This is a genomic window from Klebsiella sp. HMSC16A12 (assembly GCF_001808265.1).
Taxonomy (GTDB): domain Bacteria; phylum Pseudomonadota; class Gammaproteobacteria; order Enterobacterales; family Enterobacteriaceae; genus Klebsiella; species Klebsiella pneumoniae.
The window spans coordinates 55,478-111,175 of the sequence record NZ_KV792651.1 but is presented as its reverse complement, the minus strand read 5'-3'; the positions used below and the strand labels follow the sequence as shown (position 1 = coordinate 111,175).

Genomic DNA, 55,698 nt, shown 5'->3' with positions numbered 1-55,698 from the left:
ACGCTTTTTGCCGCCGACCCAGGAGACGCCCTCGGCTCCCGTTGATTTGCTCAGTTGCTGATCGGCCTTCACCGCGTCGCTCGTCCCACTCAGGGCGTTCTGATACTCCTCCCCAACGGCGGCCTGCACCCACGGCCCGGACAGGGTGTGATCCGCCAGCTTCTTCGACATGGCCTGACAGTTCAACTGCGCCTTATCAAAGTAAGCGTTGGCCTGAAGCGTGCCGTTGGTTAACAGCTCGTACAGGCCGGGATTGGCGCGCTGGATAACCATCGCGGGCAGGCTGGCGACCGCGCCGGTCGCACTGCTGATCACGTCCCCCATCATGTCTTTAAAGCCGCTGGTCAGGCCGTTGAGCTGATTTTTTACCGTGGTTTTGACGTCAAAATTTCCACACATCAGGTCGGCATTCCAGCCAACGCCCATGCCAATTTTATTCAGCCGGTTGCCGCTGGGCGGGTTGGACACCACCGTCCCGCCGCCGATGGCGTAATAGAGATCGTCGTTAATACCGCCCTGCACCTGACGACTGGTGTCATTGCCTGAGCTGTTCATGGAAAACGCCGGTAAATCCACCGCGCTGGCTGAAGCGCTGCACAGCACCAGGCTGGCGAGAAACATGCGTTGAAACATCGTCATTCTGAACATGGTCACTCCCTGAGGTTAATAGCCACCAATATCGGTGCTGAAAAGAAACGTCTGGCCGCGCTTTTTGCAGCAGGCAAAGGGCTGCCACAGCGCCCAGGCATAGTTGCCGTCTTCGGCATAGGAAAAGGCGCGATCGGGAAACACGGCGCAGGACATGTACACCTTCGGAGCGAGGCGCTGCCATTTATGGTTGCGGGTGCCGGTGTTTTCCGTCACCGGATCGGGCGGCCAGTAGCCAGCGGAAGCGTTGGCCTTCAGCGTCTGATAAACGTGGATCTGTCCGGGGCGGGTAATGATGTCTGCCGCACGTTGGGCCGTCACGGCAGCGGCCTTATAGTCATCCGTCTGTGTGACAAAGCCGGAACGGGGATAGACGTTACCCCACATGTTCCCGGCGGTGGTTGCACCGATTTCCCGCCGCCCCGGGGTGAGCGCCTCCGGGTAGAAGCTTTCCGGCAAACCGGTGCGCCACATCAGCGCATCCAGATTGCTCAGGAAATATGGTACCCAAGCGGTGGCGGCTCCCTTGCAGGAATAGCTGGAGGTCTGCTGGCCGATAAGGCTGGCGGCAGGATGGCCGATCGCGTCCACGCTGCGGTAGCGCACATTGTCTTTACGCTGGCCGCGCTTTTGCTGATTCTCACCGCCACCGTCAGCCAGCCCACCTAATGCGCTGCGGCTCAGCATCGCGACCTCACGCCACGGGTTATCGCCCGGCTGGCGATAGGCCGACACCACCACCTGCGGGATAAAGTGACGTACTTTTACCGACGTCTTGACGCTGCAACCAAACGGGGTACACAGCAGCCAGTAGCAAACGCCCACCACCCGATAGTCAATGCAGTCCGGGCACGCGGCGCTGGCGACGAGCTGGGGCGTGGTTAGCGAGGCGGATGCTGGTATGGTGCTTCCGGCCATCAGCAGCGCGGCCAGTGGATAAGCAAACCGGCGCTTCATGGCCTGCTCCCTGCGCGCAACTGTGCCGCACGCTGAATATCCGTGGTGCCGTACACCACATCGCGATCGTCAAACACCACGGCGGGCACCTTGCGAATGTCCAGTTGCCAGGCCTTCAGTACGCCCTGCCAGGCATCGACGATCCGCGCCTGCTGACGTGCCCAGTTCGGCGACTGAGGTAACGCCTTTGCCTGCCGCTCCGCTTTGTCGGGCTCAAGCGCCAGATTGCCGAAAATCTGCTGCTGTACCGTATCCGGCGCATCCAGCCAGACCACCGTGACCTGCGGGTCGTTATCTAGCGGAGAGTGATGGCGGTCGGTGTACAAAACCACGTCGGCACAGGCCTGCCCGGCCAGCACCAGCGATGCCATGATGAGGGGTAGTCGTTGCATAACGCACTCCTGTGTGGGGAAAGCGACAGGGTGCGTTGGGGTGGGATAAAAGGCAGTAAAGAACTGTTAATTGGGTTTTGAAGATTTAATTAATCAAGTAAGAGCCGAGGAAAACGGCAGAATTTCAATAACAGTACTCCATTTAAAGTGTAATGATAATTTCGCCTTCCTATATCAAGGATCCAAAGCATTACTCAGCAAGATAGCGCTTCAGGCCATGTCATCAAAACAGATATATCGTTTTGATCTATTTTACTTTAACCATAACAACATTAAATTAGAGGGAATAATATTATGATTACTTTTAGGTGAGATTGGATGTGAGCTGGGTGGTCGTATATCAACGACCGAATCGCAAATCGAACGCAAGGAAGGAAACCATCGATGTATTTGGCACAACTGAGAATTTCGAATTTCAGGAAATTGGAGAAAGCCGAACTTAACTTTCAACCTGGACTGAATGTTCTGGTCGGTCCTAACAACGTTGGCAAGACCGCTGTAATTGATGCATTGCGTGCACTTCTTGCAGGGCATGATGAGCCGTATCCTCGCCTCGACAACGAGGACATACACCGACCTAAAGGAGGTGTTCCCAAAGGCGATATTGAATTCCAATACGTCTTTCGCGATTTAGATCCAGACAATGAAGCAGACTTTCTGGCCGCGTTAAAACCTGACGCAGTTGGAAAACTTGAAGCTCACATCACAATTCGTTACTCAGAAGCCGATAAAACTGGAAGGCTACGAGCTAAGCGCTGGTGCGGCGACCACGAAGAAATAGGGTTAACCACAGACATGATGGAAAACCTTCGAGGTGTCTACCTCCCCCCGATGCGGGATGCCTCCCAAGGTCTCCGCCCAAGTCGCACAAGCCAACTATCTCGACTATTTCAGCTTCTGGCCGACGATGCTGGACGGGATGGTATCAACGATGCACTGAAGAAACTTGACGACGAATTGAAGAAGCACAAACCTATCATTAACACTTATACCGCAATCCAGAACCGACACGGGACTATGCTTGGCCCCCAACTTGCTCAAGCCTTGGATCTCGGCTTAAGTGGCAGTGACTTTCAACGGCTAGCAGCTCGTCTGTCATTAATAGTGGATGCTTTTGAGATTGAGCAAAACGGACTCGGTTTCAACAACTTGATCTTTATGGCAGTAGTACTCAGCGAGCTCGCTAAGAACCCGGAGGCGAGCTATCGCAGCCTGATAGTCGAAGAACCAGAGGCGCATCTGCATCCACAGCTTCAGGCTGTACTATTAGATTATTTAGGAACGATTAAAGCTGTCGAAGGAGAAAAACCCGTCCAATTATTTGTCACCAGCCATTCACCTAATTTTGCCAGTATTGCCGATCTCGACAGCATCGCCTGCTTGGTTGATACGGGGACGTCTGTGAAAACATTCTTTCCACGCACAATTTCCTTTGACAAAGGAAAGCGGGAAAAACTGGAACGTTACCTCGATGTGACCCGAGCCGAACTGTTCTTTGCTCGCAGAGCAATCTTCGTCGAGGGCGCAGCTGAGTTAATGCTGGTCAGCGTACTGGCAGAAAAATGTGGATATAGATTACGTGAACATGGCGTTAGTCTGATCAGTGTCGAAGGATTGAATTTTGATTCCTTTTTACCACTTTTCGGCGAAAACGCGCTAAATATCCCAGTAGCAATTATCACTGATGCAGACCCTGTCGATGAGAGCGATGGTGTCGAAGAACCACAGGCGGCCTATCCAGCGCTCGGTGATGTAGTGAAAGTCTCAGACAATACCGCCAAAATGAAGAAAAGCGAGGATGCCTTTGTCAAAGTCTTTCATGGGGTTAAAACTCTCGAATACGATCTAGCCCTGCATGCAGACAATCGTGCAGCAATGTTAATTGCGCTAAAGGAATTACATCCGAAAATAGGTCAAAACGTCTCGGAAGCAGTAAATGCCGCAGAAGGCGATACAGCCAAGGCTCGAGCCCTTTTCAGCGGAATGTTTGAGCGTTCACAAAACAACGTGCAAAAAGGACGCTTTGGTCAAACACTCGCGCAAGTGATTTCCAGCGGTGTTGCTTGTAGCGTACCTGACTACATCAAAAATGCCATAGCCCATGCCTGCCAAATCAAGGAGATAGAGCTATGACCCAACCATCCGACGAACAATTACAAATTATCAACGCGCCACTTTCGCCATTATCCGTGATTGCATGTGCTGGCAGCGGTAAAACATTCACAGCGGTACGTCGACTGGCACATATGCGCCAACAGTTAGGTGAGCATCGTGGTCGCATTGCTCTACTGTCGTTTTCTAACGTTGCTGTAGATACCTTTCGACAAGAATACAAAAAATTAGTCCAAAACGCGCCCTCAAATGCCGCCCATAATCGAGTTGAAATTGATACAATTGACTCCTTCATTACTGGTAACGTACTGCGTCCCCATGCATATCGAACAATGGGTGCTCAGCAGACTGCATTCCTTGTAATGGGTGGCGAAGCGTTCTTGAATGGTTTCAAATTCCAGACGAATACATACCCACGCGAAATAACAAAAATGCAGGTAGGTATAGACAGAAATGGCATCTATTTCTTCTATTCCGAACACGAAAAAACACAAAAATTGGATACAGCACAAGCGACACGCCTTGTACATCGTCTTGGACAGATCGGAGCTTACACGCATAACCTCGGGCGTTACTGGTGCTATCGTACTTTGGTAGAACAACCAATTATTCTAAGCGCCTTAGTTCGTCGATATCCACATATCTTGATTGATGAGGCGCAGGACATAGGTACAGTCCATCAGGCCATCATTGAGTTACTAATTCGGGCAGGCTGCCAGATCTCATTAATCGGAGACCCAAATCAGGGCATCTACGAGTTCGCGGGCGCTAATGGAGTATTTCTGACTCAATACGGTCAGTGGAAGGGGGTCAGCAGTCTTCAACTCACCAAAAACTTTCGTTCTGTTCCACCGATTCTCGATTTGGCTAATAGTCTTTCCAATCGAGGAGACACTGCTGATAGAAGTACACCCGATACAATACATGGAGCCTTCTTTATTCCGTACCGCAATGCGGAGCGAGAAAGCCTGATTACTGCATTCCAGACTGCGGTATTAGCTGCTGATCTTAAACTCAAACGTTCAGCGGTACTCTGCCGTGCCCGTAGTATGGCTGACACACTCGCTGGCAATGAAGGAGCACCAGGCCAGGGTACAGTTAAAAATCTTGCACAGGCCGCAATATTACGCGATCAAAATCAAGACTACCTTACCGCATTCAAACTAGTGGCCGCCAGTATTGTTGGTCTGCTTGCCAACCCACCACAAGGGCTTGTCTCAAGGATCACTCAACCAGCTCGTTATCCTGATGACCGTGCGCTACGACGACTCATATGGGCATTTACTCGTAACCCATCCTCTGGGCTTCCTGCGGCAACGTTAGCTGGGGATACACAGTGGCATCCACTATTACTGGAAAGGACTAAGGTTCTACTGGCACGTATCGCACAGGACCATGGATTGGTAAGTGCCGACAACTTGGGCAACAAACTTGCTAAAAGGGGTTGTCTAATATACCGCTAATCACTACAGCTGATCTTGCGATGAAAGACGAATCACCCCGTATTCGCATAGATACAGTCCACCAAGCGAAGGGGGAAAGCCTTGATGCAGTCTTGTATTTGACGAATCGGGAACATGTCGGCGCACTATTGGCTGGAGTCGATACCGAAGTTGGACGTATTGGTTATGTAGCTGTAACCCGAGCTCGTAATCTTCTGTGGCTTGGCGTGCCCGCCAATGCATTGAAAGAATTGCGTCCTGCTTTGATTGCTCGAGGTTTTCAGGAAATCGATAGGCTGTCGGTACCAGTACAAAGCAGTTAAGCATTAGCTCTGTAGTCAGAGTAGAGATTAAGCGAAGTGATAGCACTTAAACAGACATGGCTTTAACAAAAATTTGCTTGGTGTACACAATGTTAGTTCTCCGGAGGCACAATGGTCAAAGAAATAGAACAAAATACGCCTGAAGAAAAATGCGAGTTATGTGGTAAATATGCAGTTCTGAAAAATAGCCATCTAATGCCAAAAAGCTTATATAAGGTAATTACTCGTACATTTCATCCTTATGATTCAGCCCCCATATGGGCCAGTAAAAGTCAAAAATCGTCTTACTATTCAAATTCTCAAATTACAAAAAAGCTGCTGTGTGGTGTTTGCGAGGACCGTTTTAATAAATACGGTGAAAAATATGTAGTAGAAAAATGCATGAAGAATCCTCAAACATTCGAATTAAAAAGGGTACTGGATAGCTCCACACCAAGCATTCATGTAAATGGGTTCTCTTATTTCAACCCCAAAGACATATTAAAATTTAACTCCGAAAAATTCATGTATTTTGCTGCCAGTATTGCCTGGAGGGTAACCGCTACAAATTGGGGCAACGATGACATCGCCAATCTAAATAACGCTCTCCCAAAAGAGTTCAAGGAATCCTTGCAGAATTATCTTCTTAAAAATGTAGAATTCCCCTCAAATATCTATATTACGGTATGCGTAGATAACGATGTAGAACCGGTGCCAATAATGTCTCTGCCTTCAGGTGATATTGAAAAGAATATGTGTATGTCATTCTTCATCCCAGGAATTAAATTCAATATATTTTTCGGAGCAGAAGCCGATCAAGAGCTCTCATCCAGCCTAAATAAATTGGGGATTAATTTAATCTATATGTATCGTTCATTCCGTAGATCCAATGAATATCAACAGATGAAGAACCTTCTGGGTTCTGAACTATCACCGAAGGGAAAACTGGCAAAACAACCAAATAGGTCATAAGTGTATTCAACAATGCCATTAATTTACGTTAAACTTGCTCTTTTCGCCCTTTATCATTAGGGCTGGTAAAAACTTACCAGTGCAAAGCTTATAACCTTTTTAAAGATTAAAAATGGAGATGAAAGCTATGTCTAATAAAATAGATTCACACAGAAAACATCCTGATGTCACTTTGGAACAACATGTAAAAAACAAACGAATACAGCTTGGGAGTGAGATTTCAGGAAAATATAAAATATATCTCGACCTTCGATTCTGGATTTTTTCAGAGATGTTGAACTTGGTATAAATCATGATGAAAATTTCATACAACTTCTTAATCAGATTAAAAGTCTAGTTGATAACGGTACGGCTATTTGCCCTATATCCGAGACTGTTTTTATTGAGCTTATGAAACAGAGTGATGAAAAAACAAGACTTGCTACTGCAAAGTTAATTGATCGCCTAAGTTTTGGTATCACACTCATTGTGAGTCCCGAAAGGATAATGCAAGAATTAGCTAATGCTTTTTATTCAATGGCAGGCGTTAAAAATCTTATATCAATAGATAACTTGGTATGGACAAAGCTTAGCCATGTATTTGGTGAAACACATCCATATCAAACCGCCTTTGAACCGGCTGAGCAATTGGCTATTCAAAAATCTTTTTTCGATTATATGTGGGATATTACACTCACTAAAATAATGGGTTATTTAAATTTCGAGAGTTGGGAGCAATTCAACGGGCAGGCACTGGCAGACCAACTTAATTCAGGTAATAAAGAACATGCAGATGAAATCCGAAGCTACCAACAGGCATATCGTGTTGAGTTTGAAGGTGGATTAAGCCTGTTTAATGAACAATTGCTACAATTATTTAAAGAGGTTAGTAATGCAGGATATGATCTATTTAACGCTAATAAAGAAAAGCTATCTGACCAACAACGATTTAAAGAATTTTCAAAGCTAATACGAACATTGCATATAAAAGCTTGCTGTTATTCAGCAGTAAGGTGGGACCAAAAACGCCAACTTACAGGTAATGATCTTCTGGATTTCCATCATGCTGAAGCAGCGCTAGGATATTGCAATTTATTTTTGACTGAAAAACCGTTAAAAACTTTAGTTAGTCAGAATCATTTAGGGTTAATGGATGATTTTCCATGTACTGTTGAATCATCGGCCATTGGAGGGCTCAAGGTTCTAACCTCCATAAAAGACTAAAAAAAGCGACTGTCGTTAAGATCTCTTATTAAGCGCCAAAGTCACTCCGAGCATGGCGCTAAAATACCTCTAGCTGATGTTATAAAGCGTGCTGGTACCCCATTAAATCCACCATTACACGGGCTACAGCTGCTCTTTCCAAGATTCAATACATAAAAATAAGCTGTAGAAAACGGAAGATGTTACTGAAAAGCTTTGCTAGTTTTGTCATACGGAATTTGAAATTTTGTCCATAAAGCTAGCTCACCACTCATATAACTTCTTGTAAAATAAATCAAACCGGCGTAGTGTTGTACATGAAAATTTACACTAGTGGGTAATATGCCCATATCAAATAAGCGTGATATCACAAGTAAAACACTGCAAAATTGAAGGTACGTACTATGGAAAAAATAGAATTAGATTTCAGTGCCATCACCCTAGATAACGCGACTCTCAAGGCTGAGGGATATAAATTTTATGAAGGCTTGCTGGCACAGATGAGACAATTCAAAGAAAGTCCAGTAAAAGTCATTCAGACAGACATAGTGCACAATGAAGCTATAAAACACATTGGGCAAGAAATATCAAAAACACGTACATCAATTGAGCAAGCACTAAGATCAGCAGATAAGCAATTAAAAATAAAAGCCGCTGACATTAATAGTGCAAGGGGACTATTGTCTGTAGAAGGCAGTGAAGAAGAGATCGCAGATTCACGACTAAATAAATATTATGATTTCATTGGAGCTGAAAAAATAGACTCCGATAAATATGCCGACTTATCTGCTCTAATGAGAATGTATTTTTCTACTGAGGCACCATTTGAAACAGGAAGAGATAAGAAAAATGAATTTCCAGACGCTATTGCCTTACTATCTATTGAAGGATGGGCAGAAGAAAATAATGTAAATGTTATCGCTGTTAGCCTAGATAAAGGCTGGAGAGATTTCGCTGAAAATTCAACAAAAATCACATTAGTCTCAACATTAGCAGAGGCATTAGAAAAATTCCAACCACACACTAAAGTGGCAGAAATTATTGCTCATATCAGAGAAGATTCTTTACTTGATAGTGAAAATCATATACTACAAGAAATTGAACAAGCAATTACCGATAGTCTTGACGACTGCGACATATGGATTGACGCCGACTCACATATGTATTTTGAATGGGAAGATGTTTCTGCAACATATATTTCACACGAGTTGGACACAGACAATAACGGACTAGTTAAAATACGAGTAGTAAGAATCGATGACGGGGTAATAGTCTTAAAGGTCGGTGCTATTGTCGAAGTGGAAGTTGAAGCCAGCTTCGATTTCTCAATGACAGACCCAATAGATAAAGATTATGTTAATATGGGCGGAAATGTTTGCACGACAACTGAGACATATCATACAGATATACTATTAACTCTTGCCGGTAATTTCTCCCAAGACTTCGATGATATAGAAATTGCTGAAATTGAAGTACTTGAAAATATCAGCAGTGCAAATTTTGGTGAGATTGAACCTGATTGGCGGAGCGACTACGAAGATTAAAATCTATAACAGAGTATTTTCACAGAACTCTGACATTGGTCAACGATTAAAAGTACGGCTAGACATAAAAATTTCTAGCCGACTATAAGGAACAGGGAAAATATTCTGCGATCGATGACGGTCAGCAAGGGCTTTTCACTAAAGGAAGCTCGCGAAAAGAAAAGGGAGTAGCTCATACTTAAATTGCAAATTTGAACTATTACGAATGTAATTAAATTTTGCATATGATTGCCATCAAGTCACGACCAAACACCTGCATTATCCAGCTTGCACTCTACAACTTTTCATCACACCGAAGCACGGCTCTTTTTGGTAATTCATCCAAAAATTTAGGTAACGTTTTATTAAATCCAGTTTTTTCAAAACCAAAAAGAGAAAAATAATAAATTGCTCTCAGTAGAGTCTCAGCGCAAAAACTGATAATGCAAAAATCAAACCTTTCATCAACAGATGATCCATGAACGATTTTTGAACGAGCATCATAAAGCTGTTTAGCTTTATTTCTAATCTCATCATCAAGACCAACATGGGTAATATTCAAATAAGTTACTCTTCTTTTAAATGTTTCCGTAGTATCATCATCATGAAAATTAACTAATGCCTCCATCGAACTTACTAGTTTTTGTACTTGCTGATAGAAGCTAGACTCAGTAACGGCGTCCCCATACCATAATAGAGAACGTTCCAGACGCTCTACAACTCGCTGACTGGAGAAATTTGGAAGTAAAAGTAACTCCACTATCTTAAATGCTATGTCAATAAGGCTTGAGTCAACATTTCTGCTTTGGTGAAAAACGAGCCAAAACTCCTTGGAGTCAAATTGAAAAAATGGAAAATTATAATTCATTGTATTGCTTATATTATTTTCATCTTTTCCATGTCGATAAAAATCAAATGGATGGGTAATTCTATCTTTAGACGTGAGTAGAGGAATTGCCCTAGGTGATAAACGCGTAGCTAAGAGTTTTAAGATATTATAAGTAGCGTCCCTTGCTTTTTCGGCTTGTTGTAAAGCTAACTGCTTGCTACATCGTGTTTTCACATGGACTTCAAGATAATAATTGTAGTCAAATGTTCTGGTATCTTTATATAAAGCCAATTCTTCTTCAGCCAAGTCCATTGTATCTACAGGCAACAAGAGAATACTATCGCTCAGTTTTAGCTCACCGTTTAAATTAAACATAGTCACTGGGAATTGATATACTGAAGATGAAAATTCCTTTTTGAAAATCCGAATCCTATCAGTAGCTATTTTTTTTAGAACATCAAACTCGATATTGCAATGCTCTCCATTTTTCACAACGCAATCAATAAAACTATCCAGTTCAACATTGACGTATTCATAGACTATAGCTTCTATTACAGGATGCAACTCATAAGGCAAACAGTTCAGATTACTGCTTCTGCGAATAAGTATTGCCAATTCTCTCATGATACTCAACGAACAAGATGTATGATGCAACTGATAAATACAAGGTTCTTGCCTTTTATATTTTCCAGACATTTCCTCCTGCATGTTATGTGGTGCATTAATAGTTATCGCTATTAGGTTGTCCTTTTCCATCTCCTGGAAATAAGCTTTATGATCGTCTACCCATAGCTTGTATGCTCGAGCCAGCTCCATAAACAGTTTTACAAACTGTTTTTCCCCATCCAGTGATAGTTGCATTGATTCGTTCCCTCGCTCGCTCGACCATAAGAACAACTATTTCATAATCCAACTAGAATAGAAAACTGTAATTTATGTTAACCCTTCCCCCTACAATCGTTCCCTGAACAGCTCACAGAACTGATGCAAGGCGGTATGAGTTCGCCCAACCGACCCCCAGGTACCCTGCATTCCCTACATCCAGTGCACGCTTTCTCAGCCTCATCCCCCTAACGAACTATCCCCCGCAATTCGTCCAACTGCCGGGCAACCCGCTTCGCGGCCCCCAACTCGCTGATGCTGTATTCATTCATCAACGCCCTGCGCTGCGCCTTCTCCTCTTTCTCCGTCATCCCCAGCGCCAAGTACAGGCTGGGCGGCACGGCGCGAAACAACGCCTCAATCCGGCTGGCGAGCACCACGCCCTCGGTATAGCAGTGCTTCGCTTTGTTGGCCGACAGCAGCATAGCCTTCGGCTCCTCCGTCAGCTTTTTAAAGCGCGCTATCTGCTCCACCTCTTCCGGCGGCATCACCAGGCACAGCCACCATTCGATCATGTTGAGCATCTTTTTCGCCGCATTGGGGTAGTCATCGAGGTTCTGCGTCGCCAGCCAGAGCCATGCTCCCAGCTTTCGCCACATCTTGACCACCTTCACCACGTAGGGTGCCAGCAACGGGTTAGTGGTGATCATATGGGCCTCATCGGTGGCGAACACGATTTCCCGGTCGTCGAACTGATCGCGTTCCGCCAGATTATTGATGGTATTTACCAGCGATATATAGGCCACCGCCAGCGGCGCTTCGTAGCCTTCACGCGCCAGCGTGCCGAGGTCAATCAGCGTCACGTCCGCTTCCGGCCAGTTCTCGCCCGGGCGATTAAACAGCTCGCCCAGAAAGCCCTGCATAAACACGCCGAGCGACTCCCCCATATTCTGGGCGCGTACCTGACGTTCAGCAGGGCGGGCAGGGTCGCGGGCAAACTGATAAAACGCCGCCTGAAGGTCGCCGGTGATCATCTGCCTGCCTTCGTCCCAGGCCTGTTGCGCCGCCACCAGAATGGCCTCGCGCATCATGCCGCGATCGGCGCGTTCCAGCCTAGCCTCTTCCTTCTCCTCCCCGCCGGTGATCATCAGGCGGGCGGCGATCTCCAGCTCCCCCAGAATATCGCGCTCTTCGTCACCGTCCTCTTCACCGTCAACGTCGTCAATATCAATGCCGTCGCTAAGCTCGCTTTCGCTGACGGCGGCCACCGGCTGCTCAATCAGCTTATGTGCATCGGCAAACGGGGCCAGAGAAATCCCGCAGCCCGGCTTGATGCTGATTTTGTTCACCGTCAGCCCCAGCTCGCCGCAGTAGTCGGCAAACAGGCCGAAGCTGTTCCCGGCTTCAGCGATAAACAACCGGGGCCGGTGGATCGCCATCAGCTGGGAAAACAGGCTGTTGAGCGTGGCCGACTTGCCGGAGCCCGTCGGCCCGAAAATCGCCATATGGGCGTTCTTGGTACGGTCATTGCTGTTCAGCGGATCGAACGTGAGCGGCGCGCCGCCGCGATTAAAGAAGGTGAATCCCGGGTTGCCGGTGCCGATATCCCGCCCGAACAGCGGCGACAGGTTCGCCAGATGCTGGACAAAGGTCAGGCGGGTATACCAATGGTGCTTATCCCGGGCCGGGTTAAAGCACATCGGCATGGCGCGCAGGTACCCATTCAGCGGCGCAACCTCGTATTCGCCCCGGGTGGGCTGTAAACCGGCGTTCAGCAATACTGCGTTCAGCTCGCGCTGGCGCGACTGGAGCTGCGGCAGATCCGGAGCCGTTAGCAAAAACGTCATGCTGCCGTGATAGAGCTTGTGCCGCTCGCCCAGAAACGACTTGGCAATGGCCGCATCTTCCCGCACCCGGGACGATTCCACGTTTTCGCCAATCGCGTTTTTTGCCAGATGGGTAAAACGCTCTTCCAGCACGTCCTGTGCCTGCACCACAATGGTCATGCACATCACGGTGCCTTCCGGCATGAGGTCCATCAGGGCATTGATGTTGTCACCCTTGCGGGTCTCCCCGGTCAGATGCCCCACCGCAGGGGGGCGACGCAGGCGATCGATAGTTACCGCCCGGTGAGGCTGTTCGTCAAACCACCAGACGCCGTTTTCCGCATCCGAGCGCGGCGGCGTAAACCATAAGGATTCGCTGAAGTCGGTCATCAGCGGCAGTGCGTTATGTGGATTGTCGTGATGGCGAGCGGTGCGGTAGAGCACCTCCTTTTCCACCCACTGCGGGTTGGGGTTAAACCAGCGCAGCAGCCAGGCGTGGATCTGTTCTCCATTCTGGCGTTCCGCCACCACGCCCGCGCCGTTCAGGGCGGAAACCAGCCGCTCGCACACCTGATCCAGCGCCGTTTCGGGTGAATACGGGTCGCGCTGGGCGGGGTCTACATAGCGATAGACCACCATGCGGGTACGCCGCTGCTGGCCGCGCCACGGCGCGCCGGTGACGGTCTTATCAATAAACAGCCCTTGCGGTACGGCGATCCCGCGCATGTGGCCTTCAATCTCCCGCAGGTAGTCCTCGGTGAAGGCGCTCCCCTGCGCCCAGGGCTTGATGTAACCGCGCAGCCTGTCCAGATAGGCGGTGACGTCTGTTTCATCCTGACAGAAGAACTGGATCACCCACGGGCAAGTATCCCGCTCGTCAAAGCTGTCCTGAATGGCGTCTTCAATGACGTCGCGGATCTCCTCCAGGCGCTCCGCCGTGCGCCCTTCCGAACCGACCGGCAGCACGTCGAACACCGCGCCCACCGACACGCCGTCATCCAGCAAAATGCTCTGGCTGGACGGCAGATATTCAACCCAGGGCAAGTAGTCAATCAATGACGGTTCACGATGGTAGCGCGCTTGCTCATCCGAGATTTTCAGCTTGCCCGATTTCCTCAACAACGGTTTAAGTACCGCCTTCTCTTCAGCCTGCGGCACAGGTGCCGCCGCCTTTTCACGCGTAAATAGGCTAAACATCACAGCGCTCCCACTCGTTCACCCGGCAGGGCATACTGCACCTGACTGTAGAAAGGAAATACCGTGCTGTAGCCCGGCACTGGCACGTTGCCCACCGTCATATGCGGGAAGACATACATCACCAGATCGGGATTGGGCAGGCGGGGAAACTGCTGCTGGATCTCGCTGTTAGCATCCCGGCTGTAGCTTTCCGCCACTGCTGGCTGCGCGTTCCGCTCGACGTCATTCAGGTCGCGGCGCAGCACGGCGCGCGCTTCTGCGGCCATCTGCGGCGAGCCGCTTTTTTGCTGCCACAGATCCAGCATGGTGGAATCCCCCGGGGGAAGTAATTGCTCTTTTGACGTACTGCATCCGGCCAGCCATAGCGCGGCCAGAAGTAAATATATTCTGGGCATCATTCACCTCGTTCCTTTAATCCAGATGCTGCTGCGGGCCGACGGCCGCATCGTATTTGACCCTGCGGCCCTGCTCTTCATAGTCAATCGGCAGTTGGCGGGTGATATGTACCGCCACGCGCAGGCCGGGTGGCACATAGATAGCGTCAAACGTCTGGCCGTAGCGCTGGCGTACCCAGTTGGTGGTTTCCTGCATCCCGCCGGACACCGCCTTACCCAGCGCATAGGTTCCGGCATCTCCCGTTAACGTCCGGGTTACGTCAGTCCCCTCCGTGGAGGAGGTCATTTCCCCTTCCGCCATTGCTTCCGCCGCTGCCGTCGCGCCGGACAGGGCAAACAGGGTCGGTAAATAGGTGGAGGCATTGGATTTACGCTCACCGGCCAGACACGGAACGCCATGCTCATCCGACAGCCAGCCGATGCTGCCGCCGCTGCGGTTTTTGTTATCGCTGCCGTCGGTCGATTTGGCCGGGCTGGGGACGGTGCGAACCGTGCCGTCGCTGAAAACGAAGGTGATGCTTTGCACATCGCCCCGCACGCAGGAAAGCGTCCAGTCACCGGTCGCCGTTCCTGAGACAATCGCCCCTTCCACGTCAGGCAACTGGATGCCGTTTGCCGTCAGGTTGTCTTTGCCGATCAGCACTTTGAACGGGTAAGGGTCGGTGACTTTACCGTCAATCGGTACTCGCCCCAGCAAGGCCGTCATGGCCTGACTGCCTACCAGCGTTGAGTTTTCCGGCAGCGTATACACCGGCGTCGCCGCCTCCTCGATGCCGCGCTCATTTTTCGCGTTACGCGCCAGTTCGGCCTTCTGGCGGGTGATCTCGTTATCCTCCAGACTGGAGAAACGGCTGGGGAACTGAAGCGCGCCGCCGGTTCCCGATGCGGAAACGTCGGCCAGCGTCATTTTGCCGTCACGGCTCATCTGCATCGCATCCTGCGGCTCAATCCAGACCATGCCCTCGCCGCTGGTCTGTACGGGCGGTTCGTCCCCGGCTCCCAGCCCAAGGCCAACGGGTAAATCGCCGTTCGCCCCGGCAGACGAACCGCCAGCGCCGCCGTTCAGCAGTCTTTCCTTCAGCTCATCGAGGGTTTTGCTCAGCTGGCGCTGCTCTTCTTTTACCCCTTCGGCCTTTTGTTCCGCCTCTTTTTGCGCCTTCGCCACCGCCGCGCTGATGCGGTTGTCGAGGCCACTTTCCCCCTGCGCCAGCCTGGCGTTCTCTTCCGCCAGCGCTTTATTGTCTCGCTCCAGTTCGGCCTGCTTATTCTGAATCGTCCGCATCCGGCCAACCAGCGTGCGCAGCGTGTCCTGAGGCGTATCCCCTTCCACGCCCAATGCCTTCAGTTCTTCCTGCGTCAGATCCGCGACCACGCTATCCCCTGTCTGCGTCGCCGCAGGCTGTGAACGAGAACCGCAGGACTTCACCCCAATGGCAATGGCGATAAACAGACAGACGGGCACCGCCACCTTTAATAGCGTGTTTGACTTCACCTGCATCATCGACCTCCCTTTTTCGTCATCACCGCACTGGGCAAGAAGGCGTTTTCAGGCCGCCCGGTGAAAACCAGATACAGCAGGGTGGTGTCCTCCGGCGTCCCCTGCGCGCCTAACCAACGGTGTTGAAACGTGGCGCTGTAAAAACGCCCCTGTAAGCGGCGAGGGTCGAGCACCACTGGCTTATCGCTCTGGTTCTTCAGCCGGACGGCGACCACGCTGTATCCGCTCGCGGCCCATGCGGCGAGTGTTTTAGTTTCGACAGGTTCCGAGGGCAGCAGAGAGGTGATGACGGCAGGCTTAAGGGAGACAGGAGAAATACCGGGCACAGCCTCCACCGTGCGCAGCGGGGCATACAGATGCTGCGCCGCGTAGCGCGTCAGCAGTACCGGTAAAGGCGCGGAGAGCTTTACTTCGCCTTGACCAGCCGCGCCGTTTTCCCTTTCACCGCTGGCGTCACGCCCTGACACCGCCCCCTTATGGCTGGCGCTCGCCGTCGCGACTTCCCCGGAGTAAACCAGCCTGACCGGCTCCAGCGCGGCTTTTCCGTCCCGGGCGCTGACGTCCAGCAGGATCAGCTCGCCGTTTTCCAGATCCTGCAACTGCAAGCGGGTCACGGGGAATGCCTCCTCCGCCTGAAGGTAGACCGCGCCGCCGCTGCTCTGGATGCGCATCTTGCCGTTCAGGGTTGCGGGGAAGCCCACCCGCACGTTCTTATCAACAAACACAATCCGCTCCTGCCCGACGTTCAGCGGGACAGGCAGCGGAATGCGTTCCCATTTCATGAGCTCCACGGCCTGAACGGCGCAGGGAGCCAGCAGCGCGAGGCTTAATAATAGTCGCTTCATCAAAATATCCCCTTCTTCTCAGGCACATCGACCGGGGCGGCTTCCAGGCGCTGCGGCATCGCAGCAAAGCAGTCCAGCGCCAGACCAAACGGGTTCAGCTCCGGGTTGACGTCCCAGCGCACCACCTTCAGCGGATAACGAACTAACGCGCGCTTGACCGGTTCGTTGTGGTAATACTCATCGGCGGTGAGATCGAGCCGGATAACCCAATGGTCGCGATCGACAATCTCCACTCGATCGCTGCGGTAACCTCGCCCGGGGATTTCATAGATACCGCGCACCCGCTCGCGCAGTTCGCCAGAGAAGTTGCGCTTGCGCGCGTCGTCCTCCAGTAACGTCTGGCATTCCGGAGTCAGGTAAGGGGAGAGAGACTTGATTCTGGCCGGATAATCCTGTTCACCATCCTTCGGCCAACTGTTCAACTGCTGAAATACGTAGAAGCCAAACGCGTATACCGTGCTGGGCGGCACTTCCCACCAGGGGCGGGTGCTGCCGCTGCGCAGGTCCGGCGGCTGATGGATGGTGAGATTGCGCGGCGCGTTCATCCAGCCCAGAGCCAGCACCAGGCACACCAGAATCAACAAAATGCAGGCTCCGCGCAGCGTCCAGATATGCGCATCGCGGGCGTTAAGGGCATTTTTGAAACGGCTCACAGGTTCACCTCCTGCGGTATCACCGCTCTGCTCCGCCGCAGCGACCAGCGGCGCGACATCAGAATAAGCCGGGGATTGCCCAGCCCCCAATGGACGAGCGCCGCTTCAAGGCGACGATAAAGGTAGTTTTCCGGCTTGCCGCGCTTGATCCGCGCCAGCACCTTGCCGCCGAAGGCAATCACCAGCAGCGGCAAAATAAGGGCAATCGTCGGGATCATGACCCAGGAAAAAAACAGGAACGGCAGGGAGATAACGATGCCTGCCAGCGTGCTGAACAATGCGGTCAAACCTAATTCGGGGGTGGTGAACCCCCGGAAAACGACCGGTTCAGCGTTGAGCCTGTCAGGCATAAACTGAATCGTCGCCATCGTGCCCCCTTATCCGGCCACGATGGTGGCGGCTTCGCTGGCAAGCCAGATCACGGCGACAATCAGTACCACGCCCACCGCCACCATGGCGCCAAACTTGCCCCAGGTGGCTTTATTGTCCCGGACTTCGGCAAACGTGGACACGCAGCTCATCGCCACCACGATAAAGGCCACGGCGGCGACCACTAACCCGCCCAGTACCAGACCGTCATTGATATAACCGGCGATCTTTCCATAGAACGAGCCGTCGGTTTTCGACTTCGGGCCTTCGACCGTTGGCAAATCGGCCAGCGCCGGGGACGATATGACTAAAACCAGTGCGGTACAGACCGCCTTCCTGGCGCGTAAAAAAAGTGCGTTCATGTTATTCCTTCTCATTAACTTGCAAATAAAAACAGGCTGACCACCAACAGGACGACGACGCGAATGACAAACGACAGGACGGTCTTTTCCGACACGTTCCCTGCTTCCCAGCCGCGATAGACGGTGACAAAAGCAAACGCGGCCCACAGAAACAGCACGGCGACCAGCGTGCCGATAAACAGCAGATTGAGGAGATTCGGGTCGGCGTTGTTGGTCGAGGCACGAAACGCCTGCTCCTGTTCGTGGGTCATTGCTCCCCCTCGAGCCGGTACTGGCCGCTGATATCCTGCGGCAGTACCGGCTGAACGCGGGAAGGCTCAAGATAGGTTGAGATGCCGCGTTTGATTTTCGCGATATCATCAGTAGCCTGCGGGTAGTCAAAATAAAAGCGGTGTGATGTGTGTTCCTGTACTGCGACAACCTTCGCCCGCTCCAGACTGGCCTGAAGCTGGTCGAGCTGTTTCATGACTAATGCCAGTTCATCCTTTTCACTGCCCTGCGCACAGGGAAGCACGGTGAATAAGGCTCCCGACAGACAAAGCGCCCGGACTTTCGTCATGCGCATATAACCTCCTTTTGTTGAATAAACGTGCGCAAAGGAGATTGGCGAAAAGCGTTACCGGAAGCTGTAAACAATCAAAACCCGGATTTCAAAAATTAATCCGTCACTGAGCGACGCCTGCGGCATCGACGGGGCTCTTTGCCGCCCCGGTCTGGCAAGCCAGTCTCCCCGCAGGCTGCGCGAAGGCGGCAGAAAGAGGCGCAGACGTGCTATTCCGCCGTCTTCGCGCAGCTTGGTTTAATCATTTACGCAAAAACAAAATTAGATGGTCGTAAAAACGTCAGGGTAATAAGATAGATAGAGCTGCTGACATTAATCAGGGATGAAAATAGTGGGGCTTAATCTTCAGGGATATCACGTTACAATCGATCACTCGCATCGCCATTGGCTCATTACAACGCCTGAAGGAAACCCAACCCGTGAACGGGTGGGAAACCTCACTATTTATTCCATGTTCAGAAGGCAAAAAGCGCCCGCCAGCCTTAACCGTGACCGTAAACAACGCAAGCTGGGCGATAATTGTCCCTTGATTTATGCTTTGAAGGGAAAAGAGGGGCTGACAACGGACTTTTCCAGCATAAAGGCATTAAGCCAGAGCTTTAACGCCATACTGGAAGCCATTGCTCAGGCAGAGCCTGATGGTTACGACCTGATCGTTTCTATGCCATCCGCCCACAACATTAGCCACATTGTAGGGAAAAGATTCTCACGCTATTTCAACGCGCCGCATTTTAAAGATCTGCTGCGGAAAATTACGGTTGAAGAGGCTTTTATTCTTCTCGATCGTGCGAATATTGATGTAACTGACGTAAAGTCGCTTCAGTACCAGCTAAGAAGACAAAAAAATGAAGTGGGTTATCAGGGCGCTTTTTCACTAAAAGGTATCCCAACGGAGCACAGGGCCGTTTTCACGCCGATAACGATCAATACCGCTTTAACGATGCATCTCAACGCACACAGAATATTAATTACGGATGATCTGCTGGCGACCGGAACAACACTGGAAACCGCAGCTAGTCTTCTGGGGACGCTCTGCCCGGGCGCATCGGTTCAGGCCGCCTGTCTGTTCAGTTCGATGGGTAGACTGACTCGCGGTACTCTCAAGAAAAGGAAGTTCAGGGGCTGATTGGTTGAATATCACGCGGCATCCGCGTATACTTTACAACAGATGTAAAGAGTGTGCTTGAGCCTCCCCGCTCTCTAAATCCCGATGAGGCCCGCGTAGGCACCCTGGCGGTGGTCAGCTCGTAAAGAGTAAGTAACCCGCCGGTTAGGCAGCGGCTAACCCCTCAACATCATATGATGTTGTTGTAACAGGTAAAGAGTACCGGCGAAGGGGAGAATATCAATTCTCCCCTTTGTTTTTTGGTTAAAACCAAAGAGGCTCAGGCCGAGCCCTGATACATGACGATTCCTGCCTCACCCAGCCGGTCTGGCGAGATTCGAGATCTATTCTTAAGATTCAACATACTGGTTTCTTCAGTATTTAAAAGCACCAGTCGATAGTTCTGTTCGATGAAAGCAATGATTTCCTCATCGGTAGCCCCCTCTTCAACAATATCAATTATCTTTTTTGCAAACGCGCGTTGCGGCATGACGTGTTCAATGCGTAATAAATGTGCATCGCCACGTTGGCGGGCTTCGTATGCTCCGATACTGCATTCTGCGGTCGGCATTTTTTTTAAATTATTGACATGGGTAAGCCCATATTTAACGCGGATACAAAGAACATCAATGATGCGTTCCACTGAATGAATAGCGCCGCCGTTATCAGGGAAGCCAGCGGCATTAGCCTTGTTTCTTGCCTCAATAAAAAGCCTCAATGCGGGCAGCAATGTCTCAGGGGTATACTTGCCAGACATAGGTTATTTCCTCTCAGTGTTCGCGCCATGTGTAGGGTGCAGGTGTCTCATTTATAAATAAGTTATACCGACGTCATTAAACTTAGCGTTAAATAATACAATCACAAATACTTCTTAAACGCCCCGGTCGTCAACGAAATCACCAACCCCAGCAGCAGCGCCGCAGGCAGCAGAAGAATATTGGGATATACCGCAAACGGCATCGACAGGTAGATAACGCAGGGTAAACAGGTCGCCGGTTTAATCCAGCGCTTGGCGTGGTGATAGATAAAGCTGCTCTCATACGCCGCGCCGTAGCGGCGCAAATCGCGCCGAACCAGGCCGTCCACGATGCCGATCGCTGCCACCATCACAAACAGCGGCACAGACAGCACCAAAATTGTGACCCGAATAAGAAAAACCAGCGTCACGTACACCGTCGCCAGCAGATACTCCCGCAGCTTCACCAGCAGCCAGGCCGCGCCGCCGTTTAGCGTCCGGGTAAAGTCGTTGCCTTGATCTGCGTGGGGGGCATTCAACCAGCCCAGAAAACCGCTGTCCACAAACAGCCACTGATACGCCAGCGTCAGCCAACACTCTACCGTCACCACCGGGTCAGACAGCAGCAGGCTGCGGGTGAATTCTTCAGAGAAATACCGGCTTTCCGTCTCCATGACCGCTTTGCTGTGCAGGGCTCCTTATTCAGGCCAGAAGAAGGCAATGCCGACATACTCAACGATCAGGCTGAAAATCAGCGACACGAGTAACATGCCAACTAGCTGCCAGGGCCAGTGCCAGAACACGTTCGATAGCAGCCCCGGCGGACGCCGGGGAACCTCCTGCTGGCGTGGGGCAGTGGTTGAAGCCCCGGGCTGCGCCATCAATGCACCTCCAGCACTTCAAGCTGGCACTGAAGCAATACCGTATGCGCGTCAACGGTGATCCAAATCCCGACGCTATTAGATGAGCACATATCCTCTTCCCGGCAGGCGTCTATTCCCGCGTCATTTAACGCTGCGATAATTTCGGCTGCTCTGGGCGTGGTGCAGACGTGGTGCATTAAAATCTGCTTTGCCGCGTCAGGTAACAGGGCCGGGTGCCCTAGCGCGGAGACCATCACGGCGCAAATCTGGTAACGTTTCATTCTTCCTCTCCTTCTGCCTCTTCAATCATGCGGTCGCCCGGCATCGCGCCGCCTGACCACCACTCATCCCCGGTGCGGTAGTTTTTCTGCATATATCCGGCGATCTGGCTGATGCTCTCCGGCATAAAGGCATCATCGCCTGCTGCTGGAAGCGGCATCCTTAATTTCCAGAGCCGCCCGCCTTCAAGCAGCGCAAACGCCTGCCCTTTTGGCAAATTAATAACGTTGGCGGGCGTTATCAGCGGCGTTCGCACGCTGCTGACCCTGTCCTGAACGTTACTGGTGAAGTCGCTGCCCTGATCGGGATTGGAAATGTCAGTCACGCCGGAAACCAGCGTTTTGGTATACACCTCCACTTCCGGCAGTTGTCGGGTCAGTAGCTCAGCGGTTTCCGTATGGCGGACCCGCAGCATAACCAGACTATTGAAGTTACCCACCACCTGCGCCGCTTTGGCGGAGTTACCGATTTTCGCCTCGATATCCGGCAGCGTTTGGGTGTAGGCCGTGATCTGGATCCCCGCGCCGCCCCCTTTATTAATCAGAGGAATGAACTCGTCCCCCATTAATTCACTGAATTCGTCACAGTGGAGGCTGATCGGTGTGTTGCCGCCGCTCTGCTGCGGCAGGCCGTCATTAATGCCGAACTTATAGATATAGCCCGCCACCGACACCAAATCAGCAAACATGCTGTTACCTACCGCCGCAGCCACTTCAGGATCGGAGAGCGCATCCAGGCCGACGTACACCACGCCCTTTTTGCGGATAACCTGCTGCCAGTCAAAGATCGGGCGTGGGTCGTTCAGGTCACTGTAGTTCGGAGAGATGAGCTGCGCCGTCTTCCCGGAGGTCAGCTTTTCCAGCAGCGGCAGCAGCGAAGCCACAATTTTGTCGTAGTACTTCTGGTCATAGCGCACCGAGGAACGCAGCCCGTCCAGAACCGGGTCATACACCCGCTTTCCGGCGTCGCTACCCAGCACATGTTCAATCGCCACCACACGCAGGGAGCGCCCTTCCATATGACGGGGAACATCACGCTCCGTCAGCGTCGCCGTCAGGTTTTCTATCGTCAACCACAGGTCGGGATGGTGCTGGCTCAGCCAGCTTTCGCAATAGTGTTCAAACAGATCGCCGGGGTTGTTAACGTAGCGCTGGATCAGCGCGAAGTCCGGACGTTGTCCCAGCGCGACCAGCGCCCGTGCGATGATATTGACAAAGCGCCAGGCAAATTCTTTAAACGCGGCGGAGTTCCCCGCATCGCTGAGCTGCCCGGCGACCCGACTCGCTACTTCCGAAACTCTGCCGAACCTTCCCACAGCATTGTAGCGCGCAGAGATATCCGGCCAGCCCAGATGAAAGACGTGAAACTCATCGCCGCGCCCGGCGCGCTGGCACTCCGCGTACATCCTTTTCAGCAGGTCGGCATCCCCTTTGGGGTCGAACACAATCACCACGTCTCCCCGGCGAATATCCTGAGTAATCAGTAACTCAGCCAGGCGCGTCTTCCCTACCCGGGTGGTGCCCAACACCAGTAAATGCCCGACCCGCTCGCGCAGGTCCATCAGCACATTGGTTTCATCCAGCTCAATGCCGTGCAGCGCCGGTAAACCGCCCACAGGCGGCAGAGGCCTTACCGGATTAAACGCGCTCTCGCTTGCCAGTAACCGGCACAGGGTCGGAAAACGATATTCCTGACGTTGTTCAACCCGCCGCGCCGCCTGATAAACCCAGGAAGGGTTTACGTATCTGGCGACCTCCGGGCGTAACGTATCCAGCAGGCGCTGCGTGTGCCGCTGCTCCCATAAAAAGCCTTTTCCCAGGAACAGCTTCATCTGGCTCACTGGCACCTGACGGCTGGTCATCACGTAGCGGGGTAAGCGCCGGATATTACGGCGATAGCGAAGTACCCGCAGCCCTTCGCGGGTGCGCTTAATCGCGAATATCCCCAGCGCTCCGGCCATCACGTAGCTAACGCTGGGCGCTAAAGCAATCGCCCACGGCGCGGTAACGCAAACATAGCTGGCGCAGGCGGATACCACGGCGGTATTCAGTTCAACCGCCGGTCGCAGCAGGGCTTCAATCACATAGCGATCGCTCACCTGGTTGCCTCCCGGATTGGAAGGCGTGTCATTAGCTTCATTGTTCAATTCCCTTTTCGCTGATGAATACCGGGTAGTGTTGCAACCCCAGCCGCTTCGCCAGATCGCTGCCGGATACCGGCAGCAGCTCGATATCACCGGCCAGCGTTTGCAGCTCGCCAAACGCCGCTTCGTCCTCGATATTGACCACTAGCCCAACGGCCCGCAGCTGCCGCAGCGATTCCTTTCGTTCATCCAGCCAACGGCGGGACAGCGGATCGTTACCCAACAAAAATATCGGCTGCATCCCTGGTAAACCGAGGCGGCGGGCCTCTACGCTGCCGGGCGTTAATTCAGGCGTGGATATTGGCAATACCGATGCCAGTGACGCGGGTGCAGCGGGCAATACAGCCGCCTCCGGCGGGTTTGGTGATTCAAATTCATTGGGCTGATTATTAATGCCGTCAAAATAAGGTGCGGCAGGTTCCCCGCCCAAATCGGCAATAACGTTCAGCCCGGCGTGCGCATTGCCAAACAGGCAACAGAGTCCCAAAAGGTAAATGCTCTTCATGGTGTTTTTCTCTTCGGCTCTACCCAGCTCACCGCCGTGGGCTTTACCGGGTTCAGAGTATTCAGATGGCGTTGAACAACCGCTTTATAGACGCGGGCCGGCTTGCCGCCCGCAGGATGATGGTAACAACCGGCGGCCTGCATCCAGCTTCCCGGTTGGGCGTCGTAGCATTCGCGTAGGATCCGCGCCGCGACGCGCAGATTGGTGTAGGGGTCAAAGGCGTGCCAATACGATGAAAACCGGCTGCCGTTCCAGCCCAGATTAACCTGAGCGACACCCACATCGATTCGCTTCAGGGGATAGCGCCGGATAAACCCCAGCAACGCCTGATAGGCCTCATCACGGCTGGCATAACGATACCCGATTCCGGCAACGTTGATGGTCCACGGCCACGGACGAACGCCATGGGCCAGCTTTTTGGCCGATTCGGTCAGCGCCAGCGAGTACAGCGCTTCGGCAGGTACGTTTTCCTGTTCCGCAATCTGACGGTAGCCGGATGGAATCGACTGTGCGCAGGCCAACGGGGGAAACAATAGCAGGAACATCAGAACGCGACGGGCAACCATCCGTTTTCCCCCTGTTCCAGCACCACGGGCATTTGGCCTTTGCCTAACTTCAGCCAGCGACCAGCGTCATGGTTGAGCGTAATCGCCCGCGTTTTTACGCGTTCAGCGGGAATATGCCGCCTGCTCGCCCACTCACGTACCTTCGCGTCCTGGCCTTCGCTACCGACCAGATAAATATCAAACGGCTTCTGGCTGGCGAGCAGCTTCGTCAGCGTTTTATCACAGGGCGGGCAGTCCGCTTTGCCAAACAGCGCCAGACGGCCATGACTCCGGGGCTGAGCTGGCGCGCTGCCCATACCTGCGCCAATCGGCAGAATATGGGGGTAAAGCCGTTTCCACGCCGCGTCGACCTCCCGCTGAAACGCCAGCTCGGCCTCCACGCGCTTAAAGTCCTGCTGGACGGACAGTTCGGCAAAGCGGCGGCGCTCTTCCGCCGTTCTGGCTTCAATGCCCAGCGCCGTAATCGGGTCCAGATCGGGAGAGAATACGCCGCGCCGTCCATTCATTAACGCCTGATAGCGTTGCCACTCCTCGTCGGTCAGTCCCCATGTCTGAGCGCTTTTACGGGTGTTCGCCTGCTCAAGCTTTCCGGCCACAGTATCTACCGACTGGCTATGCGCCCAGGCTTGAGCGTCGGTTTCCGCTGCGCTGGCAGGGAGAGAAGAGGCGATTAACAGCAGAGGGAAAAAGTATCGTTTCACGATCGCTCCTTAATGAACGCTGAGCGTCAGCGTGCGCCCCGCCGTGCGAAAGGTGGCCTGACGGGAGTCGATGGTCAGCAACATCCAGCCGCTAAACGACTCGCCGGGGGTTAGTAAGCGAACCTGTTCCAGACTGCTGGCCTGTCGGGGAGTAACGGAAACAAAGCGCGCCCCGCCTCGATACTCAACGCCATTCAAAACAAACGGTGCGGATGCGGATGAAATCACTTTGGCAGCCGTCTTCTTAACCGGCTTTTTCAGGGGATTTGCTACCGCTGACGATGATGATGGAGCAAGCGCACTCTTACGCCCGGCGAGAAGATCGGCCATCTGTTGCTTCAGTTCCAGCCACTGGCCGGACAGCGCCCCGTCGCGCTGCTCCAGCACCTCAACGCGCTGCGTTACCGACGTCATTTGCTGCTGTAATTGGGCGTGCTGCTGGTTCACTTCCTGCCGATTTTCCGCGAGCGCTTGCGTTAACTGTTCCTGAGTCACCGCGCTAACCAACGGCTTCGGCGGTTCTGTCTGCTGTTGACGCGTTTCTACCCCAGCAATGCGTTGTTCAAACTGGGCCTGTTGCTGCGCTAACGTCTGCCACTGCTGCTCCAACGCAGCGGAGGACTGCATCAGGCGCAGCTGCTGCGTCCACAAAAAGGCAGACGACGCACCGAGTACGATCACCATCGCCAGACATCCCGCTTTGCGCAGAGGAAACGGCTTACCCGCCCTTTTGGGTTCTTTTTCTTCCATTATGATGCGTTCCCTTTCAACGTTGGTTTGGTGAGGAAACGAGAGGGCGATGTTTCAGCCTTTGGCAGCTGGTACCCGTCCCTCAGGCTATGGCAGACAATACGCTGTACGTCGTCAGCTTCCAGTTGCCAGGCGCTACCCGCCATGACCTGTAGCGCCGTGTTCAGCCGCATAGGGCCGAGCTGGTAATGCACCGCCGGGAGAGACTGGTTATACAGAACGGCATTGGATGAAGTGACGGCGCAGAGGCTGTAACCCGACTGTTTTAAGGCGTAGCGCATGGCATCAGCTACGGTCGGCGTCAGCGATGCGGGAATGCGGATATCAATGATTTGTTCCAGCGGCGCGCGCTGGGCGGCGCTGGGATCGGTACTAACCAGCAGGTAGCGATCGTAGCGCACCACCTGCGGCGCGTTTTCGCGCTGGTAAACATCATCAGCCGCAGACTGAACGTTGCTGTTTAGCGTACTGGAAAGGGATAACGCTGGTTGTTGTAACTTTTGCTTTGGCGCGCAGCCGCCAATCACAATAACCCCTATCACGCAGAGCAAATACCGGTGATATTTCATAAAAGATCCTCTTATCGACGCGGAAAAACGCTAATGTGCGAATCTTTCTTTACATGTTCAATTAACAACTGTTTTCCCGTGCTGAAAAAAAGAAGCGCCGAAAAGGCGCTTAAAGGAGGGGTATTAAAACTGGTTATCACCAAACTGTTTCGGGGAAGGAACGTCCGGTGCAGAGGGCACGCTCGGTTCCGGTTTTTCTTCTTTATAAACCATCTCAGACCCAATCTTGATCCAGTTAACCTTAATTAACCGGGCTTTAAGACTGGGGCGAACTTCACCGGCGTGTTCACCTTTTGTCAGCGTGAAAACATCGGCAGAAAGATTGCTGAGCCGAAAGCCAAGCAACACCTTCTTTTCCTCTGCAATAGCCTTCTGGCAGCGCAGAATGAGTTCAGAGGACTCCTTGCCGACGACCATAATATCAAAACGGGTGTAGCCCGGATTATCCGTTGCGCCAGTTAACGCATTAATTGAGCAGCACAGCATACTGCCGTTGCGGGTTTGAACTTCTCTGACGTTGTTCAAATAACCCAGACCCGTTACGTGCAGATTGAAGTAATTAGTTTCATTAGACATCGTGTTTCTCCTTGAATAAAAGCGGGACAGAGGGAGAAACAGCCCGAAAAGGGAAGCTATTTCCCTCATGGGTGAATGGGTGTGAATACATACCTTATCGCCGAAGCGACGCCTGTTTAAAAAGGTTAAACAGGCCTGGGTTTGACCGCTATACCTTAAATAATTCGAGTTGCAGGAAGGCAGCAAGGGAGGGGATCCCCAGGAGCTTACTCCAGTAAGTGACTGGGGTGAGCGAGCGCAGCCAACGCACCTGAAACTTGAAGTATGACAGGTATTTAGCGCCGCCTTGCAGGTCACGGCAACATCGGGTGTTGTCAGAGACAACGGATAGGCACGCTTATTTTTTCAGCAAGAGGGAAAGGAATTGAAGGGGAAAATGTTTTACCGTCAAAAAAATTAAACGGGTACAGAGGACTCTGTACCCGCCATGATCTGCACTAAGGACCAAGGGTTTTAATATTCACTCCGGGGCGAGTAGAAGAACCCGGCGCAGTTTTCACGGAGGTTTTGCGCCTTGAAGGCTATACCTGCAACAGTACATACGCCTTCGACTATAACCGTAGAGACGGAGTGCTACACAGTACCCTTAGAAAATAACAAACACTGCGGGAGGACGCCAGAGGAAACTATATTTCAACGGCATGACATTTTTACCCGCAGCGCGTCCAGAATTGTGCGTTTTTTGAGCTTTATGCGGGCCGCATAAAGGTTGTTTTTTAACCATGCCTTTTCCCCTTTTTACCGCCGATCGCAACAGTTAAAGCGGGTGAATTCAGGGCCGGAGAAAAGCCCGATCGAGCCTGACCGCTGACAATGGATGCCGACACTTCGCCTAACGCAGCAATGGCTTGCTGCGCCGTATCGTTATTCGCCAGTACGTCGGCGCGCGTGACGGCGACGGAGCGATAGCGCTGAGCCGCCCCGTAAATTCGCCTGATCGCATAACCGGCGCTGGAGAGATATTGTTGCTTAGTCTGGGTGCTGATGAGCCCAAAAAAATGCGCCTGAAACACCCGCAGGGCCAGCTGATCGAATCCAACCAGCAAATAGACGCAGCGATAGCCAATCGGCGTGTGGCTGTGTACTGCCACGTTGAGCGGCGTTTCCGCGATACAGTCCGTTAGCTTGACGGAGCCGGGCATGTCAGCAAAAAGCGCATCGACTTCATCCAGCAATGTCTGCATTTGCTGATGCGATGCGCTGATCAGCTTCTCCAGATGCAGCATCGTCGCATCCGCCCAAGGGTTATCCGTCAGGGAGTCCTGATTGATTCGGCCAGCAAGCTGGAAGAAGCGCGGCATCCCCATGATGGCCGACTTGCCCTCTGAAGAGCGACGGCCTTGCCATAGGGAGATAGCGTAGCGGGTATGAAGTTCTATACGCAGTTCGGAGCGCAGCGCGCCCGGCGTGGGGTGTTGAGGCTTTGAGTTTTCCGACATCGTGATAACCCATTGGTTGGTTTAGGGTGTCAGGATGGTCAATGATGGGTCGTTACGTGAACAATGAGAAAGTCTCATTTGATCAAAAAAGATTGAATGTATTGGCTCAGATCTGAGCTGCCACTTTTGTGTCCCAGAGACTAAAAAACGCCTTTGTGCTTGTGGCATGAGCGCATCTTCAGGTGAGGACGTTCCACTATTGAGCCTTCAGTAATCGCCTGTTCCTCCACATTTATTTGTAAATATGCTTGTGACATCATTGCTGACTTTCACTAAAAGTGCTAGTTTCAACATATGATGAAAACATCATTTCTAGTGAAAAAAACCATTAGATCAGCTTGATCTTAGAAATCAGCAATGTACTGATTTCATCAATATTGATGGTTTCAACGAATGCTGAAATTCGAGGTTACAATGAAACTAGCTGAAGACCCCAGCTATCCCCTTATCTTGAGATTACAGTCACTGCTGGAACAAATCCCAATTATTGAAAAGGTAAAAATAATAGGAGATGGTCCCAGCATGGATGAGGGTGTTGACTACCTTATCCAGGTCCGGATAGATAAAACAACTTACGTGCTTGCCTGCGAAACAAAAAACAATGGCCAGCCTAGATTTGTGCGCTCAGCGATTAAAACCCTTCGGTCTTATATGTATGGCAGAGAGGAGATTCTTACTCCTGTCCTCCTCGCTCCCTATTTGTCCGCCGATTCCCGACAGATTTGTCAGGAAAATAATATCGCATTTCTGGACATGGAGGGTAATGCACAACTCCAGTTTGGAGGAGTTTATATCGATCATCGTATGCCCGGTAAACCCGTGCCTGAAAAACGTGGGCTTCGTACAATGTTTAGCCCGAAGTCAGCTCAAGTGTTGCGTATGATGCTTAATGACCCCCTGAGAACCTGGAAAGTCACCGAACTGTCGGAAGAAGGAAAGGTAAGTCTTGGCCATGCCAGTAATGTGCGTAAAAATTTGTTGGAAAGGGAATGGGCTGTCATTAGCAGCGAAGGACTTACCCTGAACAAGCCGGGGGCACTTGTGAATGAGTGGCGGGATAACTATCGCCCAATTCAAGGAAAGAAGAAAAATTTTTATACACCTTTGCACGGCAACGCGCTGGAGTCTCAATTACGCAACTTACTGGGTTGTGATGAAGTGCAAGGATCTGCAATTTTGGCCTCATTTTCTGCCGCCCAGTGGCTGTCCCCTTATGGTCGTACCGGGATGCATTTTTTCTTTGCCGACGAGAAAGGAATGGAGAGGCTGATATCAGGCCTTAAGTTAAGCACAACATCAAAGGGCGCCAATGTAACTATAACGGTCCCCAACGATGAAGGTATATTCCTTGATGCTATCGAGCCAGCACCGGGAATTGTCACTACAGGTGTTATACAGACCTACCTTGATCTCACAGTTCAGGGGGAACGGGGACAAGAAGCCGCTGAACACCTTCGAAATGAATGGATGGAATGGTAATTATGACAACAAGAGAACCTCAGTCAGCTGCTGACTATGAAGATCGGACAACGGCTGCCGTTAAATCCGTTCTGATAGAGATAGGACAGATCCTGGGCAGTTACAAAGGAAAATTCACTGTTATTGGAGGAGCGGTACCTTGGCTGCTTCTTAACAATGACGATATGCCGCATGTCGGCACGCTTGATATTGATTTGGATCTGGATTCAACAGCGCTGGGCGATGGTGAATACGCCACTTTGGTGGAAAGTTTGCAGGGTTGCGGGTATGAACAGCGAGAGGGCGTCACCAGAGCATTTCAGCTAGTGCGTACTATTCCTGCGTCTGACGATGGCCCTGCCATTGATATTATCATCGATTTTCTCCGCCCCAGAGATGCTGAACTCGTTAAAAATGCCCCACCCTTAATAAGTAATTTCGCCGTGCAGCGCGCAGACGGTGCCGATCTTGCGCTCAAATTCTATGAGATGGTGGCCATTAGTGGTGCCATGCCAGAGGGTGGCAAAAATACAGTGGAAATAGCAGTGTGCTCAATACCGGCGCTGCTGGCCATGAAAGGATATGCCCTCAATGGTCGGCATAAACAAAAAGATTCTTATGATATTTATTACTGCGTTCGTAACTATGAGGATGGGCCGGAAGCGCTTGCTCAAGAGTGCCTCCCTATACTTGCTGAAGAAAGTGGGGCCATCGGATACGGATACATTGCACAAAAATTCGACGAGGTGGAAGGTTATGGTCCAACCAGCGTCAGAAAGTTTGTTGAAGAGACGAAACTACTTGGGGAAAGAACTCCCGAACAGTGGCAACAAGATGCATTTGGTCAGGTAGATCTCTGGTTACGTGCTCTTAACTTAAGATCTTAGGTACGGTATATAACCACCGGGCGGGCAGATATCAAATTGCTCGCCCAGGATCCCTATGGCAGGCCAACAAATACATCAATATCCTTTGGGCACAATGAGCGTCACTATTTCAAAATCATCTTCACTTTTGTTAAGGTCGTTTTCCAACCCTCTGGGGTTAGCTATCCAACCATCGGGATCGTACACAAAACACAGCAGCTTTTTACAGTCAGGATGGGAACGATAACGCTGAGAATCAATCAACAACTCACTCCCGATATCTTTTGCTTTTAAGGTTGCGCGCGTTTTCTTGACCTCGATAATGATCCCTTCATTTTTCAATAAAAAATCGACGCGCGAACTACCGCCCGCATAGTTTGGCGTCCATTCTTCTGGTCGAATATCGTCAAAGTAAATATGTAAAAGGGCATGAAGTAAATCTTGAACATCATATTCGTCGCTAATAACTAAAGACTCTCGATTACTATGTCTAGTCTTCAGTTGGTTAGCGACCAGATGAAACCGAGAACAGATCTTTTTAACCAGACCAAAATAGTCATTAGAGACAGAGGATGCTTTCAATGAAGATGAAATTAGTTTTGACTTCTTTTCTGTCCAAGGGAAAGCAGCTCCGCAATGCTCACAATATTCCGGAGTATCTGTCGTCCCTACGTAAAAAGCGCCACTAACCTGATACTCACCAGGAATATGGTGATTACATGAAGGGCATCGCGTAATCGTTTTTTCCCCACAAGTAGCGCAGAAATCTCTCCTGAATTCAGGTGAGCTACTATAGTTGGCAGTTACCTGATGACCATTCAAGCATACCTGTTGTATATCATAATGTCCCATGAGAACCCCTTACTTATAAACCAGTTATCCTTATGGGAGTAGTATGCCAATCACCAACCCTATGTTACAAATTATTCCTGTATAAATTATGCGACCGATATAAAGCCTATTTTTTTAACCAATTATCGTTGAGCACACATCTCCCGCAGCCTAGCCATCACGCTAGCGTCAGGGCTGGCCCTTCCCGCTTGCTCGACGGAAAAGGATGAAGCGGGCTTGGCTCCTGAGGAGCTCAGATACTATCAGAATACCATTTCCTTTTAGCAAGCGATTAAACTACCCTGATACTCAGGCCAATTCGGAAATCTCAAAATGTGTGGAAATAAAATGGATGATTAAGCATACTTTATTACCACGTTGATAAAATGGATTCTATTTATAAATATATTTTCAATCCAACCCATTTAAACATTCAATTAAAGGATCTTTTGGCCAAATAACTCTATTTTTATCATCATATAACACAGAGATGGTTTTATCACACTTTCTTTCCTGCCAAATATCATACTTCCTTTCAATGTAATCAACATCTCCAGATGAATCTAAAATATACATGGTCCGATCATCATCATCTTTATATGCATAGGTGATGATATTATTACCATAAGCAATGGTTTCAATCTTCCCCCAAGCTTCACTAACAACATTACCAAAATAATCAATTAAAACCCAATTACTTTCATTTGGAAGTACGACCCAAGCATGGTCACCATAAAAAGGCTTGACATCATTATAATATCCCTCTAATTGCATTAAGCCTTGTGAATTATATAATCTATAGGAATAACGTCTTTTTAACCAAAACAGGTCACCATTGCTGATATTTGCTATATAGCTTATGGTATCATTAGCCTTATCAAAATCACTAGTTTTAAGCTTGGGAATGACTGTTCCTGAATCAGTATTTAGCAATCCATAATATTCATTCTTATAAGCACCTGAGAGATAAAAAGAATCTTTGGCAACAAGTACAGGATTGACATTTTTAACCACAACCTCATCTTTATTTTTTATAATTTCATTACTAATAGATATTTGTTTTCCTTTACTATTTTTCAAAAATGTTTTCAACCAATACCCATTATTCAAAGGTTCCATTTTTATTTTATTGGGTACAATAGTAGTTATATCGCCTGATGCATTTATTATTATTTGTTTTTCGTCTCTAGATACTACAGCAAAACCATTGTTAAAATCACTCGCAGCAGTATATGTTGCAGGAATCACCCATTCTCCATGAGTATTTATATAGCCGTAACGATAATCAATTTTTTTATGTTTATCGTAAACGCCAATTTTAGCTACAGCTATATCAGGATTAAAAGGACGAATGTCATCAAACGTATTTTCAGAAAGATTGACACCGTTATTGTTAATCAATATACGTTTACCTGTATCGACACGGATGGATAGAAGATCACCTCCTAAATATACGGGATCTTGACCAGTGCGTTTAATAATTAGCTTGCCAGATTCATCATATATATATAAATTTTCCCCAGAAAAAGCCAGCCATCGCTCCGCCATATAGTTTAGCGTATCAAAATGCCCCTCAGGCGGAACCACTAACTTTCCATGAATGTCAAAGACCATATATCCATCAGCATTATGCTTATAAGGGAATTGCATCGTGTTGGTATATAACAAATTTGCTTCATTACCCATGACTGAACTGGAAAAAGCCAAGCACGTTGCTATTGCCAATGAATGTTTTAACATGTCTTCCCCCTGTAATTAAAAAAATTGTTGGCAAATTTTAGAGCCCAACAATACCGTCCGCAACGGAATCATTCATCCCTCATATCATTGTGAGAGAACAGAATTTTCCCTATAGTTGAACACACTATAAACTATCATTCAAACCCTCCGAACCGATGATTATGATGAAAGGAAGCAATGCATGAACGGTACAAAAATCAATGCATCAAAATATACGCCGCAGCTCCCTCACTGGAGCCAAGATCTCAGCAAATGGAATAACAGCGCTTCCGTTATGCAAGCCCTGAATAGTGATAGCGATAAGCTGAAGCACAATGAAACATTGCTATTTGTGAATGATGATTATTGCGAAATCTCGCGCCGCCGTCCCAATGCTCGATATCACCACCTGTTATTCCAGGTATTGACTGGTCTTATGGCTCTATCCGTGCTGTCCTTCGTGATTTTTTTTCTGTGTACCATAGATATCGGAGAAATTATTAAGGGCTACACCGATTCAGATCGCAAGGGGAGAGGTATCTTAGTATTGGCACTCGTTACCTTTATCGCATTACTCATTATTAGCCTTACCGCCTTTAACTACTTCCTGTTCGCCCCCAAAGATTATCCATTACGTTTCAACCGTAAAACAGGTAAGGTTTACGTCTATGATTACGTTAACCTGCACGTCTGGCATTTGGCGGAAACTATCACCGCGCTATTTAAATTCCCTTTTTTTCTCCCTACGCGCCCAATAGAAAAAGTTTTTGACTGGCAAGATATTCAAGCTGTTGAAACATACTATATGACCAGTATTAAAGGCGTGAATAAGACTACTCGCAGCATTTACTGCGTAGTATGTGCACCCGGCACCACACAGATAGTAGACAGGTTCATGCTAAGCATTACTGGAGATGGCCTCAGCGCAACGCCTTACCGACAGTGGGTATGGGTTTGCAGTTACATGTCTTTCAACGATACCCAACTGGATAATACTCTGGTGAATCGGGATAATTTCTGGGGTAGACCCGTTGTCTGGTCAGATAAATTCGCCAAAGAGTCAGCACGCAGTAAATGACATCAAAATTGTAACCCTTATCAAAGAAGAGGTTATTTTTCATACTTTATGCGGCCCGCATAAAGCCTATTTTTTAACCAATCATCACTGAGTATACATCTCCCTCAGCTTCGCCATCACGCCAGCGACGGCGTCAGGGCTGGCCCTCCCCGCTCGCTCAGCGGCAAAGGATGAAACTGACTCGGTTTCAGTTGGCTCAGGAACCATCGGAGTCTCATTCCCCTTTAGCAGGCGATTAAACTGCCCCTGCTTCGCCCGCTTCAGCGTGCCAATCAAGTAGGCCGCCGCGTTGCGCACTTCGCCGCTTTGCAGGCGTTTTCCCACATCGCTCAGCAGCTCTTGGCCCAGTTTCTCAGGCAGCGCCAGAAGCTGCGGCTCCAGAGCATCCCGCTCTGCGGTGGTGATTGTCGCCAAAAGATCGGTCGGCCAACGCAGCCGCAGTTCCGGGTCGTGCGCAGGCGCGGTATACGTATTTTTTTCTACACATTGTGTAGAAGTACGTATTACGTAACGGTTCGGTTTCCGAACTGGGTCGCAACCCCTTGTTTTTCGGCTTAGTTCGGGATCCGAACCCGGCTTATTTTTCCCCATTTGGGCACTGAGTTCGGTTTCCGAACCGGGTGATTCTGGCTGAGTTCGGTTTTGTGCATGCGCCAGTTCACTCTGCTCACGGCGAGAGTTTGCCATCGCCTGAGGTGACTGATGGCCCGAAAGACGCGCTTCAATTATGGCGACTCGCGAATGACGGTGACGCATTGCGCTATCGGATTTTAGCGCCTGAAGAACCGCTAGTGCCGTCAGGCGAACCGTCCGGTTGCTGTGTCGGCAGGCCTCTTCTACTGCATCCAGCCAACCCGGGTCGAAAACCTCGGCATCATGCGCGCTGAGCGGCTCATCGTGCTGGGCGTAGATATTACCGCGAATGCGTCCGGAAGCGTCGCGCACGCGCTTACACAGGCTTAGCCAGCCGGTAAGCCGCAGCATTAATAACGCGCGGCTTACCGTTTCCCGCGACGCTTTTCCCGCATGGGGAGAGGCAAGCTGAAGCTGTAGCTCGTCATAGGTGGGAAAGACTGCTCCTTCGTTACTTTGCGCATATAAACGGATCATGACCCATGCCATCTTATCCAGTGCGGAAAGACGGCTATCCAGAAAAAGTCGCCGGGGAACGGCGTCATGCACGTTCCCCAGAAAGATTAAGCCACTTTGCTCGTTCACCAGCGCACCTTCAGTATGCTGCCGGATGCGTTCATCCATCTTATTCAGCGTGAACTGGATAACGCCGTCTACAGGAAACGCCACTACGCCCTCCCCATTGACGGAGAGAGTTTCATCCAGCTTTTCGCCAACGTCCAGATGACCGTGAGGGAAATGTCATGTTGTTCCGCAATCAACATCATCTCATCAAGCGCCTCCAGTGAAGCCAAATTGCTAATCTGTGCGGCTTTCCACTGTTCCCAGACGGCCAGCTCTTCTTCTTCCGAAGGGTTATGGCAACGCCCCTGCCGGGTTTCGATGCCGCTTAAACGGCGTCGGGTGCTGACTTCCGCAGGCGTTAAGCCGAAGTAGCGCTGCATCAGTTCAATAGACCCACCCAGCGCCAGCGCGCGATCGATCCGCTGAGCGCGCAGTCGTTCCCGCTGCGCCTGTTCCATCAGCATTTTGAGATTGGCGTGATTGATGCACACGGTCAGAATGGATACCGGCGTGCTGATCAGGTAATGCAAATCCTCGATGCTGAGCCGGTTCAACGCCTGAATCTCTTCCATAGTCATACCCAACGCCTCGCAGCGGCGGATACTGCCGGACTTCAGTTCCATTATCAGTTGCGTCAACAGGGCGTTGGTCGCTATACCTGCAATCATGGTTTTCCCCTCCCACGTCATTATTCACCTCCCCCGGTCAGCCGCTGTAATTCACGCAAACGGCGCAGGATCCGTATCAGGCGGAAATATTTCACTACCGCGATATCGCCCAGCAGAGGTTCGCCACCCACTTCAGGCGCTCCCACGACCAACATAGAGAATGCGGATGCCGCCAGCGCGGCGCTGTCGGAAGAAAAGAGGGAAAGAAGCTGCCTGCCCGAATGGGCGCTGTACATAGGCTCATCGATAATGCGAAAGCCGGAACCCAAGGGCGATTTCTCCTCAATCACCAGTTCGCCGATCTCCAGCGCTTCGGCAAGCTCGAACGCCAGCCGAAACGCCATATCCTGTAGATGTTCAATATCATCCTGCAATGACGGGATATGCCAGATATCCGCTACCGGCTCCAGCCCGGTGGCGGCAAAAGCAATGGAGCTGACGCTGGTTTGAAATGCGCCTGACGGCTCGGACGCGCCCGGTGATGCTTCTGCAAATGCTTCACCGGACAAAACGGGCTCACCGCCAAACATGTCCGGTTGTAACTCGACGCTAGCAGCAGGGTGAAGATCGGGAGAACGCCTCTGCCCTCCCTCATCCAGTACTTCCGGTATAGCGGGAGCCTTATTTTCCGCCGCTGCGGGAGGTGGCTGCGACCCGCGTGATTTAGCTGGCGAGGCTGGCGGTAACGCAATCCGTGGTGCATGCTCTGGCGGCCCCTCAGGCTCGGGCGCATAAGTTTGTTCAGGGCTGCCAAAAAGCTGCCGACGCTGCTGCTCCGCCGGATCCAACTCAATCAGCCAACGGTCCCAAGTGATTGTGGGATCCGGCAGCGCTTTCACGAGCTCACCCATTAACTCATCTTTCAGGTACTCCAGCGAGTAATCGGTAAGAGCCGTCAGCTCCAGCCTGCTACAGGCACTGGCAAAAACCACCTCAAACGATGGGGCTAACGGGAGTACAGCGCTTTCCTGACACAGTACCTTCCAGCCCTTTTCTGCCGCGCTGTAGAGATTGATTAACGGGAGCACTTGCGTCCGACTCAACCCCATATAGAACAGCGAAGATAAGTGAGGGAAAAGGTGCGTGACCGCATATTCCATACGGCTGATATTAGACTGCGTAACCCGATAGCCCTCTCCGGTCAGTAGGTCCGCAAGCTCCTGCTGGGTGACTTTGCGTTCAAACTGCTCTTCATAAATGGAGCGCGCTTTAGCAACGCCCAGCGCCTTTTCGATAAACGAGAGATCGCCGCGCATTTCGTTTTCAGCCAGATGGCCGATAACGCATTTCAGACGTCCCGGCCATGGCTTGAATATGCACTGAATGCGGCGAAAACGTTCGTCGCCGGTTTCCTGATACAGCTCGGACAAAATAGCGTAGCGGGTATTCCCGCCATCGCTGAATATATAAACGTCTTCGGCGCTGTCAGGGTTTTTGGTCACTTTCGGAACCGAATCCAGACCACGGGCATGGATAGATGACTTGATCTCTTCGTATTTAGGATTGCGGGTTGTACGTGGGTTATCCGGGTTTGGGCGCAGTTGCTCCAGCATCAGCACCATTGGCATTTCAGCGACCGGCAATACGGCAATGTTCCCAACCGCAGCCGGTTCCCTTCCCCGTTTCAGCAACGCCGCCTTCATATTGCTGCTTTTCATTCAGCGGCCCTCCCGTAACCCAAGCAGTAAGAACCGGAAGGGAAGTCTTCAAAACGGGTAATATCGGCCTGATAGCGTACTTTTACCGTGTCTACCGGCCCGTTGCGCTGCTTGCCGATGATGATTTCCGCCACGCTTTTATCCATCGTTTGGGGGTCGTACACTTCATCCCGATAAACAAACATAATCAGGTCGGCATCCTGCTCCAGTGCGCCTGAATCACGCAGGTCGCCGTTGTTGGGGCGCTTGTTGGCGCGTTTTTCCAAGTCGCGATTTAACTGCGACAGCGCCACGACCGGGCAACGCATTTCTTTCGCCAGCGACTTCAGCGCCCGGGAAATCTCGGCTATCTCAAGCGTGCGATTTTCCTGCCCGGGGCTGCGCATAAGCTGAAGATAATCAACCAGAATCAGCGCAGGGTGTCCGAACTGGCGCACCGACTTGCGAACCCGGGAGCGCAGCATGGTCGGCGTTAAATAACTGCTGTCATCAATCAGTAATCGATCTTTCCATGACAGCAGGCAGCTTGCCGCACTGCTTATACGTCCCCATTCATTTTCGGACAGATCTCCACTGCGAATATGCTGAAGCGGAACGCGCCCCAACATTGCGGTAAAGCGCGCCAGAAGCTGATCGACCGGCATTTCCAGACTGAAAACCTGCACTGGCCCAGCGTTTACGTTAAGTGCGGCTTCGCATAGCGCTAACCCAAGCGCGGTTTTGCCCATTGACGGACGCCCTGCCAGTAAAACCAGATCCCCGGGCTGGAGACCGCTGGTTACTTCATTAAGATCCTGAAAGCCGGTAGGCGTTCCCGTTACTGACGTCTGGCTCTGACAACGCTGTTCCAGCTTATCGAGAAACTGGCCGTAAGCCTCTGGCAGATCGGCTACGCCGCCCTGTTCATGCTGCTCGGCTATCGCAAACAGACGCTGCTCGATATCATCAATCAGCATTGCCACGTCGGTGCGCACATCCCCGGCCTGACCAACAATATCGTGCCCCAACGCTAAAAGCTGGCGCTGACGGCCATAGCTGGCGACGTACTCTGCATACGCAACGATATTCGCTGCGGAAGGCGTGTTCTTCGACATTTCGGCCAGATAGGCGAAGCCACCCACCTGTTCCAAAACACCCTGCTGTTCGAGATGTTCGCTAAGCGTAATCAGATCGACGGGCTTTCCCTGCATCAACAGGTCATGCATGGCGTTAAAAATGAGTTGATGCGGACGGACGTAAAAATTATCGGCGGAAACGATCGTCGCGATGTCATCCCAACGATCGTTATCCAGCATCAGGCCGCCAAGAACGGATTGTTCAGACTCGATAGAATGAGGGGGTAAAAGGCGCTGGGCATTATTCATGGGGTACCTCCCCCAACGCCTGATACAACTGTTGTAACTTGCGGGGAGATACCAACAAAAGCGGATAGCCATCGCGCTTCACGTCAACATAGACTGGCCCGGATGGCCCGGAACCAATTTCAAGCATCATCCAGTACCTTGGCACACTGACGTTAACGCTCGACAGTACCAGCTCATGCTCGTCTTCAAGATTCCAGACTTCGACAAATGGCTCTCTACATCCCCATAGATCCGCCAACAGACGAACTATTTTTTTAGATGCCCGCACGCGATCTTCAGCCTCAAAAAACACGATGATCTCGTCTGTCCTTAATGCTGGGTCGGGATAGGTACAAAGACAAAATGCACGAAAAAGAGGGAGATAAGATTGGCGCATCATTTATCCCCTTTTGGCTGAACCTGAAGAACTGAGGCAAACCGTTCCGCCCATTCAGGGAAAAGCTCGCAGGCTAAATCATGCATCGTGCGTGCGGCAGGCAGGCTCTTGCGATCGGTGTGGTATTCAAGGCGGTGAGCAGGCTGCCCCAGACTGTGCCCGGTTTTGTAGACATCCAGATCGTAAATCTGGGTATCGAGCAGGCTAACGGAGATATCTGCGCTGCTATAAGATCCTTCGGCAATGATGTTACTGAGCGCTTCCAGCGCGTCTTTTGCCAAGGTGGTGTAGTCCATACAGTTAACCAGCACCTTTACTGGCGGCAATACAATACCGAACCCACGATATGGCAGTAGCCCCTCCAGCAGCGGGATCGTGCCGCGTAGAAACTCCCGAACGTCCGGCACCACCGGCTTTATCATGGCTAACGCCGTATGGTTGGTCGCCAGTAATACCAGCTCCAGCATAATAGAGCGCGCACCCTGTGAGTCGATCACCACAACATCATAAGCATTAAACAGCGGGTGCTGGAGCAAGTTACGTAAGCGGATCCGCCCATCCGGCGCGTGCATCATTGAGGTTTTAAGCTGTTCGTGGGGATCGTTAGATACGATCAAATCCAGATTGCTCACGCCGGTATGGGAAATAATTTGCTCTGGGGCGTTCAGATCGACTGTCTGCATGAGAAGTTCATACAGACCATAGGGCGCTTCATAGCGCAGAGAATAGTAGCTGGATGCCGTAGGTTGCGCGTAGTCGCCGTCTATCAGCAAAGTCTTTAGGCCAGCGTCGGCCAGAAATCCAGAAAGGTTAGCCGCGTGAGTAGATTTCCCCTCACCGCCTTTAGTTGAAATGATTGATATAACTTGCATAATGTCACCTGTTGCAGTTTCGCTTTACAAATGACATTCATAAGCTTGTCGTCAAAACTCAGGGATTGAAAATCCCCGTGTCCTTGGTTCGATTCCGAGTCCGGGCACCACTATTTAAAGAACCCGCCCAAAAGGCGGGTTTTTGCTTTTCTGTAGCCGGACTCTCCATCGAACTGCGTTAACCCGTGATTTCCCTGCTGCGTTTTTCTCCTGGCCAGCCCGCTGCTAGTTAACGACAAGCGCAGGCCTATTCTCCATAGAATCTTTTCGCAAATACATTTTCAGATATCAGATAACACACTGATCAAAATCGCCATTTTCCCGCTAAAAGCGGCTAAAAACGCCCTTTTCTGGCAATCGATCCGCCCAGGTGGCTGCCCTGCTTTCCCTCCAGATGGCCAAATAGCATCTTATATTCCATTTTGCGCTAAATGACAGAGAAATATTCTTTAAATAACCGTTTTCACAGTTCTAGCATGCAAAAATATCTTAAACGAGTGGGTAAATGGTTATGTCACTGTTTCATTCCGTGAGCGACCTGATCGGTCATACTCCCCTGCTCCAGTTGCACAAACTGGATACCGGGCCCTGCAGTCTGTTTTTAAAACTGGAAAATCAGAACCCCGGCGGGTCAATTAAAGATCGGGTTGCGCTGTCGATGATTAATGAAGCCGAGCGCCAGGGAAAACTGGCGCCCGGGGGAACGATTATCGAAGCCACCGCCGGCAATACCGGCCTCGGTCTGGCGCTGATTGCGGCGCAGAAAAATTACCGCCTGATCCTGGTGGTGCCGGACAAAATGAGCCGCGAGAAAATCTTTCACCTGCGGGCGCTGGGCGCGACGGTGCTGCTCACCCGCTCCGACGTCAATAAAGGCCACCCGGCCTACTACCAGGATTATGCCCGCCGCCTTGCCGATGAAACGCCGGGCGCCTTTTATATCGACCAGTTTAATAACGACGCCAATCCGCTGGCCCATGCCACCTCCACTGCGCCGGAGCTTTATCAGCAGCTGGAGGGCGACATCGACGCCATCGTCGTCGGCGTCGGCTCCGGCGGCACGCTGGGTGGGCTTCAGGCCTGGTTTGCTGAGCACTCGCCGAAAACGGAATTTATTCTCGCCGATCCGGCGGGTTCGATCCTTGCCGATCAGGTCGATACCGGACGCTACGGCGAAACGGGATCCTGGCTGGTCGAAGGGATCGGCGAAGATTTTATCCCGCCGCTGGCCAGGCTGGAGGGGGTACATACCGCGTATCGCGTCAGCGACCGCGAAGCGTTCCACACCGCGCGCCAGCTGCTGCAGGTTGAGGGCGTGCTGGCCGGCTCTTCCACCGGCACCCTGCTCAGCGCCGCGCTGCGCTACTGCCGGGCACAAAGCCGTCCGAAACGGGTAGTAACCTTCGCCTGCGACAGCGGCAATAAATACCTGTCCAAAATGTTCAACGACGACTGGATGCGCCAGCAAGGACTGATCGCCCGCCCCGAACAGGGCGATCTCAGTGATTTTATCGCCCTGCGCCATGACGAAGGCGCTACCGTCACGGCCGCGCCGGACGACACCCTGGCCGCGGTCTTTACCCGCATGCGGCTGTATGACATCTCCCAACTGCCGGTACTGGAGGATGGCCGCGTGGTCGGCATCGTCGATGAGTGGGATTTGATCCGCCACGTACAGGGCGATCGCCAACGCTTCTCCCTGCCGGTCAGCGAAGCGATGAGCCGCCATGTTGAAACTCTCGATAAGCGTGCGCCAGAGAGTGAACTGCAGGCCATTCTCGATCGCGGTCTGGTGGCGGTGATCGCTGACAACACGCGTTTTCTTGGCCTGGTCACCCGCAGCGATGTATTGACCGCCTGGCGTAACCGAGTCGCACAATAAGGAATTTTTTATGTCATCTATCCACACCCTGAGTGTACATAGCGGAACCTTCACCGACAGCCATGGCGCAGTGATGCCGCCGATTTATGCCACCTCCACTTTTGCTCAGCCAGCGCCGGGGCAGCATACCGGTTATGAATATTCCCGCAGCGGGAATCCCACCCGTCACGCGCTGGAGACGGCGATCGCCGACCTGGAAAACGGCACGCGCGGCTACGCGTTCGCCTCCGGGCTGGCCGCCATCTCCACCGTGCTGGAGCTGCTGGATAAGGACAGTCATCTGGTGGCGGTCGATGATGTGTATGGCGGCACTTACCGCCTGCTGGAAAACGTTCGCCGCCGTAGCGCTGGTCTGCAGGTGAGCTGGGTGAAACCCGACGACCTGGCGGGAATTGAAGCGGCGATCCGCCCCGATACGCGCATGATCTGGGTGGAAACGCCCACCAACCCGCTGCTGAAGCTCGCGGATCTCAGCGCCATCGCCGCCATCGCGCGCCGCCATAACCTGATCAGCGTCGCCGATAACACCTTTGCTTCGCCGGCGATCCATCGCCCGCTGGAGCATGGGTTTGATATTGTGGTGCACTCCGCGACCAAGTACCTCAACGGCCATTCCGATGTCGTCGCCGGCCTGGCGGTGGTTGGCGATAACTCCGGGCTCGCGGAAAAGCTTGGCTATCTGCAGAATGCGGTAGGCGGCGTGCTTGACCCGTTCAGCAGCTTCCTGACGCTGCGCGGCATCCGTACCCTGGCGCTGCGGATGGAGCGCCACAGCGCGAACGCGCTGCAGCTCGCCGAATGGCTGGAACAGCAGCCGGAAGTGGAGCGAGTCTGGTTTCCCTGGCTGGCCTCACACCCGCATCATCAGCTGGCGCGCCAGCAAATGGCCCTGCCCGGCGGCATGATTTCGGTGGTGGTGAAGGGCGATGAAGGTTACGCCGAGCGCATCATCAGCAAGCTGCGCTGGTTTACGCTTGCGGAGAGCCTGGGCGGCGTGGAGAGTCTGGTGAGCCAGCCCTTCAGCATGACCCATGCCTCGATCCCGCTGGAGAAACGCCTGGCGAACGGTATCACACCGCAGCTGATCCGCCTGTCGGTGGGGATCGAAGATCCCAACGATCTGATTGCCGACTGGCAGCAGGCGCTGCGGGCGGAGTGATTATTCCGACGCGCGGGTCGTTGTCAGCGCGTCGGCCATTCCCTGCTGAAGGTGGGCGATAAACTGCGTCAGCTTCGGCAGGGGCCGACGATCCTGGCGCCAGAGCAGATGCACAGGCCGCGGCTGCGGAGTCCACGCCTCCAGCACCCGAACCAGGCTGCCGCTGGCCAGCGCATCGGCCAGCAGTACCTCCGGCTGCATCAGCAGCCCGGCCCCGGCGATCGCCGCCTGGCGCAGCGCGTAGCCATCGTTGCTGCGCAAAACCGCATCGCGTTTCCAGCGCACTTCTCCCTCTACGCCCGGCAGCCGCCACTCGTTGCGGGCGGTCCAGACCGTATGGGACAGGCAGAGATGATCGGCGAGATCCTCTGGCGTCCCGGGGGTCCCGTAACGCGCCAGATAAGCCGGCGCGGCGCAGATCACCATCCGATACGGCGCCAGGTAGCGAGCCACCAGATCCTCCTGATGGATCTCGCCGATACGGATCGCCAGATCGAACCCCTCATCCACCAGATCGACCATCCGGTTAGTCAGATCCAGTTCCACCCGGACCGCAGGCCAGGCCTGCAGGAAGGTGGCGGTCAGGGGCGCGATCACGCTGGCGCCGAACGAGGTGGGAGCGCTCACCCGCAGGGTGCCGGCCGGCGCCAGCCGCAGCCGCTCGACCGCGCTTTCGGCGATGGAGACCTGCTCCATCACCCGTTTCGCTTCGTCAAAATAGACTCGCCCGGCGTCGGTGAGGCTCTGGCGTCGGGTGTTACGCTCCAGCAGACGCGTCGCCAGCTGGCTTTCCAACTGGGCGATATATTTCCCAACCATCACCGCCGACAGCCCCAGGCGCGACGCCGCCCCGGTAAAGCTGCCGCACTCCACCACGGCAATAAACGTCTCCATCCCTCGTAATTTGTCCATATTGCTAACCTCTGGTTAGTAATGTTCTAACTTTTAGCCAGTTTATCCGAGATTACTTTTATTAAAAAATAGCCTCTCACCTCATCAGGAGTCTGCCATGAAAATTATCGTTATCGGTGCCAGCGGCACCATCGGTCGCGCGGTCAGCGAAGAACTGAGTCAGAGACATGACGTTATCCGCGTCGGCCGCACCCGGGGAGATTATCAGGTGGATATCACCTCGCAGGAGAGCGTCGAGGCGCTATTTGCCCAAACGGGTGAAGTAGATGCCATCGTCTCCACCACCGGCAATCTGCACTTTGGGCCGTTAAGCACCATGACCGACAGCCAGTTCAACCTCGGACTGCAGGACAAGCTGCTGGGACAAATTCGCCTGGCGCTGGTCGGCCAGCATTTTCTGCGCGACGGGGGGTCGATTACCCTGGTCAGCGGTATTGTCGCGCAGGAACCCATTGCTCAGGGGGTCAATGCCACGACGGTCAACGCCGGTCTGGAAGGCTTTGTCCGCGCCGCCGCCTGCGAACTGCCGCGCGGGATCCGCATCAATCTCATCAGCCCCACCGTGCTCAGCGAGTCGCTGGCGGCCTACGGCGACTTTTTCCCGGGCTTCCCCAGCGTTCCCGCCGCCGCCGTGGCGCAGGCCTATCGCCGCAGCATTGAAGGCGTTCAGACCGGCCGCATCTACCCGGTCGGCTACTAGTCTGTGCCGGCCCGCCGGGGCCGGCGCTTACATCAGGCCGTCGTTGCAGGTACACTGACGGCTGATTGTCTCCGGCCGAAAAACTGATGTTGAAAAAATTATCCTTAATTATCCCGCTACTGGCGCTTATCGCGCTGCTGGTCTGGTGGTTCACGCCGCATTACACCGAGGAAGATGAAGCTTACTACCGGGCGGTATTTTGCATAATCGATCATGACGACAGCCGCCAGTTCCTCCACGATATGCAGAATATCGTCGAGGGGGGAAATTCTGACTACGCGCTGCATAAAACCCATTACCTTCCGGCGCTGGGGCAGCGGATGCTGGATACCTGGCGCCAGCTCAGCCCGCAGGAACAGCAGGCGCTGCGTCAGGACAAGCAGCGCTGCGGCGAGATATTGCGCGAAAAACAACAGGGGAAATCATCCTGACGAGTTGGCAAAATTGCAGCATATCGCCAGCGTCGAATAAGATTGTGCTGTTGATGACCGGATCGCTGTCACAAAATATCCGGTCGTCGTCGCGTCACAGTACGACGTTTTTTCTGCGGCGGAATACGATAAAAAGTAGTTGATCTGGTACGAACTAACTCTTATTTTGCTTCACAGTTTTCAAAATGAGATAAAACTGATGCCTGTCATTATTGCCAGTAGTGTTAAAGAAGCCAAAGCGTTAATTAACGGTGGAAAATACAGGGAAATTATTCTTAACTTCGATATTGATGCCGATGACTTTTTCTCTCTCGCCAGCCATTCCGCCGGAACTAAAATCTCCATCGCCGACCGCAACGATCGCTCTCCGGTAGAATCAGCAAAATAATTAACCCGCGAGGGACGTCTATGTGGTTGTTTATTGGAACCTTTGCGCTGGCTTTTCTCGCAGCGCTGATGCTGGTCTGGCTCGATGACCGGATCGCCGAAACGGATTGACCCTGCGCTGGACGTTAACGTCACGCAGGGCTGCGCGCCGCCGAAAAGCGGCGCACAGCAGAGACGTTACAGGGAGGCCGCCAGCCGCTCAACGGCCGTCAGCAATCCGGCTTCTGACACCGTGGAGTAAGAAAGACGCAGGGTACGGGTATCCGGCTTATCGTGATAGAACGCTTCACCCGGGACGTACACCACGCCGTTTTCCAGCGTTTTCTTCATCCATTCCATGGTATCGAACGGATAGCGGAAACGCGCCCACAGGAACATCCCCCCCTGCGGGCGGCTGAATTCCAGGTGCTCGCCAAGGCGGCTTTCCAGCGCATCGGCCAGCGCCACGCACTTCTTGCGGTAGTCTTCGCGAATCAACGCAATCTGGTTATCCAGCCGGTTCAGACTGAGGTATTCCGCAGTGATCACCTGCGACAGCATATTGGTATGGAGATCCGCCGCCTGCTTCACAATCACCGTCTGCTGCGCCAGCCAGTCCGGCATGACGATCCAGCCGATACGCATCCCTGGCGCGAGGATTTTCGAAAAAGTCGACGTGTAAACCACCTGATCTTCACAGCCCAGCTCGACAGCATGCTGATAGAGCGGGCGTCTAACGGCGTCTGTAAAGCTAATTTCGCCGTAGGGATCGTCTTCCAGAATGACGAAATCATATTTTTTCGCCAGCTCAACCAGCCGGCGACGACGCGCCTCGCTCAGCGTTTTGCCGCCGGGATTGCCGAACGTCGGCACCAGGTAAACAGCTTTGACGCGGGTGGTCTCCAGCAGGTCGGCCAGCTGCTCCACCAGCATCCCGTCATCGTCGGTGTCAACGCTGAGAATATTGGCCTGCGCCAGCTGAAATACCTGCAGCGCCGCCAGATAAGTGGGACGCTCAACGACGATAGTATCGCCCGGATCGAGCAGCGTACGGGCAACGATATCCAGCGATTGCTGGGAGCCGGAGGTGATATAGACCTGGGCGGCTGAACAGGCGACGCCACGGGAGTGGCAAATTTCACTCACCGCCTGGCGCAGCGGCGGGTAGCCTTCCGTCAGACCGTACTGGAATGCGTCATTAAAACGCTCGCTCATCACCTTCTGCACCGCCAGCTCCAGGCCTTCGGTATCAAACAGTTCCGGGGCCGGAATGCCGCCGCCAAGCGAAATCACGCCGGGCAGTTTACTGTGCTTGAGAAGTTCGCGGACGGCGGAGGGCTTGAGTTCACCCGCGCGGGCGGCGAGACGCCGATCGTGCATACTATTTTCCTTTTCTGTCTTGTTGTTGTGTTAATTATCTTGGCTTTGTTGCAGGTGCTCCCCGGCGGCGCTTACCATGCCGGGGCTATCCTTTTCAGTACGTTGTCACCCGGACAGGGGTATGCCGCTACCCGGGTTTCGTACGTCATGCTTTGTCTTTCAAAACGATTAACGGCTCGATATCGCTCTCTTTTTTCACCACCAGCGACGAATCGCCGCGCAGGCAGGTACCGCCGTAGTTACCGCCGACGGTAAATGTGCACACCTGAATGTACTTACCGTCCACTTTCGGCAGGCACCACAGCTGCTGGTAGATATTCTTGCGATCGACAAACTGGCCGCTGGTCTTATCCAGAAGTTCATCCTGAGGGCCGATCAGGTCGATATTGTTGCCGCAGCGCCCGGAAATAGGCTTCACCGCATAGCCGGTTTTCGCCAGCTCGTCGTTAACCTCAAAATCGGTATCCAGCAGATAGCGATGATGCGGGAACAGCGACCACAGCACCGGCAGAATGGCTTTGTTGCCGGGGATCACCGTCCACAGGGGTTCGAATACCAATACTTCAGGACGCAGCAGGACGTCAATCAGCCGCACCTCATTCTGCGGATGTCCGGTACGAATCGGTACCGCCGCGTACTCCTCGGCGCTGACTTCGCGCACCTGCTCAATGGCGGTTTCCCATGCCCAGGTTTTCCAGACGCAGTTGACCAGCCGCCCGTCGGCGTCGATCAGCTGACCGGCAGCGTCCCAGCGCAGCTCATCAAGGCCAAAGAGAATTTTGCTCTCAAAACCGGCCTGGGTCAGCGAACGCTGAATAAACTGCGCGTGGTAGTTCTCTTCCAGATCCTTGTCCTGCATGATGTGGACGAAGGGCCGCGCCCGGCTGTGTTTCCACGCCCCCGCCAGCTCATCGAGCAGACCTTCCGCCGGATTGTGGCCGGTGCCGTAGTAGCCCTGCTTCAGCCACTGTTCGAGGATCAGCCCGCCTTCGGTATGGCAGGAAGCGGAATCGGCATTGTACTCGTACACCTTCAGCCCGCGCTCGTCCATGCAAAAATCCATGCGCCCGGTGATCATATGATGACGGCGGCGCTGCCACGAGAGGCGCAGACGAGGCCAGAGAATTTTCGGAATATCGAACAGCGCCAGCAGGTTGTCATCCTTCATCACCTTATCGGTGGCATGCAGATACATCAGGTGCAGCTCGTTGGTGGCTTTGATCAGCTCCTGTTCGGCACTTTCGCTGATGGTGAAATACTGATAGGGATCCTGGTTGATGAAATGACCGTTGGCTGCCACGTAGGCTTTCTGCAGCGGGTCTTTCTCGTTCAGCCATTTACCGCGAAACTGGCCGTTGTTTGGCAGCCGCGCGCCTTTGATGGCCATCGCCTCGCCCGGCAGCACCGGCTGCGGCAGGCTGTGTTCGGTATCGGCGGTCTGGATCATCCAGCCTAAAATTTCGGTATCGGCAAAGGTATCTTTGATGGTGTACCGGCCGTCGTTGACCTCGAGGGTCAGCTCGCGGGTCCACTGCTGGCCCTGCGGCAGCGGCGAGTGAATCACGTTCTGCTCGGCGATACGCACCTTATTGCCGACAAGCTGGGTGATCACCGCCACATGGCCGGTGTGCTTAAACTCGCCCCCCTTCTGCCAGATCAGCAGCGAACCAGCGATAGGCGGACGGCGGGAGCCGTTGGCGAAGGCCTGCAGTGGCAGAATATTGTCATTGACCACTTCGCGCAGGAAACGCAGGGAGAAGATTTCATAAGCCATCCCCACATCGGTGAAGACAAAGCCATAGGTCAGGAACAGAAAGCGGCGCGCAAACTCCACGCACTGCCATTTATGCCCCATATACTCATTACCGATGTAGCTGCGAAACGTCGCGTCATCCGGGTAGTCCTGCGGATTTAAGCTACTGTAATTCGATGAATAAATCGCTACGCCACCGGGTGCATAGCCTAACAATGTCCCAAACGGGGCGTCACTGCTTGTCGATCCTTTGCTCATTTAGCCTGACCTCAAATTAATGCAGCCCGGGCAGTTGGCGAAACAAAACTCCCTCTTCTTATCCTGCCGCAGGCACTTACCAGACAGAGGTGTAACGATGATACCACTCATTCGTTTCGCTAATCGTGCCGTTAAGGAAAATAACCCTGCAGCCGGAAACAAAAGTGATATCGTTATCGGTGATATAACAAAAAAACAACGCAACATCAGGAGTCGACAATGAGCACACCCTCGCATCTGAATGCCCAACCGCTGGTCTGGGGACACGGCCCGCGGACGTTTGAGGTGTTCCTTGAGCCCACCTGCCCCTACTCTGTCCGCGCGTTTAATAAACTCGACGATCTGCTCGATGAGGTCGGCGCCGATAACGTGACCATCAAGATACGCCTGCAGTCGCAGCCGTGGCATCTGTTCTCCGGGGTTATCGTCCGCTGCATCCTCGCCGCGTCCACCCTGCCGCACGGCAGAGAGCAGGCGCATAAGGTGATGCAGGCCGTGGCCGACCATCGGGAAGAGTTTGAGTTTACCGATCACTGCAGCGGGCCGAATATGAACGCCACGCCGCAGCAAATCATTGAGCGCATTGAACGCTACAGTCACGTGCTGCTGGGGGCCGCCTTTGCCCGCCCGGAGCTGCAGGACGTGATCAAGTGGCACAGTAAATACGCCCGTCAGAACGGCATCCATGTCTCGCCGACCTTTATGGTCAACGGCCTGGTGCAGCCGGATCTGGGCAGCGGCGATGATGTCAGCGTGTGGGCCGCGCGGATTATGGCCTGAGGTCACCTGCTACACTTTTTGTACATCCACGAAAAAGGCAAACCAGCATGTCAGAGCAAAACTACCAGCCACCAAAAGTGTGGGAATGGAAGCAAAACAGCGGCGGCGCGTTCGCCAACATCAACCGTCCCGTTTCCGGCGCGACTCATGAACGCGTCCTGCCGGTAGGAACCCATCCGCTCCAGCTATACTCACTCGGCACACCCAACGGCCAGAAGGTGACGATCATGCTGGAGGAGCTGCTGGCGCTGGGCGTCAGCGGCGCGGAGTACGACGCCTGGCTGATACGCATTGGCGAAGGGGATCAGTTTTCCAGCGGCTTTGTCGAGATCAACCCGAACTCGAAGATCCCGGCCCTCAGCGACCATTCCACCACGCCGCCGACCCGGGTATTTGAGTCCGGCAACATTCTCCTGTATTTAGCGGAAAAATTTGGTTTCTTCCTGCCGAAAGATCCTGCCGGTCGCACCGAAACCCTCAATTGGCTGTTCTGGCTGCAGGGCGCGGCACCGTTCCTCGGCGGCGGCTTCGGCCACTTCTATAACTATGCGCCAGTGAAGATCGAGTACGCGATCGACCGCTTTACGATGGAAGCCAAACGCCAGCTCGACGTGCTGGACAAACAGCTCGCCCGCGGTCGCTATGTGGCCGGCGAGGAGTACACCATCGCCGATATGGCTGTCTGGCCGTGGTATGGCAACGTAGTGCTGGGCAATGTCTATAACGCGGCGGAGTTCCTCGACGCCGGGAGCTATAAAAACGTGCTGCGCTGGGCGCAGGATGTCGGCAACCGCCCGGCCGTCAAGCGCGGACGCATCGTCAACCGCACCAACGGCCCGCTCAATGAGCAGCTGCATGAGCGCCATGACGCCCGCGACTTTGACACCCAAACGGAAGATAAGCGCCAGGCGTAAGGTCTTCACCCTTTCCCGTTGACGGGAAAGGGTTCCCACTACAGGACGGTTCCGCCTGCGAAGCCGTCCTGTTTAGCTTTCCAGCCGATAGCCCGCCAGAAAATAGCGCATCGCCATACCCGACCCACCTTCTTTGAAGAAATCCATCACCATATCCCTGTCCAGGCCATAGCGACGGGTGAGGATCCCCGCTTCCCAGGCGCTGAGCTGGCGGTCGCCGGTTTTTTCAAACATGCGGTGCGAGTAGCCGAGCACAAACCCGCGTTTATAGTCGGCGCAAAAATTCGCCGCATGCGCGGCGGTGTCAGCATAGGATGCCTGTAGCCCCGCCATTAAGCCTTTGCCAAAATGATTTTCCATCGCGCCCTCCCAATCGTTATATAATAAATTATATAGCGTTTTTTTGAGCGAGCGGTAGCGCTATTTATGACGGTTGCGCTAGCGTAAATACTTCTCAAACCATGCCAGCGTGCGTTGCCAGGCCAGATCAGCCGCAGCCCGATCGTAGCGCGGCGTGGAATCATTATGAAAGCCGTGATTCACGCCCTGATAGAAATAGGCCTCGTAGACTTTATGGTGTTCCTTCAACGCCTGTTCATAGGCAGGCCAGCCTTCATTAATGCCGCTATCGAGGCCGGCATAGTGCAGCAGCAGCGGTGCTTTAATTTTTTCAACCTCCTTCAGCGGCGGCTGGCGACCGTAAAACGGCACCGCGCAGGCCAGCTCGGGGATCGCCACCGTCGCCGCGTTGCTGACGCCGCCGCCGTAGCAAAAACCGGTGATACCGACCTTCCCCGTCGCCTGTGGATAGTTCGCCATAAACGCGACCGCCGCAAAAAAATCATTCATCAGCTTCACGGGATCGACTTTCTGCTGTAGGGCGCGGCCTTCATCATCATTCCCCGGATAGCCGCCGACGGCGCTCAGGCCATCCGGCGCCAGCGCGATGTACCCCGCTTTCGCTACCCGCCGGGCTACATCTTCAATATAGGGGTTCAGGCCGCGGTTCTCATGCACCACCACCACAGCGGGCGCTTTGTCGGCTATTTTTGTCGGCGTCACCAGGTAAGCCCGCACTTCGCCGTGACCGTCAGGAGAGGGATAATGAATATACTCCGGGCGGATATCCGGGTCGGTGAACGGTACCTGCTCTGCCAGGGCATAGTCGGGCTTCAGCAGATTAAACAGCGCCAGCGCGGTCATCCCGCCGACAGTATATTTCCCCGCCAGCTGGAGAAACTCGCGTTTACTGATTTTGCCGTGGGCATAGTAGTCATAATATTCGAGCAACTGCTGCGGGAAATCTTTGGCCGTTAATCGCGTCATCACCCTGCCTCCGTTGTTAAGCGCTCTTTAAGCAAAGCAGAAGCCCGGACATACGCCAGCCCAGAAAAGCATGAAACGGGGAGAAACAGCCCAGCGGCTAACACCGCCGGGAGAGAAGGGATCAGTGTTTCACTTTGGTCAGACGATCAAGGTAGCCCATCACAAAGGCCGAAAGCACGAAGGTCAGGTGGATAATCACGTACCACATCAGCTTATTGTCCGGGACGTTTTTCGCATCCATAAACACCCGCAGCAGGTGAATAGAGGAGATCGCCACGATGGAGGCGGCAACCTTATTTTTCAGCGAAGTCGCGTCCATTTTGCCCAGCCAGCTGAGTTTTTCTTTACCCTCGTTAATATCCAGCTGCGAGACAAAATTTTCATACCCGGAGAACATCACCATCACCAGTAAACCGCCCACCAGGGTCATATCCACCAGCGACAGCAGGGTCAGAATCATATCCGACTCGCTGACGCTAAAAATATGCGGCAGTATGTGGAAGATCTCCTGAAAAAATTTGATGGTCAGCGCAATCAGACCGAGCGAGAGGCCAAAATAAACCGGCGCCAGCAGCCAGCGCGAGGCGTACATAGCATTTTCCAGAAAGCGTTCCATAAGATCCTGTCAGTTAACATAAACGGCCGCCATTATATCGCAACAGGGTAACGCTTATGCAACATCAGCCGCCCGCGTCATCTGCAGGCGGCCAGAAACGGTTTCTTTAAAGTATGACCTCAAAGTCCTGCAAAGCGGAGTAGCCCTCGCTTTGTAGGCCAACCATTGAAGCAGCCAGCAGGCCAAATTTCGCGCCGACCCATTTTCCCTTCCCGGCAGCAAAACAAAGAGGAACCTTCCGCCACTCCTCCTCGGCTCGCCAGGAAAATTGACACAGGCCGCTTTCGCCTACGGCCACCTGCAGCTGACACTTGCCGCACTTAAGCTCAGCAAGAACCTGACGAGTTTCGCGCACCACGCCCGCATCGCTCATCCAACCGTGTCGCCACACGAGCCGGTAACCCCCTTGCCCAAACTCCACCAGCAAAGCGGCGTAGCGTTCGCCGTATACGATCAGGCCTCCGGCATCACCGTCCTGAGCGGCATATAACGTTACGCTTGTTTTCGCGCTAAAAGTTAGCGCCGGGAATTTCTGCAGCAACAACTGCGGCGCCCAGTATAACGCTCTCTGTCCATCGACTTCGGATAATGGGACGCAGCGTAATCGAAGTTCGCCTTTCGCTGGCAGCAGCCACTCAGGGCTGGGGTTAGCCTGCCACTGCCACTGTATTCCCGGTTGGCCTTGCGCAAAATAGTCGCTGGTTTGCGGCGCCAATGCCGGTGAAGGCGTTAACCCTTTAGGACGCTGCCAACGTAAAACCGGCTGTCCGACGCCGCAGTTGCCAATCTGCTCACCGATACGCGGCCAGCCATCGTTACCCCAGGACATCGGCTGGAGGTGAACCACGCGGCCATAGAGGTGTAAGTCCTGGAAATGAACAAACCAGCATTCGCCCTCCTCACCCTCCACCCAGCCGCCCTGATGTGGTCCATTTATCGAGGTGTTTCCCTGGAAAAGCACGTTTTTGGCTTCCCAGGGCCCCGTCATCTGGCGCGCGCGCAGTACCGTCTGCCAGCCATTTTCAACCCCGCCCGCAGGAGCAAAGATGTAGTACCAACCGGCGCGTTGATAAACCTTTGGCCCCTCAAGGGTAGGTAAATCGCAGCAGCCGTCATATATAATCTGCCCTTCGCCCAGCAATTCGCTGGCGTCCGGCGCCATCGCAAACAACTGCAGTTTATGCTTGATGCCGCTGCGGCTATGGGCGAAGGCATGTACCAACCAGGCCTGACCATTGTCGTCCCAGAACGGGCAGGGATCTATCCAACCTCTGGCCTCGCGCAGGCAGTGCGGAGCGCTCCATTCCCCCCACGGATCCTCGGTATGGCAGATAAAAATACCTTCATCTGGCGTGCTGAAGCAGACCCACAGCTTGCCATCGTGCCAGCGAATCGACGGCGCCCATACGCCCTTACCCGGCTGATACCGGTCATAACCAGGTAGCGGCAGTTCATCCATAACGTGGTTGATGATAGTCCAATTAACCAAGTCCGTTGAATGCAGGATCGGTAAAGCGGGCACATGGTTAAAACTGGAAGAGACCATAAAGAAATCATCGCCTACGCGCACGATATCCGGGTCGGAATAATCGGCGCATAAGATAGGATTCTGGTATTCAGAAGGGGTCATATTTCGCATCTCCTCAGGCCTTTTCCGGAACGGCGTTTAGCGGCAAATGCGTCTCTGAATGCCCCTGCTGCTGACGCATGGACAGCTCGCGCTGAATTGTCTGCATCATTTTGTCATCCAGCTTATAGAAACGCGCCAGCCACCACAGGAGCAGGTAAGATAGTGATGGACCGAGGGTTAACAGCCCCACAATTCCCATTGTCGCCAGCGGAGTCTGCGCCGTTACGCCCGCCTGATAGCCAAATAGCCCAAGTGAAAAACCTACGGCGGCGCCAGCAACCGCCATGCCCATTTTCAAAGCAAACAGATTACCGGAATAGGATAATCCCGTGATGCGACGGCCAAACTTCCATTCGCCATAATCGGCAGCGTTGGCCATCATGT

At 52.7% G+C, this 55,698-nt stretch carries 58 protein-coding genes and 2 pseudogenes (2 of these 60 only partly in view); 17 read left to right on the top strand and 43 right to left on the bottom strand.

Annotation, left to right across the window (positions count from 1 at the left end; genetic code table 11):
* The 3 genes in view from HMPREF3140_RS26450 to HMPREF3140_RS26440 are tightly spaced (at most 15 nt apart) and all read right to left on the bottom strand, a layout consistent with a single transcriptional unit that may run on beyond the window.
* Window positions 1-648, bottom strand: partial view of an integrating conjugative element protein gene (locus tag HMPREF3140_RS26450; protein ID WP_070553225.1) — the 5' end (the start) only. Its footprint begins 774 nt before the window's first position; 648 of the gene's 1,422 nt are visible here — the first part of the coding sequence; it begins with the start codon at window positions 646-648; its stop codon lies off the left edge, out of view.
* Between the two features lie 15 nt (window positions 649-663).
* Window positions 664-1,605: a TIGR03756 family integrating conjugative element protein gene (locus HMPREF3140_RS26445; protein WP_070553223.1), complete on the bottom strand. Its 942-nt coding sequence runs from the start codon at window positions 1,603-1,605 to the stop codon at window positions 664-666.
* Window positions 1,602-1,997, bottom strand: coding sequence for a TIGR03757 family integrating conjugative element protein (locus tag HMPREF3140_RS26440; protein WP_070553221.1), 396 nt, complete (start codon window positions 1,995-1,997; stop codon window positions 1,602-1,604). The genes HMPREF3140_RS26445 and HMPREF3140_RS26440 overlap by 4 nt, the downstream gene beginning before the upstream one ends.
* A gap of 384 nt (window positions 1,998-2,381) precedes the next feature.
* Between HMPREF3140_RS26440 and HMPREF3140_RS26435 the strand changes: the two genes are divergently transcribed.
* The 6 genes from HMPREF3140_RS26435 (at window position 2,382) to HMPREF3140_RS26415 (ending at window position 9,551) form a co-directional block, all read left to right on the top strand.
* On the top strand, window positions 2,382-4,130 hold the full coding sequence (locus HMPREF3140_RS26435; RefSeq protein ID WP_070553219.1) for an ATP-dependent nuclease: 1,749 nt from the start codon (window positions 2,382-2,384) through the stop codon (window positions 4,128-4,130).
* Complete coding sequence (locus tag HMPREF3140_RS26430) at window positions 4,127-5,572, top strand: UvrD-helicase domain-containing protein (protein WP_210406521.1); 1,446 nt, start codon at window positions 4,127-4,129, stop codon at window positions 5,570-5,572. The genes HMPREF3140_RS26435 and HMPREF3140_RS26430 overlap by 4 nt, the downstream gene beginning before the upstream one ends.
* 20 nt (window positions 5,573-5,592) lie before the next feature.
* Window positions 5,593-5,874: a 3'-5' exonuclease gene (locus tag HMPREF3140_RS29150; RefSeq protein WP_210406522.1), complete on the top strand. Its 282-nt coding sequence runs from the start codon at window positions 5,593-5,595 to the stop codon at window positions 5,872-5,874.
* A gap of 111 nt (window positions 5,875-5,985) precedes the next feature.
* The gene (locus HMPREF3140_RS26425; RefSeq protein WP_070553217.1) at window positions 5,986-6,825 is read left to right on the top strand and encodes a hypothetical protein; all 840 of its coding nucleotides are present in this window, start codon (window positions 5,986-5,988) and stop codon (window positions 6,823-6,825) included.
* Between the two features lie 390 nt (window positions 6,826-7,215).
* Window positions 7,216-8,028 carry a hypothetical protein gene (locus tag HMPREF3140_RS26420; RefSeq protein ID WP_070553216.1) on the top strand — a complete coding sequence of 271 codons (813 nt, stop codon included), beginning with the start codon at window positions 7,216-7,218 and terminating at the stop codon, window positions 8,026-8,028.
* Between the two features lie 383 nt (window positions 8,029-8,411).
* Window positions 8,412-9,551 carry a PIN domain-containing protein gene (locus HMPREF3140_RS26415; protein WP_070553214.1) on the top strand — a complete coding sequence of 380 codons (1,140 nt, stop codon included), beginning with the start codon at window positions 8,412-8,414 and terminating at the stop codon, window positions 9,549-9,551.
* A 274-nt stretch (window positions 9,552-9,825) separates the two neighbouring features.
* On the opposite strand, the gene HMPREF3140_RS26410 is transcribed toward HMPREF3140_RS26415, so the two are convergent.
* From HMPREF3140_RS26410 to HMPREF3140_RS26365, 10 genes are all read right to left on the bottom strand, one after another.
* Entirely contained in the window at window positions 9,826-11,220 is a 1,395-nt protein-coding gene (locus HMPREF3140_RS26410) for a HEPN domain-containing protein (protein WP_070553211.1), read from the bottom strand.
* A 209-nt stretch (window positions 11,221-11,429) separates the two neighbouring features.
* Window positions 11,430-14,207, bottom strand: coding sequence for a conjugative transfer ATPase (locus tag HMPREF3140_RS26405; protein WP_175437609.1), 2,778 nt, complete (start codon window positions 14,205-14,207; stop codon window positions 11,430-11,432).
* Window positions 14,204-14,602 carry a TIGR03751 family conjugal transfer lipoprotein gene (locus HMPREF3140_RS26400; protein ID WP_070553206.1) on the bottom strand — a complete coding sequence of 133 codons (399 nt, stop codon included), beginning with the start codon at window positions 14,600-14,602 and terminating at the stop codon, window positions 14,204-14,206. Before HMPREF3140_RS26400 ends, HMPREF3140_RS26405 begins: the two co-directional genes overlap by 4 nt.
* Before the next feature lie 13 nt (window positions 14,603-14,615).
* Window positions 14,616-16,100, bottom strand: coding sequence for a TIGR03752 family integrating conjugative element protein (locus HMPREF3140_RS26395; protein ID WP_077270465.1), 1,485 nt, complete (start codon window positions 16,098-16,100; stop codon window positions 14,616-14,618).
* Window positions 16,097-16,942 (bottom strand): TIGR03749 family integrating conjugative element protein, encoded by an 846-nt coding sequence (locus tag HMPREF3140_RS26390; protein WP_070553204.1) that lies wholly within the window; start codon window positions 16,940-16,942, stop codon window positions 16,097-16,099. The genes HMPREF3140_RS26395 and HMPREF3140_RS26390 overlap by 4 nt, the downstream gene beginning before the upstream one ends.
* Window positions 16,942-17,595, bottom strand: coding sequence for a PFL_4703 family integrating conjugative element protein (locus HMPREF3140_RS26385; protein WP_070553202.1), 654 nt, complete (start codon window positions 17,593-17,595; stop codon window positions 16,942-16,944). Before HMPREF3140_RS26385 ends, HMPREF3140_RS26390 begins: the two co-directional genes overlap by 1 nt.
* Window positions 17,592-17,963, bottom strand: a complete 372-nt coding sequence (locus HMPREF3140_RS26380; RefSeq protein WP_070553200.1) for a TIGR03750 family conjugal transfer protein — start codon at window positions 17,961-17,963, stop codon at window positions 17,592-17,594. The genes HMPREF3140_RS26385 and HMPREF3140_RS26380 overlap by 4 nt, the downstream gene beginning before the upstream one ends.
* A gap of 9 nt (window positions 17,964-17,972) precedes the next feature.
* Window positions 17,973-18,326: a TIGR03745 family integrating conjugative element membrane protein gene (locus HMPREF3140_RS26375; RefSeq protein ID WP_070553198.1), complete on the bottom strand. Its 354-nt coding sequence runs from the start codon at window positions 18,324-18,326 to the stop codon at window positions 17,973-17,975.
* A 14-nt stretch (window positions 18,327-18,340) separates the two neighbouring features.
* Entirely contained in the window at window positions 18,341-18,577 is a 237-nt protein-coding gene (locus HMPREF3140_RS26370) for a TIGR03758 family integrating conjugative element protein (protein ID WP_004150883.1), read from the bottom strand.
* The gene (locus tag HMPREF3140_RS26365; RefSeq protein ID WP_070553196.1) at window positions 18,574-18,891 is read right to left on the bottom strand and encodes an integrative conjugative element protein, RAQPRD family; all 318 of its coding nucleotides are present in this window, start codon (window positions 18,889-18,891) and stop codon (window positions 18,574-18,576) included. The genes HMPREF3140_RS26370 and HMPREF3140_RS26365 overlap by 4 nt, the downstream gene beginning before the upstream one ends.
* A gap of 448 nt (window positions 18,892-19,339) precedes the next feature.
* Here HMPREF3140_RS26365 and HMPREF3140_RS26360 point away from each other — a divergent pair, with 448 nt between their 5' ends.
* Window positions 19,340-20,014 (top strand): type I phosphoribosyltransferase, encoded by a 675-nt coding sequence (locus HMPREF3140_RS26360; protein ID WP_077270466.1) that lies wholly within the window; start codon window positions 19,340-19,342, stop codon window positions 20,012-20,014.
* 259 nt (window positions 20,015-20,273) lie between these two features.
* On the opposite strand, the gene HMPREF3140_RS26355 is transcribed toward HMPREF3140_RS26360, so the two are convergent.
* The 12 genes and pseudogenes from HMPREF3140_RS26355 to HMPREF3140_RS26300 all read right to left on the bottom strand — a co-directional run bounded on the left by HMPREF3140_RS26355 (window position 20,274) and on the right by HMPREF3140_RS26300 (window position 29,120).
* Window positions 20,274-20,750 carry a hypothetical protein gene (locus HMPREF3140_RS26355; RefSeq protein WP_004150886.1) on the bottom strand — a complete coding sequence of 159 codons (477 nt, stop codon included), beginning with the start codon at window positions 20,748-20,750 and terminating at the stop codon, window positions 20,274-20,276.
* A 101-nt stretch (window positions 20,751-20,851) separates the two neighbouring features.
* Window positions 20,852-21,610: pseudogene (locus tag HMPREF3140_RS26350) on the bottom strand (TIGR03747 family integrating conjugative element membrane protein).
* A complete protein-coding gene (locus HMPREF3140_RS26345) occupies window positions 21,610-21,873 on the bottom strand; it encodes a hypothetical protein (protein ID WP_004150888.1) in 264 nt (87 codons plus the stop codon). The pseudogene HMPREF3140_RS26350 and the gene HMPREF3140_RS26345 overlap by 1 nt, the downstream one beginning before the upstream one ends.
* On the bottom strand, window positions 21,870-23,969 hold the full coding sequence (traD, locus tag HMPREF3140_RS26340) for a type IV conjugative transfer system coupling protein TraD (RefSeq protein WP_004150889.1): 2,100 nt from the start codon (window positions 23,967-23,969) through the stop codon (window positions 21,870-21,872). The genes HMPREF3140_RS26345 and traD overlap by 4 nt, the downstream gene beginning before the upstream one ends.
* A 37-nt stretch (window positions 23,970-24,006) precedes the next feature.
* Window positions 24,007-24,519, bottom strand: coding sequence for an integrating conjugative element protein (locus tag HMPREF3140_RS26335; RefSeq protein ID WP_004153655.1), 513 nt, complete (start codon window positions 24,517-24,519; stop codon window positions 24,007-24,009).
* Entirely contained in the window at window positions 24,516-25,085 is a 570-nt protein-coding gene (locus tag HMPREF3140_RS26330; protein WP_004150891.1) for a transglycosylase SLT domain-containing protein, read from the bottom strand. Before HMPREF3140_RS26330 ends, HMPREF3140_RS26335 begins: the two co-directional genes overlap by 4 nt.
* Complete coding sequence (locus HMPREF3140_RS26325; protein WP_070553237.1) at window positions 25,064-25,681, bottom strand: TIGR03759 family integrating conjugative element protein; 618 nt, start codon at window positions 25,679-25,681, stop codon at window positions 25,064-25,066. The genes HMPREF3140_RS26330 and HMPREF3140_RS26325 overlap by 22 nt, the downstream gene beginning before the upstream one ends.
* A gap of 114 nt (window positions 25,682-25,795) precedes the next feature.
* Window positions 25,796-26,536 carry a hypothetical protein gene (locus HMPREF3140_RS26320; protein WP_004150893.1) on the bottom strand — a complete coding sequence of 247 codons (741 nt, stop codon included), beginning with the start codon at window positions 26,534-26,536 and terminating at the stop codon, window positions 25,796-25,798.
* On the bottom strand, window positions 26,536-27,105 hold the full coding sequence (locus HMPREF3140_RS26315) for a PFGI-1 class ICE element type IV pilus protein PilL2 (protein WP_004150894.1): 570 nt from the start codon (window positions 27,103-27,105) through the stop codon (window positions 26,536-26,538). Before HMPREF3140_RS26315 ends, HMPREF3140_RS26320 begins: the two co-directional genes overlap by 1 nt.
* 123 nt (window positions 27,106-27,228) lie before the next feature.
* Window positions 27,229-27,681: an STY4534 family ICE replication protein gene (locus HMPREF3140_RS26310; protein WP_004150895.1), complete on the bottom strand. Its 453-nt coding sequence runs from the start codon at window positions 27,679-27,681 to the stop codon at window positions 27,229-27,231.
* Between the two features lie 586 nt (window positions 27,682-28,267).
* The gene (locus HMPREF3140_RS29050; RefSeq protein ID WP_014343427.1) at window positions 28,268-28,405 is read right to left on the bottom strand and encodes a hypothetical protein; all 138 of its coding nucleotides are present in this window, start codon (window positions 28,403-28,405) and stop codon (window positions 28,268-28,270) included.
* Window positions 28,398-29,120, bottom strand: coding sequence for a PFL_4669 family integrating conjugative element protein (locus tag HMPREF3140_RS26300; RefSeq protein WP_070553192.1), 723 nt, complete (start codon window positions 29,118-29,120; stop codon window positions 28,398-28,400). The genes HMPREF3140_RS29050 and HMPREF3140_RS26300 overlap by 8 nt, the downstream gene beginning before the upstream one ends.
* Before the next feature lie 393 nt (window positions 29,121-29,513).
* On the opposite strand from HMPREF3140_RS26300, the gene HMPREF3140_RS26295 reads away from it, so the two are divergent.
* Together HMPREF3140_RS26295 and HMPREF3140_RS26290 are read left to right on the top strand one after the other, a co-directional pair.
* On the top strand, window positions 29,514-30,599 hold the full coding sequence (locus HMPREF3140_RS26295) for a type IV toxin-antitoxin system AbiEi family antitoxin (RefSeq protein WP_004150897.1): 1,086 nt from the start codon (window positions 29,514-29,516) through the stop codon (window positions 30,597-30,599).
* Between the two features lie 164 nt (window positions 30,600-30,763).
* Window positions 30,764-31,465, top strand: a complete 702-nt coding sequence (locus tag HMPREF3140_RS26290) for a nucleotidyl transferase AbiEii/AbiGii toxin family protein (RefSeq protein ID WP_004227625.1) — start codon at window positions 30,764-30,766, stop codon at window positions 31,463-31,465.
* Between the two features lie 75 nt (window positions 31,466-31,540).
* Here the strand turns inward: HMPREF3140_RS26290 and HMPREF3140_RS29470 are convergent, their stop codons facing one another.
* The 3 genes and pseudogenes from HMPREF3140_RS29470 to HMPREF3140_RS26280 form a co-directional block, all read right to left on the bottom strand.
* Window positions 31,541-32,026, bottom strand: coding sequence for a PD-(D/E)XK nuclease domain-containing protein (locus tag HMPREF3140_RS29470; protein WP_004150899.1), 486 nt, complete (start codon window positions 32,024-32,026; stop codon window positions 31,541-31,543).
* Between the two features lie 30 nt (window positions 32,027-32,056).
* Window positions 32,057-32,296, bottom strand: a pseudogene (locus HMPREF3140_RS29465) (DUF2321 domain-containing protein); the annotation flags it as partial.
* Window positions 32,297-32,686: 390 nt separating this feature from the next.
* On the bottom strand, window positions 32,687-34,015 hold the full coding sequence (locus HMPREF3140_RS26280; RefSeq protein ID WP_004150900.1) for a WG repeat-containing protein: 1,329 nt from the start codon (window positions 34,013-34,015) through the stop codon (window positions 32,687-32,689).
* Between the two features lie 181 nt (window positions 34,016-34,196).
* On the opposite strand from HMPREF3140_RS26280, the gene HMPREF3140_RS29460 reads away from it, so the two are divergent.
* Complete coding sequence (locus HMPREF3140_RS29460) at window positions 34,197-35,072, top strand: DUF6708 domain-containing protein (RefSeq protein ID WP_070553189.1); 876 nt, start codon at window positions 34,197-34,199, stop codon at window positions 35,070-35,072.
* Between the two features lie 84 nt (window positions 35,073-35,156).
* Here the strand turns inward: HMPREF3140_RS29460 and HMPREF3140_RS26270 are convergent, their stop codons facing one another.
* From HMPREF3140_RS26270 to HMPREF3140_RS26245, 6 genes are read right to left on the bottom strand one after another with little or no spacing between them, the layout of a single operon-like run.
* Entirely contained in the window at window positions 35,157-36,374 is a 1,218-nt protein-coding gene (locus HMPREF3140_RS26270; protein ID WP_070553187.1) for an STY4528 family pathogenicity island replication protein, read from the bottom strand.
* The gene (locus HMPREF3140_RS26265) at window positions 36,374-36,958 is read right to left on the bottom strand and encodes a DUF2857 domain-containing protein (RefSeq protein WP_070553185.1); all 585 of its coding nucleotides are present in this window, start codon (window positions 36,956-36,958) and stop codon (window positions 36,374-36,376) included. Before HMPREF3140_RS26265 ends, HMPREF3140_RS26270 begins: the two co-directional genes overlap by 1 nt.
* On the bottom strand, window positions 36,958-38,595 hold the full coding sequence (locus HMPREF3140_RS26260) for a ParB family protein (RefSeq protein WP_070553182.1): 1,638 nt from the start codon (window positions 38,593-38,595) through the stop codon (window positions 36,958-36,960). Before HMPREF3140_RS26260 ends, HMPREF3140_RS26265 begins: the two co-directional genes overlap by 1 nt.
* Entirely contained in the window at window positions 38,592-39,959 is a 1,368-nt protein-coding gene (dnaB-PI, locus tag HMPREF3140_RS26255; RefSeq protein WP_070553180.1) for an SPI-7-type island replicative DNA helicase, read from the bottom strand. The genes HMPREF3140_RS26260 and dnaB-PI overlap by 4 nt, the downstream gene beginning before the upstream one ends.
* Window positions 39,952-40,335 carry a hypothetical protein gene (locus HMPREF3140_RS26250; RefSeq protein WP_070553178.1) on the bottom strand — a complete coding sequence of 128 codons (384 nt, stop codon included), beginning with the start codon at window positions 40,333-40,335 and terminating at the stop codon, window positions 39,952-39,954. Before HMPREF3140_RS26250 ends, dnaB-PI begins: the two co-directional genes overlap by 8 nt.
* Entirely contained in the window at window positions 40,335-41,207 is an 873-nt protein-coding gene (locus HMPREF3140_RS26245; RefSeq protein WP_070553176.1) for a ParA family protein, read from the bottom strand. Before HMPREF3140_RS26245 ends, HMPREF3140_RS26250 begins: the two co-directional genes overlap by 1 nt.
* 505 nt (window positions 41,208-41,712) lie before the next feature.
* Between HMPREF3140_RS26245 and HMPREF3140_RS26240 the strand changes: the two genes are divergently transcribed.
* Together HMPREF3140_RS26240 and HMPREF3140_RS26235 are read left to right on the top strand one after the other, a co-directional pair.
* Complete coding sequence (locus tag HMPREF3140_RS26240) at window positions 41,713-43,089, top strand: pyridoxal-phosphate dependent enzyme (protein ID WP_004217775.1); 1,377 nt, start codon at window positions 41,713-41,715, stop codon at window positions 43,087-43,089.
* A 10-nt stretch (window positions 43,090-43,099) separates the two neighbouring features.
* A complete protein-coding gene (locus HMPREF3140_RS26235; RefSeq protein ID WP_020316731.1) occupies window positions 43,100-44,248 on the top strand; it encodes a trans-sulfuration enzyme family protein in 1,149 nt (382 codons plus the stop codon).
* Here HMPREF3140_RS26235 and HMPREF3140_RS26230 read toward each other — a convergent pair whose 3' ends face one another.
* Window positions 44,249-45,160: a LysR family transcriptional regulator gene (locus tag HMPREF3140_RS26230; RefSeq protein WP_032412418.1), complete on the bottom strand. Its 912-nt coding sequence runs from the start codon at window positions 45,158-45,160 to the stop codon at window positions 44,249-44,251. It lies immediately after the preceding gene.
* Between the two features lie 97 nt (window positions 45,161-45,257).
* Between HMPREF3140_RS26230 and HMPREF3140_RS26225 the strand changes: the two genes are divergently transcribed.
* The 3 genes from HMPREF3140_RS26225 (at window position 45,258) to HMPREF3140_RS26215 (ending at window position 46,679) form a co-directional block, all read left to right on the top strand.
* Window positions 45,258-45,860, top strand: a complete 603-nt coding sequence (locus HMPREF3140_RS26225) for a short chain dehydrogenase (protein ID WP_002916735.1) — start codon at window positions 45,258-45,260, stop codon at window positions 45,858-45,860.
* 86 nt (window positions 45,861-45,946) lie between these two features.
* A complete protein-coding gene (locus tag HMPREF3140_RS26220; RefSeq protein WP_004185642.1) occupies window positions 45,947-46,291 on the top strand; it encodes a hypothetical protein in 345 nt (114 codons plus the stop codon).
* Between the two features lie 199 nt (window positions 46,292-46,490).
* Window positions 46,491-46,679, top strand: coding sequence for a hypothetical protein (locus tag HMPREF3140_RS26215; protein WP_002916738.1), 189 nt, complete (start codon window positions 46,491-46,493; stop codon window positions 46,677-46,679).
* 176 nt (window positions 46,680-46,855) lie between these two features.
* Here HMPREF3140_RS26215 and HMPREF3140_RS26210 read toward each other — a convergent pair whose 3' ends face one another.
* The 3 genes from HMPREF3140_RS26210 to HMPREF3140_RS29040 form a co-directional block, all read right to left on the bottom strand.
* Window positions 46,856-48,037: an aminotransferase-like domain-containing protein gene (locus tag HMPREF3140_RS26210; protein ID WP_004149825.1), complete on the bottom strand. Its 1,182-nt coding sequence runs from the start codon at window positions 48,035-48,037 to the stop codon at window positions 46,856-46,858.
* 145 nt (window positions 48,038-48,182) lie between these two features.
* Complete coding sequence (gene gss / locus HMPREF3140_RS26205; protein ID WP_002916740.1) at window positions 48,183-50,048, bottom strand: bifunctional glutathionylspermidine amidase/synthase; 1,866 nt, start codon at window positions 50,046-50,048, stop codon at window positions 48,183-48,185.
* Window positions 50,049-50,124: 76 nt separating this feature from the next.
* Window positions 50,125-50,247, bottom strand: coding sequence for a hypothetical protein (locus tag HMPREF3140_RS29040; RefSeq protein WP_004217169.1), 123 nt, complete (start codon window positions 50,245-50,247; stop codon window positions 50,125-50,127).
* Between the two features lie 20 nt (window positions 50,248-50,267).
* On the opposite strand from HMPREF3140_RS29040, the gene HMPREF3140_RS26195 reads away from it, so the two are divergent.
* Both HMPREF3140_RS26195 and yghU read left to right on the top strand, forming a co-directional pair.
* On the top strand, window positions 50,268-50,828 hold the full coding sequence (locus HMPREF3140_RS26195) for a DsbA family protein (RefSeq protein WP_004150918.1): 561 nt from the start codon (window positions 50,268-50,270) through the stop codon (window positions 50,826-50,828).
* Window positions 50,829-50,875: 47 nt separating this feature from the next.
* Window positions 50,876-51,742 carry a glutathione-dependent disulfide-bond oxidoreductase gene (yghU, locus tag HMPREF3140_RS26190; protein WP_002916742.1) on the top strand — a complete coding sequence of 289 codons (867 nt, stop codon included), beginning with the start codon at window positions 50,876-50,878 and terminating at the stop codon, window positions 51,740-51,742.
* A gap of 72 nt (window positions 51,743-51,814) precedes the next feature.
* On the opposite strand, the gene HMPREF3140_RS26185 is transcribed toward yghU, so the two are convergent.
* The 5 genes from HMPREF3140_RS26185 to HMPREF3140_RS26165 form a co-directional block, all read right to left on the bottom strand.
* Window positions 51,815-52,102, bottom strand: coding sequence for a DUF2623 domain-containing protein (locus HMPREF3140_RS26185; protein ID WP_002916743.1), 288 nt, complete (start codon window positions 52,100-52,102; stop codon window positions 51,815-51,817).
* A gap of 78 nt (window positions 52,103-52,180) precedes the next feature.
* Entirely contained in the window at window positions 52,181-53,068 is an 888-nt protein-coding gene (gene yghX / locus HMPREF3140_RS26180) for a YghX family hydrolase (RefSeq protein ID WP_032412420.1), read from the bottom strand.
* 121 nt (window positions 53,069-53,189) lie between these two features.
* Window positions 53,190-53,684: a TIGR00645 family protein gene (locus HMPREF3140_RS26175; protein WP_004105804.1), complete on the bottom strand. Its 495-nt coding sequence runs from the start codon at window positions 53,682-53,684 to the stop codon at window positions 53,190-53,192.
* A gap of 106 nt (window positions 53,685-53,790) precedes the next feature.
* A complete protein-coding gene (locus HMPREF3140_RS26170; RefSeq protein ID WP_032412422.1) occupies window positions 53,791-55,314 on the bottom strand; it encodes a glycoside hydrolase family 43 protein in 1,524 nt (507 codons plus the stop codon).
* Window positions 55,315-55,327: 13 nt separating this feature from the next.
* Window positions 55,328-55,698, bottom strand: partial view of a glycoside-pentoside-hexuronide (GPH):cation symporter gene (locus tag HMPREF3140_RS26165; protein ID WP_002916782.1) — the 3' end only. Its footprint extends 1,048 nt past the window's final position; the window shows 371 of its 1,419 coding nt (coding positions 1,049-1,419); its start codon lies beyond the right edge, outside the window; its stop codon occupies window positions 55,328-55,330.

Excerpts from the sequence above, each read along its gene's own strand:
- HMPREF3140_RS26445 (WP_070553223.1), bottom strand. The coding sequence starts at position 1,605 with ATGAAGCGCCGGTTTGCTTATCCACTGGCCGCGCTGCTGATGGCCGGA.
- HMPREF3140_RS26440 (WP_070553221.1), bottom strand. The coding sequence starts at position 1,997 with ATGCAACGACTACCCCTCATCATGGCATCGCTGGTGCTGGCCGGGCAG.
- HMPREF3140_RS26435 (WP_070553219.1), top strand. The coding sequence starts at position 2,382 with ATGTATTTGGCACAACTGAGAATTTCGAATTTCAGGAAATTGGAGAAA.
- HMPREF3140_RS26430 (WP_210406521.1), top strand. The coding sequence starts at position 4,127 with ATGACCCAACCATCCGACGAACAATTACAAATTATCAACGCGCCACTT.
- HMPREF3140_RS29150 (WP_210406522.1), top strand. The coding sequence starts at position 5,593 with ATGAAAGACGAATCACCCCGTATTCGCATAGATACAGTCCACCAAGCG.
- HMPREF3140_RS26425 (WP_070553217.1), top strand. The coding sequence starts at position 5,986 with ATGGTCAAAGAAATAGAACAAAATACGCCTGAAGAAAAATGCGAGTTA.
- HMPREF3140_RS26420 (WP_070553216.1), top strand. The coding sequence starts at position 7,216 with ATGAAACAGAGTGATGAAAAAACAAGACTTGCTACTGCAAAGTTAATT.
- HMPREF3140_RS26415 (WP_070553214.1), top strand. The coding sequence starts at position 8,412 with ATGGAAAAAATAGAATTAGATTTCAGTGCCATCACCCTAGATAACGCG.
- HMPREF3140_RS26410 (WP_070553211.1), bottom strand. The coding sequence starts at position 11,220 with ATGCAACTATCACTGGATGGGGAAAAACAGTTTGTAAAACTGTTTATG.
- HMPREF3140_RS26400 (WP_070553206.1), bottom strand. The coding sequence starts at position 14,602 with ATGATGCCCAGAATATATTTACTTCTGGCCGCGCTATGGCTGGCCGGA.
- HMPREF3140_RS26395 (WP_077270465.1), bottom strand. The coding sequence starts at position 16,100 with ATGATGCAGGTGAAGTCAAACACGCTATTAAAGGTGGCGGTGCCCGTC.
- HMPREF3140_RS26390 (WP_070553204.1), bottom strand. The coding sequence starts at position 16,942 with ATGAAGCGACTATTATTAAGCCTCGCGCTGCTGGCTCCCTGCGCCGTT.
- HMPREF3140_RS26380 (WP_070553200.1), bottom strand. The coding sequence starts at position 17,963 with ATGGCGACGATTCAGTTTATGCCTGACAGGCTCAACGCTGAACCGGTC.
- HMPREF3140_RS26375 (WP_070553198.1), bottom strand. The coding sequence starts at position 18,326 with ATGAACGCACTTTTTTTACGCGCCAGGAAGGCGGTCTGTACCGCACTG.
- HMPREF3140_RS26370 (WP_004150883.1), bottom strand. The coding sequence starts at position 18,577 with ATGACCCACGAACAGGAGCAGGCGTTTCGTGCCTCGACCAACAACGCC.
- HMPREF3140_RS26365 (WP_070553196.1), bottom strand. The coding sequence starts at position 18,891 with ATGCGCATGACGAAAGTCCGGGCGCTTTGTCTGTCGGGAGCCTTATTC.
- HMPREF3140_RS26360 (WP_077270466.1), top strand. The coding sequence starts at position 19,340 with ATGTTCAGAAGGCAAAAAGCGCCCGCCAGCCTTAACCGTGACCGTAAA.
- HMPREF3140_RS26355 (WP_004150886.1), bottom strand. The coding sequence starts at position 20,750 with ATGTCTGGCAAGTATACCCCTGAGACATTGCTGCCCGCATTGAGGCTT.
- HMPREF3140_RS26345 (WP_004150888.1), bottom strand. The coding sequence starts at position 21,873 with ATGAAACGTTACCAGATTTGCGCCGTGATGGTCTCCGCGCTAGGGCAC.
- HMPREF3140_RS26335 (WP_004153655.1), bottom strand. The coding sequence starts at position 24,519 with ATGAAGAGCATTTACCTTTTGGGACTCTGTTGCCTGTTTGGCAATGCG.
- HMPREF3140_RS26330 (WP_004150891.1), bottom strand. The coding sequence starts at position 25,085 with ATGGTTGCCCGTCGCGTTCTGATGTTCCTGCTATTGTTTCCCCCGTTG.
- HMPREF3140_RS26320 (WP_004150893.1), bottom strand. The coding sequence starts at position 26,536 with ATGGAAGAAAAAGAACCCAAAAGGGCGGGTAAGCCGTTTCCTCTGCGC.
- HMPREF3140_RS26315 (WP_004150894.1), bottom strand. The coding sequence starts at position 27,105 with ATGAAATATCACCGGTATTTGCTCTGCGTGATAGGGGTTATTGTGATT.
- HMPREF3140_RS26310 (WP_004150895.1), bottom strand. The coding sequence starts at position 27,681 with ATGTCTAATGAAACTAATTACTTCAATCTGCACGTAACGGGTCTGGGT.
- HMPREF3140_RS29050 (WP_014343427.1), bottom strand. The coding sequence starts at position 28,405 with ATGGTTAAAAAACAACCTTTATGCGGCCCGCATAAAGCTCAAAAAACG.
- HMPREF3140_RS26300 (WP_070553192.1), bottom strand. The coding sequence starts at position 29,120 with ATGTCGGAAAACTCAAAGCCTCAACACCCCACGCCGGGCGCGCTGCGC.
- HMPREF3140_RS26295 (WP_004150897.1), top strand. The coding sequence starts at position 29,514 with ATGCTGAAATTCGAGGTTACAATGAAACTAGCTGAAGACCCCAGCTAT.
- HMPREF3140_RS26290 (WP_004227625.1), top strand. The coding sequence starts at position 30,764 with ATGCCGCATGTCGGCACGCTTGATATTGATTTGGATCTGGATTCAACA.
- HMPREF3140_RS26280 (WP_004150900.1), bottom strand. The coding sequence starts at position 34,015 with ATGTTAAAACATTCATTGGCAATAGCAACGTGCTTGGCTTTTTCCAGT.
- HMPREF3140_RS29460 (WP_070553189.1), top strand. The coding sequence starts at position 34,197 with ATGAACGGTACAAAAATCAATGCATCAAAATATACGCCGCAGCTCCCT.
- HMPREF3140_RS26265 (WP_070553185.1), bottom strand. The coding sequence starts at position 36,958 with ATGACGTGGGAGGGGAAAACCATGATTGCAGGTATAGCGACCAACGCC.
- HMPREF3140_RS26260 (WP_070553182.1), bottom strand. The coding sequence starts at position 38,595 with ATGAAAAGCAGCAATATGAAGGCGGCGTTGCTGAAACGGGGAAGGGAA.
- dnaB-PI (WP_070553180.1), bottom strand. The coding sequence starts at position 39,959 with ATGAATAATGCCCAGCGCCTTTTACCCCCTCATTCTATCGAGTCTGAA.
- HMPREF3140_RS26250 (WP_070553178.1), bottom strand. The coding sequence starts at position 40,335 with ATGCGCCAATCTTATCTCCCTCTTTTTCGTGCATTTTGTCTTTGTACC.
- HMPREF3140_RS26245 (WP_070553176.1), bottom strand. The coding sequence starts at position 41,207 with ATGCAAGTTATATCAATCATTTCAACTAAAGGCGGTGAGGGGAAATCT.
- HMPREF3140_RS26240 (WP_004217775.1), top strand. The coding sequence starts at position 41,713 with ATGGTTATGTCACTGTTTCATTCCGTGAGCGACCTGATCGGTCATACT.
- HMPREF3140_RS26235 (WP_020316731.1), top strand. The coding sequence starts at position 43,100 with ATGTCATCTATCCACACCCTGAGTGTACATAGCGGAACCTTCACCGAC.
- HMPREF3140_RS26230 (WP_032412418.1), bottom strand. The coding sequence starts at position 45,160 with ATGGACAAATTACGAGGGATGGAGACGTTTATTGCCGTGGTGGAGTGC.
- HMPREF3140_RS26225 (WP_002916735.1), top strand. The coding sequence starts at position 45,258 with ATGAAAATTATCGTTATCGGTGCCAGCGGCACCATCGGTCGCGCGGTC.
- HMPREF3140_RS26220 (WP_004185642.1), top strand. The coding sequence starts at position 45,947 with ATGTTGAAAAAATTATCCTTAATTATCCCGCTACTGGCGCTTATCGCG.
- HMPREF3140_RS26215 (WP_002916738.1), top strand. The coding sequence starts at position 46,491 with ATGCCTGTCATTATTGCCAGTAGTGTTAAAGAAGCCAAAGCGTTAATT.
- HMPREF3140_RS26210 (WP_004149825.1), bottom strand. The coding sequence starts at position 48,037 with ATGCACGATCGGCGTCTCGCCGCCCGCGCGGGTGAACTCAAGCCCTCC.
- gss (WP_002916740.1), bottom strand. The coding sequence starts at position 50,048 with ATGAGCAAAGGATCGACAAGCAGTGACGCCCCGTTTGGGACATTGTTA.
- HMPREF3140_RS26195 (WP_004150918.1), top strand. The coding sequence starts at position 50,268 with ATGAGCACACCCTCGCATCTGAATGCCCAACCGCTGGTCTGGGGACAC.
- yghU (WP_002916742.1), top strand. The coding sequence starts at position 50,876 with ATGTCAGAGCAAAACTACCAGCCACCAAAAGTGTGGGAATGGAAGCAA.
- HMPREF3140_RS26185 (WP_002916743.1), bottom strand. The coding sequence starts at position 52,102 with ATGGAAAATCATTTTGGCAAAGGCTTAATGGCGGGGCTACAGGCATCC.
- yghX (WP_032412420.1), bottom strand. The coding sequence starts at position 53,068 with ATGACGCGATTAACGGCCAAAGATTTCCCGCAGCAGTTGCTCGAATAT.
- HMPREF3140_RS26175 (WP_004105804.1), bottom strand. The coding sequence starts at position 53,684 with ATGGAACGCTTTCTGGAAAATGCTATGTACGCCTCGCGCTGGCTGCTG.
- HMPREF3140_RS26170 (WP_032412422.1), bottom strand. The coding sequence starts at position 55,314 with ATGACCCCTTCTGAATACCAGAATCCTATCTTATGCGCCGATTATTCC.